Raw genomic sequence first — 49,695 nt, forward strand, 5'->3', positions numbered from 1 at the left:
TGTCCCCGGACCGTACACCCCAAAGGGGCGAGGGGATTGTTCAGTGCTAGCTAGCATTAATTTGTGGGGAACCCTCAGCCCACAGGGAGAAAAGATCAGGCCAGGCGTGGATAGGCATCCGCGATTGCATCGCCCGTAAACTGCGCCACCCAGCCTTCCGGATTGTCGAAAATACGAATGGCCGTAAAGTTCGGCTCTGAACCCATATCAAACCAGTGCGGCGTGCCCGCCGGCACGGAAATCAGGTCGTTTTTCTCGCACAGTACCTGGTACACCTCATCTTCAATGTGCAGGCAGAACAGCCCGGCACCTTCCACGAAAAAGCGCACTTCGTCTTCGCCGTGGGTGTGTTCGTTCAGAAACTTCGCGCGCAGCGCCTCTTTCTGAGGATTGTCGGCGCGCAGGCTGATGACATCCCAGCTCTGATAGCCTTTCTCTGCCACCAGCTTGTCGATCGCATGTTGATACGCTTCGATCACGGCTTCGGGGGCAGGATCCTGCCCTAAATCACGGTCTGCCGCCCAGCGCTCAAAGCGCACGCCCTTAGCGTTCAGCTGTTGAGCGATTTCGGCGGCGTCGGTGCTGTGCCACAGGGGCTTACTGGCGTCTTTATCGGAATAAATGGTCAATGCGCTCATGAAGGGATCTGCTCCGGATTAATCTCGTCAAACTGGTGGATTTGATGGTGATGGCTCGCGCCGTCATCTTCACCGCGAATCAGTTGCAGGGTGCGAAAACCCGCCTGTTCAGCCGCGTCCAGCTCCTGGTGAATATCCGACAGGAACAGGATCTGCGACGGGGCGATGCCCGTGTGTGCCGCAATGTTCTGGTAAGACTGCACCTCGCGCTTGGCGCCGATGTGGGTGTCAAAATAGCCGCTGAACAGATGAGTAATATCACCTTCGTCGCTGTAGCCAAATAACAGTTTCTGTGCAGCAACGGAGCCAGAGGAATAAACATAGAGATCAATCCCTTGCGCCTTCCATTTTTCCAGCGCGGGCAGAACGTCAGGGTACAGATGGCCGGTAAAGTCACCGTTGATGTAACCCTCCTGCCAGATGATGCCTTGCAGGGCTTTGAGCGCCGTCGATTTGCGGTCTTCATCCATAAAGCTAAACAGCACGTTGATGAGATCGCCGACGCCGGCATGCGGATCGCTGATTTCATCGCGCAGGTTGTCCAGAATCGATTTGACCGGCTCGGCGTACTGCTGGGCGGTCACGAAGGCCGCCAGCCGCTCACGCGCGTAGGGGAACAAAACGTCATGGACAAAACGAATATCGCTGGTGGTTCCTTCAATATCCGTCACAATCGCGCGAATCATACTCTCTCCAGTTGTCGTAAACGCATTTCGCATTCAAATAAGAATTCTAAACCTTCCAGATGACGGCGGGCTTCGGCCACGTCGCGTCCCCAGCAGGTTAAGCCATGGCCGCGCAGAAGAAAACCATAATTAAGCGGACGCTCCTGCGCGTAATGGGCGATGCGCGAGGCGAGGGCGTCGATGTCCTGGTCGTTATCAAACACCGGGATGGCGACGGTATCCAGATGGGTAGTCTGCCCGGTAAGCGATTTCTGCATCTCGAAACCGCTGATATTCAGTTCGGCTTCTTTGACCAGACGCGACAGCACCGTGGCGTTAACGGTATGAACGTGCAGGACGGCGTTAGCCTCCGGGAACAGGCGATAGATAAGGGTGTGTAGCCCGGTCTCCGCCGACGGTTTTCGACCGGACGGCGCCCGGTTGGTGGCGATCTCAACCTGTAGAAAATCGTCGGTGGTCAGGCTGCCTTTGTCCTTGCCGGATTCGCTGAGCCAGCAGAGGTGCTCGTCCTGACGCACCGACATATTACCGCCGGTGGCGGGTGCCCAGCCTTTGGCGCCTATCCAGCGGCAGGCGTCGACCAGGTGTGTGAGCAGCAGGTTGTCTGTCATTTCCTTTTACCCCTCGGCCAGGAATATTGATATGGTTTAGACGTCTAAGTGTCTTGATTGCCAAAGACTAACATCGTGTTATAGTGGCAGCAACATAAGTATTACAAGCAGGCACGACAACATGAGCAATAACGTATTGATCCCGCAGAGTAAACTTCCTGATCTCGGTACCACCATCTTTACGCAGATGAGCGCCCTGGCGCAGCAGCACAATGCCATTAACCTCTCGCAGGGGTTCCCCGATTTCGATGGTCCGAAATATTTGCAGGAACGTCTGGCGCACCACGTGGCGCAGGGGGCGAATCAGTATGCGCCGATGACCGGCGTGCAGGCGCTGCGGGAAGCCATTGCAGACAAAACGGCGGCGCTGTATGGCTATCACCCCGATGCGAACAGCGATATCACGGTGACGGCAGGGGCGACCGAAGCGCTGTACGCGGCCATCACCGCGCTGGTGCGCGCGGGGGATGAAGTCATCTGCTTTGACCCAAGCTACGACAGCTATGCGCCTGCGGTTGAACTCTCCGGTGGCGTGGTGAAGCGCGTGGCGCTCCAGCCGCCGCATTTCCGCCCGGACTGGCAGGCGTTCGCCGCGCTGCTGAGCGATAAAACCCGTCTGGTGATCCTGAATACCCCGCACAACCCGTCGGCGACGGTGTGGCAAAAGGCCGATTTTGCCGCGCTGTGGCAGGCTATCGCCGAGCGGGAAATTTACGTCCTGAGCGATGAAGTCTACGAGCACATCTGCTTTGCGGAGGAAGGGCACGCCAGCGTGCTGGCCCATCCGCAGCTTCGCGAGCGCGCGGTAGCGGTGTCGTCATTTGGCAAGACCTACCATATGACCGGCTGGAAGGTAGGGTACTGCGTGGCCCCGGCGGCCATCAGCGCGGAGCTGCGCAAGGTGCACCAGTACCTGACCTTTGCGGTCAACACGCCTGCCCAGCTGGCGCTGGCGGACATGCTGCGCAGCGAACCGCAACACTATCGCGAGCTGCCGGATTTTTACCGCGCGCGTCGGGATCTGTTTGTAAATGCGCTGAGCAAAAGCCGTCTGGAAATTCTGCCGTGTGAAGGGACCTACTTCCTGCTGGCGGACTACAGCGCGATTTCCGATCTGGACGACGTCAGCTTTTGCCGATGGCTGACGACGGAGGTGGGCGTGGCGGCTATTCCGCTGTCGGTGTTCTGCGCCGATCCCTTCCCGCATAAGCTGATTCGCCTGTGCTTTGCGAAGCAGGAATCGACGCTGCTGGCGGCGGCGGAGCGTCTGGCGACGCTCTGACTATTTCACCGTCCAGGCTTCGGAATAGCGACGATCTGCAAACAGTTCCAGCAGGCCGTTGATCTGCTTCAGGCGCAGCACCTCGTCGCTGTCCATCCCCAGTTCCTTACCAATTTTCTCATCGTTCCAGCCAAGCTGGGCCAGCTCCCGGACGATGTCGGACATGGCGTTGATCTGGTGGCGTCCCCGCGCACGGTTGTGGCGGATGGTGGCGGCCATCCGGTCAAGCTTTTGCTGGCGATCTTTGCGCAGGCAGGTCACGGGCAAATAGCCCCGAAGCTGGCGCTTCAGCGCGGCCCTGCTTTTACCGATTTCGTGACGATGGAAGCCGTCGACAATTTCGTAATGCGCCGGCTCGCTTTCCGTCACTACGATGGGCTGCGTAAACCCGTCGAGCTCGAGCGATTGACTCAGCAGACGCTTTTCCGGCGGCGCCACGTTATTCGGGTTGTAGTCGTTGGCAACAATTTCATCCTGCTTTATCCACAGCACGCAGTCGACGGGCTGGTCGCGGAACGGGCTGAGATGATGCATGGCCTGGCGAAAAGCATTGATGGCATCTATACGTTGCTCGTCGGTGAGCGTCTGCAAATAGGTTTCCAGTTCGGTAATCAGTCGTTGCTGCATAAGATCCCCCACTCCTTGCGTTTTGATTTCATCCGTTCGCTATAGCGCTGATAGTGCTTTGGTTTGTTCGGGCTAAAGGAGAGGGCCCGACACCAGTAATCGTTGTTGAGCAGAACCTTGCAAATTCGCCGCCAGGACGGGATATCCTTTGAGCCGATGTCACCCTCCTGCGTCTCGGGAAGATCGGACATCCCGCGCTTCTGATACCAGTGCAGGTACACCGCGACTTTATTGCGATAATGTTCAGCCGTCTGTTGCGGCATGCTGTCGAGGAGCAGCATGGCGTACTCCTGCCAGCTGAGGTGGTCGGGCTTGAGGATCTTTCTGTGACCGTAGAAGTGGTTGTCGTGCCCCGCGTAAATTCCGCCGCTGCGCACGCCGCTGACGCGTGCGCACATGGCGGCCCAGCGTTCAGGTTCAACGACATGATAGAGCCATAAACCCTGTCGCTGCTCCGGGCCAAAGGGTTCACAGATGCGCATGTAGCGCGGCGGCACGCCGGCCTGGTACATGAGATTGTAGAGGGGGTTATAGGCGCAGCCCGTTTTGGCAAACCAGGTCCAGATGTCGGCGGTTTTCCAGTCGTAGAGAGGATAGATATACCAGGCATGACCGCCGGGCGCGACGGTCGTCCAGGGTTTGTCGTCGGAAAAGCGCTGCTTGCGCGCGCAGGCGATTGCCAGGAAGCGGTTATAGGATTCGTCGGCGCGGATGCCCACCATCACTGCGGCGGGGCGCCTTCGCGCATACCATTCGGCAAAGTCCCTGACGAAGGCCTCGAAGGTCATCCCCTGCTGATAAAAATCAAAATAACACGTACTGGTGATGGCATCAGGCGGAGGCTGTCTGACCCAGCTTATGCCGGGTTCCCAGCACTGCCATTCCGGCTGGTACTGAGAGAGGGCATTTTGCGTGGTGATCGGCAGCGCCACCCACCAGAACTGATTGATGACGTCACGATATTGGGTCCTCATGTTCTCAATATGCTCAATGGTGCAGGAGAACTGTGCTTCCCAGTCCAGAAAGAGGACATCTATTTTTCTGTTCAGCTGCCGCGCCCGCTGCGCAGCAAGATGAAGCATCACCGTTGAATCTTTTCCGCCAGAAAAAGAGACGCACACGCGGGTAAAATTTTGCAGCGTCCAGTTTATGCGTTCTGAAGCAGCCTCCAGAACGTTTTCCTGAAGAGGGTATTTATAGATAGACATGATGAGTCGCATCCTGCGTATGGAATATCGTTAATGCTATTAAACTGCCATCATGTTATTATATGTTCTCATTCTCAACTAATTATTTTACGCCTTCACTTTATTCTTGCTGGAAATACCTTCGCGATGACGCGTCCATTCTATTGAGCCAGCTTATGCATTTTTTCAATAAAGCTGGCGAATACGCTGCTGTTTAACGACGCGCGGTTGTAGACCATATAGATGTCCACTTCAGGTAATTTAAAGGGAGTGTTAACAATTTTTAATTTTAAGGCCGCTTTATAGGTTTCAAAAATGGATACGGGAATATAACCAACTAAATCAGACATGGCGATCATGGAGAGAAGCGAACTGAGGGAGTCTGACCGAAACGCGATGTTTCTTTCCGGGAACGCCTCGTTGACTTCAGCCTGACGCTCCTTCACGCCACTGTTGTTGCTTTGATACATCGTAAACTTTTCCTGGTACAACTCCTCGACGGAGACTTCTGTACCTATTCTGGGATGGTCTTCGCGGCAGATCATGACTGTGGGAATTGTGGTGAAATGCGAGCAGACAACGGAGCGATTATTAACGGGCGCCACGGTAAAAATGAGATCGGCTTTACGGTAGGCCAGTAAATCCTCTGCTGACTCCGCAGAGACAAGCATATCACGTTGTTCTACTGAGCAATTTTCATGATTCATCAACAACTGAATAGGGTTGAGAAGGTAGCCTGGCGTCACCATCTGAGAACAATAAATGACAAAGTTTTTATTGATGTCGGTGCTGTGCATCAGGTTGATGGTCTGCTCAATCTGATTGAGGTTTTGCTCAAGATGCAGGTGCAGGTTAGTCCCGACGGTCGTGGGGGTGATCCCCTTGCCGGAACGGATAAACAGCGGATCGTTAAGCTGGCCACGCAGGCGTTGCAAAGACTGACTGACGGCTGAAGGGGTAATGTAAAGCGTTTCAGCGGCCTTGCTGATGCTAAGATGTTGATAGATACACTCAAAAATGACCAGTAAATTAAGGTCGAATTTTTTAAGGTCATAAAGATTTGCCATGTGTCATCCTGTTTGCCGTGAGTCTGTTGTTAACATATTGATGATAACTATAGATTAAAGCTAACCATTTACAATCCTTGTGGTTAACTCACTTAAAGTGTTATTTAAGTTATCTTAATATATCACGCCATCGGATTATTGAAATAGAATTACATGTGAGATTAAGATAATTTTATCTTTGAATGGGCTGGGTTCAATTTAATAAATGTTGACATTTATATATTGCCGTAAATTGATTACGTAAAGTTAATTTACGAGCGTAATGTATTTCTCTCAGTCAAAACCTATCACAGCCATAGGCAGGAACGCGCTTTTGATGGATTGCTCTCGATGGGTGCTGGTGGTGTAATCAACCTGCTGTTACGACCTTGATACAAGGTATGTAGAGCGCAACGCAACGCCAGCCTCGGCTGGCACTGAATGTACCTGCGGGGAATTCAGGTATCAGGGCCGCCCGTTGAGGCGGCCTTTATACTTTCTGGAGTACCGCAGCAGGTTCACCTTGCTGTCTTGTTGAAGTTGTAAGGTTTGGCTGATTGATTTGATAAAGCATACGCATTAGCCCCGATGAGCAAAGTTGGTTACCTTAGCTCTCAACGAAAACACGGAGGAAGTACAGATGTCTTTGATTAACACTAAAATTAAACCTTTCAAAAACCAGGCGTTCAAAAACGGTGAGTTCATTGAAGTAACCGAGAAAGATACCGAAGGTCGCTGGAGCGTCTTCTTCTTCTATCCGGCTGACTTCACCTTCGTTTGCCCGACCGAACTGGGCGACGTGGCTGACCATTACGACGAACTGCAGAAGCTGGGCGTAGACGTTTACTCTGTGTCTACCGATACCCACTTCACCCACAAAGCGTGGCACAGCAGCTCTGAAACCATCGCAAAAATCAAATACGCGATGATCGGCGACCCGACTGGCGCCCTGACCCGTAACTTCGACAACATGCGTGAAGATGAAGGCCTGGCCGACCGTGCAACCTTCGTGGTTGACCCGCAGGGCATTATCCAGGCTATCGAAGTTACCGCTGAAGGTATCGGCCGCGATGCTTCTGACCTGCTGCGTAAAGTGAAAGCGGCTCAGTACGTGGCTTCTCACCCAGGTGAAGTGTGCCCGGCTAAATGGAAAGAAGGCGAAGCGACCCTGGCTCCATCCCTGGACCTGGTTGGTAAAATCTAAGTTTTCACCATTCGGCAATCAATGGGCGCCCCCGCGCCCATTTCATTCCAGCACCATGATGCAAGTTGCATTCAGGCCGCCCGCAAAGGCAGCTTGCATGATGACGTCTTAAGAGAGGGAAGAACTATGCTCGACACCAATATGAAAACCCAGCTCAAGGCCTACCTTGAGAAACTGACTAAACCCGTTGAGCTGATTGCCACGCTGGACGACAGCGCGAAATCGGCAGAAATCAAAGAGCTGCTGGCAGAGATCGCTGAACTGTCTCCGAAAGTGACCTTCAAAGAAGACAATTCGCTTGCGGTTCGTAAACCCTCTTTCCTGATTACTAACCCGGGCTCGGACAAGGGACCGCGTTTTGCCGGCTCTCCGCTGGGGCATGAATTTACCTCCCTGGTGCTGGCGCTGCTGTGGACCGGCGGTCATCCGTCAAAAGAAGCGCAGGCGCTGCTGGAGCAGATCCGCGATATCGACGGTGATTTTGAGTTTGAAACCTATTATTCGCTCTCCTGCCACAACTGCCCGGACGTGGTGCAGGCGCTGAACCTGATGTCGGTCCTTAACCCGCGCATCAAGCATACGGCGATTGACGGCGGTACCTTCCAGAATGAAATCACCGATCGCAACGTGATGGGCGTTCCGGCGGTGTATCTGAACGGCCAGGAGTTCGGCCAGGGCCGCATGACGCTGACGGAAATCGTCGCGAAAGTGGATACCGGCGCGGAAAAACGCGCGGCGGAAGAACTGAACAAACGCGATGCGTACGATGTGCTGATTGTCGGCTCTGGCCCTGCGGGCGCGGCGGCAGCGGTTTACTCTGCACGTAAAGGTATTCGTACCGGTCTTATGGGCGAACGCTTTGGCGGACAGGTGCTGGATACCGTGGACATTGAAAACTACATTTCCGTACCAAAAACCGAAGGTCAGAAGCTGGCCGGTGCGCTGAAGGCTCATGTCAGCGATTACGAGGTAGATGTGATCGACAGCCAGAGCGCCAGCAAGCTGATTCCGGCGGCGGTGGAAGGGGGCTTACACCAGATTGAAACCGCCTCTGGCGCGGTGCTGAAAGCTCGCAGCGTGATCGTTGCCACCGGGGCAAAATGGCGCAACATGAACGTGCCGGGCGAAGATCAATACCGTACCAAAGGCGTGACTTATTGCCCGCACTGTGACGGCCCGCTGTTTAAAGGCAAACGGGTGGCGGTGATCGGCGGCGGTAACTCCGGCGTGGAAGCGGCTATCGACCTGGCGGGGATTGTTGAACACGTGACGCTGCTGGAGTTCGCGCCTGAGATGAAGGCCGACCAGGTGCTGCAGGATAAAGTTCGCAGCCTGAAAAACGTCAACATCGTGCTGAACGCGCAGACCACGGAAGTGAAGGGCGACGGTAGCAAAGTGACCGGTCTGGAATACCGCGACCGCGTAAGCGGCGACGTGCACAGCGTGCAGCTTTCAGGGATCTTCGTGCAGATTGGCCTGCTGCCAAACACCACCTGGCTGGAAGGCGCGATTGAGCGCAACCGCATGGGCGAGATTATCATCGATGCCAAATGTGAAACCAGCGTGAAGGGCGTGTTTGCCGCGGGCGATTGCACCACGGTGCCGTACAAGCAGATCATCATCGCGACTGGCGAAGGTGCAAAAGCGTCCCTGAGCGCGTTTGACTACCTGATCCGCACCAAAACCGCATAATAAAAGAAAGTAAGACATACCTGCAGTAGCCACCTCTTTATGAGGTGGCTTTTTTTTAGATTTTTTTACCCTCAATTATCCTCGTTATTAACCCCTTCATGCGTTAATTACCTGCTTCGATCAAAGAAAATAATAAGCCTGCTGATAATATCTTGTCGTTTTTTATAGCGGTAAATATTTATATTTAATATGAATGGCAAAGATACATCCACTTCTTCAATATATGAGACGTTAACCCCCTTTGAAATAAAGGGATTGATGTTTCGTGATTTCTTTAACGCGGCGGACATGACATCGCGATGCGCCTCGTTACATCCTTTATTCCCGGAAAGTGAGACCTGGCAGCAGGATGAGGCGTTAGAGGTTGAGTATGATTTCAACGCCCTGTTTGTCGGCCCTGCAACGCTATTGGCGCCGCCTTATGCCTCGGTGTATCTGGACGAAGAGCCTCTGCTGATGGGCGCTACAACGCTGAGCGTACGCGAATTCCTGCGCAGCATCGGGCTTTTTGTGACCGGGGAAAATAGCGTTCCCGACGATCACGTCAGCTATGAAATGGAGCTGGTGGTGATGCTCTCCGCGCATGCCAGACATTCGCCGCAATATCATGACGCACTCGCCCGCTTTGTGCAGGGGCATCTTGAATTATGGCTCCCCGCATTTATTGCAAAAATAAAGGATTGCGCGAAAACATCCGCAATTAAATGTCTCGCGTTGCAGATGACTAATTGGTTTGATGAATTAAAGACGAGAGTAATATTATGAGTATTGATAAAGGGCTGCTAAACCGGCGCTCCTTTTTAAAAGGACTGATTGCGCTGGGTACCGTTGCCGCATTACCCGGCGGACTATTATCATCCCGATGTGCCATGGCACAGCCCCCCATTCCGTTTAACCCAAAAACCTACAAAATTTTCCGTAACGCTTGCCCGCGTAACTGCTACGACACCTGCAGCTTAAAAACCTGGGTCAAAGATGACGTCATCACCTTCGTTGACGGGGCAAGCGAGTCCACGTTTACACACGGTGCCCCGTGTGTGAAAGGGCTGACTTACCCGCGCCGGGTCTACTCCCCGGACCGTATTAAATACCCGATGATCCAGGATGGGCGCGGCAGCGGTAAATGGCGTCGCATCTCCTGGGATGAGGCCATGCAGCGCATTGCCAGCAAGATGCTGGAGATTAAAAAGAAAGACGGGTCTATGCTCGGCCTGGCGCTGTCGAAATACTCCGGCAACCTGGGCGTGATGAGTTATGCCGTGGAGGGGATGATGTCTTCTCTCGGTTACACCACGCGGTTCGCTGGTACGCCATGCTGGCCAGCAGGGATCGATGCCCAGCACTACGACATGGGCGACATGTGGTGTAACGACCCGGAAGATCTGGTGAAAGCCAAATACATCATTATCTGGGGCGCAAACCCGGCCTGGTGCTCCATGCATACCATGAAGTACATCTATCAGGCGCGTGAGAAAGGGGCGAAAGTGGTGGTCATTGATCCGCTGTTCTCGCAAACCGCCGCGAAAGCCGATTTGTATCTGCGCGTGCGCCCGGGATCGGACGGCGCATTGGCGCTGGGGATGGCGCGGCACCTGCTGGATATTGGCCGCGTCGACCAGGAGTTTGTGAACAACTTCGCGCACGGTTTCCCGGAATTTGAACAGTATCTGCGCAGCAATATCACCGTGGAGTGGGCATCTGAAATCTGTGGCCTGTCGGCAGAGGTGATTCGCCAGCTGGCGGAAGAGTTCACCGCGGTAAAACCTGCCACCGTCTGGATCGGCTACGGGATGCAGCGCCACGTCAACGGTGGGGCGAACGTGCGCGCCATTGACGCTTTTGTTGCCATGACAGGCAACATCGGTGTGGAAGGCGGCGGTGCCCGCTACGGCCATCTGCAGACCTGGGGCTACAACTATCATGCGATGACGCAGAAGCCACCGGTCGGATCTGTTGGCATGGTGGGAGAAAGCGGCCCGGTAGGGGAGTTCGTCAGCGACAGCGGCGAAAAGAGCCACTATTCCGACCGCGCGCTGAACCTGAACCAGACCGCGCAGAGCATTCTTGATGCCAACGATCCGCCCATTCGTATGCTGTGGGTGGCGTGCAAGAACCCGTTCGCGCAGGACTTTGACCGTAACAAAATGGAAAAAGCCTTCAGCAAGCTGGAGATGGTGGTCTGCGTCGATCAGTTTTTCAACGAGACGGTGCAGCATGCCGATATTGTGCTGCCGGTGACCACCACCTTTGAGCACTGGAACCTGTCGTCGTCTTACTGGCATTACTGGCTTTCGGTGAATGAACCGGCCATTAAACCGATGTACGAGTGCAAGAGCGATCTGGATATTGCCGTGCTGCTCTCGCGTACCATCAACAAAATGGAGCCGGGCTCCTGTACCTTCCCGCAGGACATTGACCAGAAAAAATGGCTCGACCTTGAGTTCAATGAGGGCATGGCGAAGCAGTTCGGCATCCGCTCCTGGGACGATCTGCTGGATGGGCCGGTGAAAGCCAAAATGGTCAGCTCGGCGGCCTGGCACGACCGCAAGTTTAAAACGCCATCGGGCAAGTATGAGTTCCTCTCCGAGCTGTGTGAAAAGAACGGCCATAAAGCGCTGCCGGAGTATCTGCCTGCCGCGGAGGGCAAGCTGCCGTTCCATCTGTTTACCCCGCATTTGCAGTACGGCCTCCACTCTCAGTTCGTCAACCTCGACTGGATGCAGGTCTTCTGGCCGGAGCCGTTTGTCTATATCCACCCAGCCGCCGCGCACAAGAAGGGGATTCGCGAGCTGGCGAAAGTCCGCGTGTTTAACGACGTGGGCGAAGTGGAGCTGCGGGCGAAAATCACCACCAACGTGCCGGAAGATTTCCTGGTGATGTATGAGTCCTGGTTTAACAAGCTTAAGTACAACGTGCAGAACGTCGTGAAAGATACGCCAGCCGATATGGGCAAGATGGCAACCGGCGCGCCTGGCGCGGCGATCCACAGCCAGTTTGTCGACATTGCCCTTATCGCGAATGAAGGAGCAGACGCATGAGACGCGCATTTTTAGTGAACAGTGATAAATGTATTGGCTGCCGCGGATGCGCCATGGCCTGCAAGAGCTTTAACCAGCTTGAGCCGGATCGCTTCTGGCGCTATGTCTATCCGCTGGATAAAGAAATTTATCCGCATGAGGAGCGTGCGTTTTTCTCGCTGGCCTGTAACCACTGTGAAAACCCGGCCTGTCTGGCGGCGTGCCCGGTGGAAGCCTACACCAAACGTGATGACGGCGTGGTGGTCCATAACCCTGAACGCTGTATCGGCTGTAAAAACTGCATCCGTAACTGCCCGTACGGCGCGCCGCGCTTCAATGAAGAGACGCAAAAGGCGGAGAAGTGCAGCATGTGCTATGAACGTCTGGATATCGGTATGGCTCCGGCCTGCGTGAACGCGTGTCCGGTCGGTGCCCTGTCGATTATCGATCTGGATGCCGATCCGCTGCCGAACAATGCCGTGCAGTATCCGCCGGGCTTCCCGAAGATGCCTCAGCTTAATCCGGGTACGCGCTTCATTCTGGCCCGTCAGCCAAAACAGCCGGGGGATAAATAATGGAAAAATATGAATTACCGCTCGTTATCTTTACCGTGCTGAGCCAGATGTCCGTCGGGATGACGCTGCTTCTGACCTGGCGCACGCTGCGTGGTGAAGTGCATGGCACCCGCCTTCACTGGCTAATTACCGGGCTGATTTTGGGCGTTGCCTCCATTGCCGCCGTGCTGCATCTGGCGCACCCGGAACACGCATACAACGCCTTGATTAACCTGAAACATGCCTGGCTGAGCCGCGAAATTCTGGGCGCGACCCTGTACGGCGCCATGATTGGGCTGGCCTTCCTGAGTAAGGGAAACAAAGGCGCAGCGCTGCTGGCGTCCCTGTTCGGGATCCTGCTGGTGGTGGTGCAGGGAATGACCTACGCGGCACCGGCGATGCAGGCCATTGCCAACGGCATCACCATGATGCTGTTCTTTGCGACGGTCTGGGTGATGGGCTGTGCCGCAACGCCGCTGCTCGGGCTGAAAGGATCAAACGCCGCGCTGCGCCAGGGGATTATCGCCCTGATGGCGCTGCTGATTGCCGCGCCGGTGATGTGGCTCAGCGGCGGTACCATCATGAAAATGACCGCTCACGCCTGGTTAAGCTCGCCGCTCTATCTGGGCAGCCTGCTGTGCTGCGTTGTGGGTGGCGCGTTATCGCTGAAGCGCCAGCCGATGCAGAAAGCGGTGTTTGCGCTCCTGCTGGTAGGTGTGGTGCTCAGCCGCCTGACCTTCTTCGGCGATACCGTCAGCACCATCGTCAATATTGGTCACCTGTACTGATAAACAAAACCCCGCGCAAGCGGGGTTTTTTATTGGTATTTACCGGACCACCATCACCGGAATATGGGTGTGGCGGATCACGCTGGAAGCGTTCGACCCCAGCAGGTGAGTGGTAATGGAAGGATTACGTGAACCGATCACCACCACGTCTGCATTCAGCTCCGCGGCCAGTTCATTGACGGCATCGCGCACGCTACCGAACCGGACGTGGGTTTTGATGCGGGAAGGGTCGATGCTGAAATGCCCGACCATGGTCTGCAGCCGCGTTTCGGCTTCGTGCTGTAAATGCTCCTCAAAGCGACGCACGTCGGCGGCAAAGCGGTGCAGGCTCAGGCTGGCAGAGCCCGGTAAGACGTGTAAAAGATGAATAATCCCGTCCTGCTGCGCGAGGAATTCCGCGTGGCGAACAGCTTTGTCGCTCAGTTCCATTTCGAAAACATCAACCGGCATAATGATTGTCTTATACATAACCGTTTCTCCTTGTTTATAAACGCTGGATACATTCAACCACAAAATATGAATGGTTTCTGTAAGCGCTTCGGCACTTTTCCTCTCTCGCCAGGATAAATCTCAAAAGGCGCGTATTTCCCGGCAGACTTTCAGGGGTAGCTACCCTTTATAAACTTACCTTAAACCTTTCGGAGGTCGCATGAAAGCACTCACGTACCACGGTCCGCACCATGTTCGCGTTGAGAATGTCCCCGATCCCATCATTGAACAGCCCGACGATATCATCCTGCGCGTCACGGCCACGGCGATTTGCGGCTCCGACCTGCATCTCTATCGTGGAAAGATCCCAAAGGTGCAGCACGGCGACATTTTTGGACATGAATTTATGGGCGAGATCGTCGAGTGCGGTCGAGAGGTGAAGGACCTGCAAAAAGGCGATCGCGTGGTGATCCCCTTTGTCATCGCCTGCGGTGACTGCTTCTTTTGCCGTCTGCAGCAGTACGCTGCCTGTGAGAATACCAATGCCGGGCAGGGCGCTGCGCTGAACAAAAAGCAAATTCCCGCGCCCGCAGCGCTGTTTGGCTATAGCCATCTCTACGGCGGCGTGCCGGGAGGGCAGGCGGAATATGTGCGCGTGCCGAAAGGCAACGTCGGACCGTTTAAGGTGCCGCAGCTGCTCTCCGATGATAAGGCCCTGTTTCTGTCTGATATTTTACCCACCGCCTGGCAGGCTGCAAAAAATGCGCAGATTGAAAAAGGCTCCAGCGTCGCCGTTTTCGGTGCCGGTCCGGTGGGGTTGTTGACGATTGCCTGCGCGCGGCTGTTAGGGGCTGAGCAGATCTTTGTTATCGACCATCACCCCTACCGGCTGCGGTTTGCCGAGGCGCGCTACGGTGCTATCCCCATCAATTTTGATGATGATAACGACGCGGCGGAAAAAATAATCGAGCAAACCGCCGGGCAGCGGGGTGTCGATGCCGTCATTGATGCCGTCGGGTTCGAAGCCAAGGGCAGCACCACGGAGACGATCCTCAGCAACCTTAAAATTGAGGGCAGCAGCGGCAAAGCGCTGCGTCAGTGTATCGCTGCCGTCCGGCGCGGCGGGGTGGTCAGCGTACCCGGCGTGTATGCCGGGTTTATTCATGGCTTCCTGTTTGGGGATGCCTTCGATAAAGGGCTGACGTTTAAGATGGGCCAGACGCACGTCCACGCCTGGCTGGGCGAACTGTTACCGCTGATCGAAAAAGGGCTGCTGACGCCGGAAGAGATTGTGACGCATTATCTCCCGCTGGCGGATGCGGAACGTGCCTATAAGATTTTCGAAAAACGGGAGGAGGAGTGCCGGAAGGTGATTCTGGTGCCGGGCGCGGAAACGCCTGAGGCCGCTGAGCAAAAAGTGAAGGGCCTGGTAAATGCGTTCCCGGGCGGCGTGGTGTGAGGTCACTCGTCGGTGGTGCTCAAGGTATTGTCCTGCGATGTAGCGCAATCGTGTGAAGATGTTCGGAAAGAGGATGCAGGCGCATCCTCTGTGCAACGCGGGTCGCGTTTGTTCAGAATGACATTAACGCAGGTAATCGCCCGCGGCTTCTGGCTGGTAGAGCAGCTCCAGCACTTCCAGATGGGTGGAGGCACCGCCCGGCAATTCCCAGTGGATGGTATCGCCCGTGCGCAGCCCCAGCAGTGCGGCCCCCACCGGCGCAAGAACCGAAAGTTGCGCGCTGCTGTCCGTCATCTGGGCTGGGTAAACCAGCGTGCGGGTCAGCTCTTCACCGGTGGTCAGGTTGCGGAATTTCACCTGGCTGTTCATGGTGACCACGTTATGCGGCATCGTCTCAGGTGTGCACATCTGCGCCCGGTCGAGTTCCTCATTCAGGGCATCGGCCACCGGAAGTGAGGCAAATTCTGCTTTTTCCAGCAGCCTGTCGATACGTTCTGCGTCGAGCTCGTTGATGATGATTGTAGGTCTGGACATTTTTTACTCCATGTCGTTAATGCTGCGTCTAACGCAGAAACCAATCCAAAAGAAAACCCTCGCCGTCTGGCAGCGAGGGTTTAACTCTCCCGATGATACTGGCTGAACGCGCAAGTTTGAAGTGATGAAGGTCACATTCATGTGCCATATGAATTTTCACTGAAATTTATTCAGTCTTCATTCCTGGCGGATTGCGTTACGCTGTATGTTCTGAACCCGGGCGTTACCCATCAACGAGAGAGAATTATGTACTTCTACCAACCGTCTCAGGGGCATGGCCTGCCGCATGACCCGCTGAACGCCATTGTCGGCCCCCGTCCGATTGGCTGGATCTCCTCTTGCGACCAGGCCGGTCAGCTCAACCTTGCGCCGTATAGCTTCTTCAACTGCTTTAACTATCGCCCGCCGATCATTGGCTTTTCCAGCAATGGCTGGAAGGACAGCGTGCGTAATATTGTTGAAACAAAGGAGTTTGTCTGGAATCTGGCAACGCGCGATCTTGCGGAAGCGATGAATCAGACCTCTGCCACGCTGCCTCACGACCAGGACGAATTTACCTTTTCCGGATTAACGCCTGCGGCAAGCCAGCTGGTGAGCGCCCCCCGCGTGGCGGAAAGCCCGGTCAACTTTGAGTGCCGCCTGTCTCAGTGCATTCAGCTTACCGGCGCCGACGGTACGCCGGTGGATACCTGGCTGGTGCTGGGAGAAGTGGTCGGGATCCATATTGCCGAAACGCTGCTGGAAGAGGGGATATACCAGACGGCGAAAGCGCAGCCCATCCTGCGTGCGGGTGGGCCGACGGCTTACTATGGCATCAGTGACGAACACCGGTTTGACATGGTGCGACCAGTGGTAGGCGATCAGTAACCGGCCTTATCAATGACAAATTGTTTTCCGCAGTTGCCTGGATGCGGCTGCGGAGCAAAGGATGTCGCAGAAAGCGGGGCGTTAATGGTGTCTGCTTTGAGTGAAATTTGCATCTCGGTCAGATACGCCGTATTACCGTTGCAGGTCAGCTTGAAGGCTTTGACATTTTCCTTGCCCCAGGTTTTGGCAACGGCGTTGTCAAAATCACTCCGGCTGACGGTTTTACCGTAATTTTCCGCAAGGAAATGACCGACGGCGCTGTTTTTCACTTCCTGATTCATTCTCACCATGGTGCCGAAATAGGCATCGGGATCAAAACCAAAGCAGACGCCATGTTTGGCATATTCGTAACGTTCCAGACAGGAGTTTCCACCCGCCCCCGGCATGACCTCGTTCAGCTTAGCCGCGCCGGAAAGCGACAGCCCGGTTTCGGCTGCTGCGCATTTGCGGCTGGTCTTCACTTCCGGCATGTTCGGGATAGGGCGCGTGGCGCAGCCAAACCGCATCCATCGACGTTCATCCACGCCGCGTGCGGCAATGGATTTCGGCAGGCCGGGCCATAGCCCGTGAACGGTCAGAAAATCGGTTTTATTGTCGCGCTCTTTTTGCAGACGACATTCATCCGGTTCATTGCGGTTACGCTCGACCATGCTTTGACAAAATCCCGTTTGCCAGGATAAAGCCAGCACATAGCGATCGAAATCGCCGTACTGCGTGGCCTTGAGGGGTTCGGCCTGTGCTGAGAAGAGACTGAGTGCAAGCGCTACTGCGCCAGACGGAATAACGATATCCTTCCTGAACATGTGATTTCCTGATTGGTTGTGCGCAATTCATTTTTGTGGGTTATTAAAGCACAAAAAGCGCCCGCAGGCGCTTTTAGGTCATCAGGAATTTCACTTAGGCGGCGCCGGGAACCAGCACTTCGGTAGCAATAATGACGATGATTAGCCCAACCAGTACCGGCACTGACGTGCGTTTCACCACTTCAAACGGCGAAATTTTGGCCATCCCGGCAACCGCCACCACCACGCCTGAGACAGGCGAGATGGTACGACCCAGGTTTGAAGCCTGGAGCATGGGAATGGAAAGATAAGCCGGGTTGATACCGGACGAGTGAGCCAGCTTAGGGATCATCTCAACGAAGGCGTAAAATGGCGCATTCCCGGAACCGGTGGTCATTGCCGCCAGCATGGTCAGTACCACCAGGACCAGCATCAGGATAATACTGGCCGAGCCAAACGAGGTGGCAATGGAGATCAGGCTCTGGATAAAGCCGATCGTGCTCAGACCCTGGGCAAAGACACCTGCTGCAACCAACAGCATCACCACGCCAGCAAACGCATCTGCCATACCGCGATACGCGACCTCAAGGCCGGAGAAGACTTTTTGGGTGTTGAAACCGCGCACGAACTCCAGCACAGCGGCTAACAGCATACAGATAACCAGGATAGTAATAATGTGCAGCTGCGGGCCCCATTTCCCGTCAAAAATGAGCACGCCGATAATTGGCGTGAACGGCAAAATGGCATAGAACGCAGGCGCTGTAGTGGTGATTTCGCTTACATCCATCATTTCATGGCTGATGTTCTCTTTCTTATCGAGATAGCGCTGCCAGAAGAAATGCGCGATACCCATTCCCACAATGGCGACAATCGAGATCGGCAGCGTGGTTTTAAAGGCGAAGTCGATAAGCGACATTTCGGCTGCTTTCGCCGCCAGCACAACGTCACCTGACGTCGGGGAGAGAATAATGGCCGCCGGGGAGGCGCAAATTGCCGCCGCTGCCCCACGGCTGATGCCCACGTTCACCATCACCGGGAACAGCGTGGCCATTAACAGTACGCCAAGCCCGGTTGCCGATGAAACGGCCAGCGACATCAGGCAGGCGAGGAAATAGGCGGCAACCATCAACAGATACGGCGAGTTAATGTACTGCAGGGGTTTCGAGGCAAGCTTCACAACCATGTCGTTCGCGCCGATATGGGTCATATAGGCTGCAAAACCGCACAGCATCATGATCATCATACCCAGATCGCCACCGCGGCTCATGAGCAGGATTTTAATATATTCAACAATATCCGTGGCGGTGTAGCCCGTGCTGGCTGCGCTGGCAGGTAAAACCTGATGACCCATTACTGCGCTGATTATCAGCAGCGTTAAACCACCGACAAATAAAACGCCCGTGGCTGAGTATCCTTTAATGATGTAGCGAGCTACACCCACAATGACGACGACCCCAATTAGGAGTTCGATAAACGTAAGCATGATTTCCCCTGTGTCTTTCTGCCCTGAGATATAAAAAATTAATATAAAAATGAAGGATGAAAATGTGCCGAATTAATGGCCCGCCCTTGCTGACTAAAATCAATAAACAGACGACTAACGAACAGCATAACAGCGTTTTTGCCATGGGTAAGGCATTTATGTCATAAGGATCTTGACCGGCAAAGACAGCGTAACATGTCATATGTAATGATAACAAAATGTTAAACTTTTGTGTGGTCTGGCCTGTTAGTACTGGAGACCGTTAACAGACATTAGGCGTACATGATGTGGGTTTATTCGGGATAAGCAGAACGCCGCTTTAAGAATATTCCCGAAAAGCGGCCTGATATTTAAGAGTAGGGGTGATGCCGTTAAGGCTTGGTTCAATTATTCTATGTTAAACTTTGCCTCGAATATCAAGAATGGTAATTGCATTGTGATTGTACGTAATACTTTTTTCTCTATTTTATTGTTTATTATTGGCCAGTTAACGTTTTGTTCTGTTGCACAGGCAGAGAACAACGCGACGGATAAAGGTTGGTTCTCTACTTTTACGGATAATGTTTCGCAGACCTGGTCAGCGCCTGAACATTATGATCTCTATGTCCCGGCAATAACGTGGCATGCGCGCTTTGCTTACGACAAAGAGAAAACGGATAAATACAACGAGCGTCCCTGGGGAGCGGGTTTTGGTCAGTCGCGCTGGGATGAAAAAGGAAACTGGCATGGCATCTACCTGATGGCCTTCAAAGACTCCTTTAACAAGTGGGAACCGATTGGCGGCTACGGCTGGGAAAAAACCTGGCGCCCGCTGGCGGATGAGAACTTCCACGTTGGTCTGGGCTATACCGCCGGGGTGACCGCGCGCGACAACTGGAAGTACATTCCGATCCCCGTATTGCTGCCTCTGGCCTCTGTTGGTTACGGCCCTGCAACGTTCCAGATGACCTACATTCCGGGAACGTATAACAACGGTAACGTTTACTTCGCCTGGATGCGTTTTCAGTTTTAACTGACAAAACATTACCTGGTGGTGAAAAAACGTGCAGCCGTTGATTCGTAAGCGATAAAAATCTGTCAGTGAAAATTAACGCGACTTTAGTCACTTTTTGTCAAAGATCCGCTGGACAAAAGGTCCCACAATTGATGTACTGGTAACCGACACAGCATTTGTGTCGTTTTTTAATGTAAAGGTAATTTTGATGTCTAAGATTAAAGGTAACGTTAAGTGGTTTAATGAGTCCAAAGGATTCGGTTTCATTACTCCTGAAGATGGCAGCAAAGACGTGTTCGTACACTTCTCTGCAATCCAGTCTAATGGTTTCAAAACTCTGGCTGAAGGTCAGCGTGTAGAGTTCGAAATCACTAACGGTGCCAAAGGCCCTTCTGCTGCTAACGTAATCGCTCTGTAATTCAGACGCGTCAGCAAGAATTTCAAAACCCGCTCATTGAGCGGGTTTTTTTCGTTATGAATCAGCCAAGCAGGTAAATTTTCAGGAAGCTGGCCACGATCAGTACGCTCAACAACACCATGCCTGCGCTCATCAGACTCTGTTTCATTTGTCACCCTCGTTCAGTATTGCCTTCAGAGTGACAGAGAAAAATTAAGCCAACATTAACGCTCCGGCAGTTAATGCGTGCTTACAGAGGAAAAAAGCCAAAATGCGATCCCCGTCATCGCGAAAGATCCGATCATGTTGATCGCGATATTCACCAGCGCCCAGCCGATACGACCTTCCTGAAAGAGAAAAACCGTTTCCGCGGAAAAGGTTGAAAAGGTCGTCAAACCGCCGCAGAAGCCGGTGGTAATCAAGACTTTCCACATGGGATCGATGTGCGTCATCCGGTTAAACCAGGCCAGCCCCATACCAATAATAAAAGCACCAATCAGGTTGGCGGCCAGCGTTCCTAATGGAATCGCCTGGTGCAGGGGATTAAACCGCATACTCAGTAACCACCTCGCAACGCTCCCCGTGCCTCCACCAATAAAAACAGCTAATAGGAGTTGTAACACGCTAAATACCTGCTATTTGATGTGTAAGAGTAGCGAGTTTAACGCTGTTTATAATGAGGGGACAAATATGTATGTTGCGGTAGGGCAGTTTGCGGTCACGCCTGACTGGCGGGTTAACGCAGTGCAGTGCGTTAACCTGATGATACAGGCCCGACAGAAAGGCGCGTCGCTGCTGGTGCTTCCTGAGGCGTTGCTGGCAAGGGATGATAACGACCCGGATTTGTCCGTGAAGTCCGCACAGGCCCTTGACGGCGAATTTTTACAACAACTGCTCGCCCAGAGCGTAGGCAGTACGATGACCACCGTCTTAACCGTGCACGTTCCCTCAACGCCGGGTCGCGCAGTGAATACGCTGGTGGCTATCCGTGACGGTGCCATTGTTGCGCGCTACGCCAAGCTTCATCTCTATGATGCGTTCAGCATCCAGGAGTCGCGACGCGTTGATCCGGGAGATGTCGTCCCACCGCTCATTGATATCGACGGGTTTAAGGTGGGGTTGATGACCTGCTATGACCTGCGTTTCCCTGAGCTGGCGGTGCATCTGGCGCTGCAGGGGGCGGAGGTGCTGGTATTGCCTGCCGCATGGGTTAAGGGGCCGCTAAAAGAGCAACACTGGGCTACGCTGCTTGCGGCACGTGCGCTGGACACGACCTGTTATGTTGTTGCCGCCGGGGAGTGCGGCAATAAAAACATCGGGCAGAGCAGGGTGGTTGATCCCCTGGGAGTGACGATTGCCGCCGCAGCGGAAGCGTCGGTTATGCTGATGGCGGAGATAATTTTAGAAAGAGTTGTGCTTGCGCGTCAGCAATTACCTGTTCTTCGCAACCGTCGCTTTGCGCCACCGCAATTATTGTGATGTTTTTTTCAACAATGCTTGATTCACCTTGTTACAGATTGCTATTGTGTGCACGCGCCAAATGACCGTTAATACGATCGGGTTTTGGCGCTGAATGCAGCCTGTTTTAAGTAAAGAAGGTATCTATGGGTGAGATTAGTATTACCAAACTGCTGGTGGTTGCCGCACTGGTCGTCCTGCTGTTTGGTACCAAGAAGTTACGCACGCTGGGTGGTGACCTGGGGGCTGCCATCAAAGGCTTCAAGAAAGCGATGAACGACGATGACGCAGCCGCGAAGAAAAGCGCTGACGACATCCCGGCAGAGAAGCTTTCCCACAAAGAGTAACGGCAATGCCTGAGGGCTTGCGAAAAAAAAACCGGCTCATGAGGCCGGTTTTTTTGCATTACTGTAAATGAATATTACGGCGTTATTTGACTTCTTCGCCTTTCGCCTGCATATCCGCATGGTAAGAAGAACGAACAAACGGACCACAAGCCGCGTGGGTAAAGCCCATCGCCAGCGCTTCGGCTTTCATCTCGTCAAATTCATCCGGGCTCACGTAGCGCTGTACCGGCAGGTGGTGACGGCTTGGCTGCAGATACTGGCCGAGCGTCAACATGGTCACACCGTGGCGGCGCAGATCGCGCATGACGTCGATGATTTCGTCATTGGTTTCACCCAGACCCACCATCAGACCTGACTTGGTCGGGATATGCGGATGTGCTTCTTTAAAGCGCTCCAGCAGCTTCAGAGACCAGTTATAGTCGGCTCCAGGACGCACCTGACGGTAAAGACGCGGAACGTTCTCCAGGTTGTGGTTAAACACATCTGGCGGCGTCGCGGTCAGGATATCCAGCGCGCGGTCCATACGGCCGCGGAAGTCAGGAACCAGCGTTTCGATTTTGATGTTCGGGCTTTTCTCGCGAATGGCAGTAATGCAGTCAGCGAAGTGCTGAGCACCGCCATCACGCAGATCGTCGCGGTCAACGGAGGTGATAACCACATAACGCAGCGCCATGTCGGCGATGGTTTGCGCCAGTTTTTGCGGCTCGTTGGCATCGGGGGCCACCGGGCGGCCATGCGCCACATCGCAGAATGGGCAGCGGCGGGTACAGATGGCACCCAGAATCATAAACGTCGCGGTGCCGTGATTGAAACATTCAGCAAGGTTCGGGCAAGAGGCTTCTTCACAAACAGAGTGAAGGCCATTCTTACGCATCGCCGCTTTGATCCCCTGGATACGCGAAGAGTCTGCCGGAAGTTTGATTTTCATCCATTCCGGTTTTCTTAACAGCGCCTCGCGCTCTGTAGCCACGTTTTTAACCGGGATAAGGGCCATTTTATCGGCATCGCGGTATTTAACACCGCGTTCCATCACAATGGGTTTACTCATAGCGTGCGTGTTCCAGTTGCGAATATCGAAGGAAAGCGTTTCAATTCAAGGGAATGTTGTATTTATCAACTATTTTTGAACGAACGACAGGCAGTATATCATTTATAGGGGCGTTAAAGCAGCCTGCCAGGTCGCCAATTTGTAAAATAGTTGTTGTTTTGTGCCTTTTGCCCTGCGAGCGGCAGGGACGTGTACGGGTACGCTCTGTCAGAAGGCCTGACGGATAATGCGGATGACGTTTTCCAGTACCGGATCGCGCAAGCTGAGCTTGTTGTAATGCAGTGAAATCTCGATAGATTCTGCATTGAGCTGGCTTAGCGGAATACTCTCCAGCGGCCAGCATTTCCGCAGCAGGTTATACAGGCGTGAAGGCATGATGCACAGCATATCGCTGCTGCCAATCAGGGATGCGGTGGTGAACATATTGTAACTGCTGAAACTGATCTGACGTTCCGGGAAAATTTCGTCAATACGCTGACGCAGAGCGTGGTTAGACTGTCCTTCGGTCATGAAAGACGAGTGGTCGTAGTTGCGCAGGTTTTCAATGGATAACGGCTCGCTGAGGACGGGGTGCTGCTTGCGGCAAACCAGCACCAGGTTATCCGCGTAAAGCACATTTTGCCCCAGCGCTCGGGCGCTAAAGCTGCCGCTTTCGATGACCAGGTCTGTCTGGAACTGAGCAAGCTGAACGTCAGGTTCGTTAAGAGGCACATTGCGAAGCAGAAGCTGAGGTGCATGCTCTTTCACGGCCTGGAAGATCGCGGGCATCACCAGTACGCCGACAGAAGGGGAGCAGCCGATGGTGATGGTTCTCTGTTTGTCATAGCTTCCGGTTAAATCCAGCGCACCCAGAATCGACTCCAGCCCCTGGCTGATGTATTCGTGGAGATGTGTCGCATAGGCCGTTGGCGTGACGCCCTGGCCCTTACGGATAAATAAGGGGTCGGGAAATATAGCCCGTAGCTTTTGAATTGACTGACTTATTGCCGATGGCGTGAGATTAAGAATTTTCGCAGCGTTAACGATACCCTTATGGACATATACTGCCTCAAAAATAGTCAGTAAATTGAGATCAATATTACGTAAAGTCCGAAAAATTTGCGGCTTATCTTCGCCACCAGGGTCATTCAGGCGTTTGGCTGGTAAATTATTATACTCCACGCTTTCACTCCGTATACATTCACAACATGAATGATAGTTCAATTTATTTATTATGCTTGTAGAGATTCGTAAAGTGTTGCTTTTGTTCCACTTGTTTATCAAAAACAAACAGTTGTGTGATTATCACTCAAGTTACTTAGCCTGTGTATGCCGTGCTGTCCGGAGGCTAAATAATATGTAAGGGCAATATTCGGGCGCTTCGAAAATATAGAATCTGCGGATTATTGTAAAGCGTAAAAGCGGTAAATAAACAGTGGCCCGTCAAATTATCGAGCCATTCTGGATGATATATTAAGCAGGGATATATTCGTGCGGGGGATTGTTAAGTAGTGCTAACACATTCTTCAGAAGCACGGGACGTATATTTTCTGGCGTAGCGGTATCGACCCACTGGCGCATTTGCGTCATTTCCATGCCGGCGTAGCCGCAGGGGTTTATGCGCTGGAAAGGCGTAAGATCCATATTAATATTCAATGCCAGACCGTGGAAGGAACAACCTTTACGAATACGTAGCCCCAGAGAGCAGATCTTCATTTCGCCAACGTAGACGCCCGGCGCATCGGCACGCGGATGCGCGTCAATCCCATACTCCGCCAGCGTGTTGACGACGGTCTGTTCCAGTAACGTCACCAGCTCACGTACGCCAAGCTTTCTGCGCTTCAGATTAAGCAGGACGTACATTACCTGCTGACCCGGACCGTGGTAAGTCACCTGTCCGCCACGATCGCTCTGGATCACCGGGATATCGCCCGTCATTAATAAGTGTTCCGCTTTTCCCGCCTGTCCCTGCGTAAATACCGGCAGATGTTCGACCAGCCAAATCTCATCAGGGGTTGTGTCATCGCGTGAATCGGTGAACTCGTGCATAGCCTGAGAGACAGGCTCATAAGGTTGCAGCCCGAGATGACGGACCAGAATTTTATCCTGATACAAAACGCGTCTCCGAAGACGAGAAACAAAAGATGAGGGGGAGTATATCACAGCGGGGAAGAGGGGTTACCCGGTAAACCGGGTAACCGCAAAGGGACTACAGCACCATACGAACGATTTCGATATTGCCGAGCTCTTCGTACAGCGTCTCAACCTGCTCGATATGTGTGGCAGTGATGGTAATAGAAACCGAGTGGTAGTTGCCCTTGCTGCTTGGTTTTACTGACGGAGAGTAGTCACCCGGCGCATGGCGCTGTACCACTTCAACCACCTGATCAACCAGCTCAGGTTTCGCCAGACCCATTACTTTGTAGGTAAACGGGGTAGGGAATTCAAGCAGTTCGTTAAGTTTGGTTTTCATGTCAGCTCCGGCGTAACGTCAAAAAGAATAACTCCCACGTCGGGTGGGAGTTATCAGGATACTTAGTATATGGGGATCAAAATCACACTTTCAAGTGTTCGATTTTTAGCCAAACCAGTGATGGAACATCAATTTAATGTAATCAATGATTTTGCCGAAGAAATTGCCTTCAGGAATTTCTTCCAATACCACGAGTGGGCGCTGGTCGATCGTTTTACCGTCCAGCTGGAAGTTGATGGTGCCTACCACCTGGTTTTTCTGCAGCGGGGCATGCAGTTCGGTGGTGTTGAGCACATAGCTTGCTTTCAGATCCTTCATACGACCGCGTGGAATAGTCAGGTAGAGGTCTTTATCCACGCCCAGAGAAGCACGATCGTTATCGCCGAACCAGACGGGTTCAGAAGCAAATTCTTTGCCTGCTTTCAGCGGGTTCACGGTTTCGAAGAAACGGAAGCCCCAGGTCAGCAGTTTCTTACTTTCGGTTTCGCGACCTTTAAAGGTGCGACCGCCCATCACGGCAGAGATCAGGCGCATCTGGCCTTCAGTGGCAGATGCCACCAGGTTGTAACCGGCTTTGTCGGTGTGGCCGGTTTTGATGCCGTCAACGTTCAGGCTGTTATCCCACAGCAGGCCGTTACGGTTGGTCTGACGAATGCCGTTGAAGGTGAACTCTTTCTCTTTGTAGATAGAGTACTCGTTAGGTACGTCGCGGATCAGTGCCTGACCAATCAGCGCCATATCGCGCGCGGAGCTGTACTGACCGTCTGCATCGAGACCGTGTACGGTCTGGAAGTGGCTGTTCTTCAGACCCAGGGCATTTACGTAGCTGTTCATCAGGCCCACGAACGCATCCTGACTACCGGCGGCGAAATCGGCCATGGCCACGCAGGCGTCGTTACCGGACTGCAGGTTAATACCACGAATTAACTGAGAAACCGGAACCTGCATTCCCGGTTTCAGGAACATCAGCGAGGAACCTTTGAAAACCGGGTTCCCGGTAGCCCACGCATCGTTGCCGATGGTGACCAGATCCGTCTCTTTGAACTTACCGGCTTTCATTGCCTGGCCGATGACGTAGCTGGTCATCATTTTGGTCAGGCTGGCCGGGTCACGGCGGGCATCGGCATTCTGTTCTGCCAGCACTTTGCCAGAGTTGTAATCGATCAGGATGTAGGATTCCGCGTCGATTTGCGGAACGCCAGGGATCATGGTCTTGATATTCAGGTCATCAGCATGAGCTGCAGAGAGTGCAGCCGCGCAAAGGGCCGTGGTCAGCGCCATGCGCTGCACAAAACGAGCAGAAAAAGTGGTCTTCATGGTCAGAACTACGACATCCGTGATGGAATTAAAAAAAGTGCCTTACTATAGCAAATGCTATTCAGGCAGGCATCCGACTTTAAGCATGAGTTTGTGAATGTGTTTTACACAAACTGACATTTCGGATACCGCCGATTAATTACTTCGTAACAGCGATAAAGGACTGCAGCTGTGCCTCGCTCTGCAAACGCTGCTGCAGGGATGCCGCCTGCGACTTGCTGGCAAACGGCCCCATCTGAATACGCCAGACCGCGCCGTTTTGCTCAACGCGTCCTGGCACGCCAAACTGCTGGCTCAGACGCTGCTGATACTGCTGGGCACGGGCCCGATCGCTCACTGCGCCCACCTGGACGACAAAGCCGCCGCTGGCTGCTGCGGGAGCGGCAACGGCTGCGCTCTGGGTCGTGACCGGAGCCGTTACCGGGGCAGGCTGCTGCACGACGGGGGCGGCAACAGGGGCTGGCGTCGGCTCACTGCTCTCCAGCACGCCCGAGGCTAAGTTCGTTGGTGCGCCAAGGAAGCCGCTGCTTTTTACCGGTGCGCCAGTGGCATCATCGCTTTGCAGGGTGTCATTGCTGATTGGGCGTATTTCTCCCGCCGGCTGAGAAGGCTCTGCCGGCGAGGAGACGCTTCCCATGCCGCCGTCCAGATTTGGGCGGTCGGGGAGGGCATAGGTCTGTTTCGCCACCGTGGTACACGCGGTTCCCGGCCCGGAGAGCGAACCATCCTGCGCCACGATAATTGGGTCAATGCGAACTTTGGTGTTGTTCGAGGTATTCAGGCGATCGGCAGACGCGCGGGACAGGGAAATCACCCGGTCATTACCGTACGGGCCGCGGTCGTTAATACGCACGACGATCATACGGCCGTTCGCCAGGTTGGTGATACGGGCGTAGCTAGGGATAGGTAGCGTCGGGTGCGCCGCAGTCAGCTGCATTGGGTCAAATATTTCACCCGATGCCGTCAGGTTACTGCCCGGCTCAGCATCATAAATGGCGGCAAAGCCAGCCTGGCTAAAGCGGGACGGATCCTGCACAATTTTGTAGCTTTTGCCGTCGCGCTCGTAATCCTGATTCGCGCTGGCATTCAGCGGTTCATAAACGGGATCGGCACCGCTAATTTCAACGATTGGGCCATTACACACCGCAGGCTGCGGCGGCGCGACGGTTGCCTGTTGCTGACCATCATCACTTGTACAGGCCGCAAGTAAACTTGCCGCAATGCAGATACCCAGCCACTGCTTACGCATTCCGATCCCCTTATTTTTATACGCTTTTTGACAACATTTTTCTGTGGGTGTGGATCGACATCACGATACCAAACCCGGCCATCAACACGATCAGTGCCGAGCCTCCGTAACTCACCAGCGGCAGCGGTACGCCTACCACCGGCAGAATACCACTCACCATACCAATATTTACGAAGACATAAACGAATAAAATCAACATCAGTCCGCCTGCCATGACGCGGCCGAAAGTGGTCTGCGCGCGGGCCGCAATCCACAAACCTCGCATGATGAGCAGCACGTAGAGCGCCAGCAGGATCAGGATGCCAACCAGTCCCAGCTCTTCCGCCAGTACCGCAAAGATAAAGTCGGTGTGGCGCTCCGGTAAAAACTCCAGCTGCGACTGGGTACCGTGCAGCCAGCCTTTACCGCGCAGGCCGCCGGAGCCAATCGCAATCTTGGACTGAATAATATGATAGCCCGCACCGAGTGGATCGGTTTCCGGATCGAGAAGCATCATGACGCGCTGGCGCTGGTAGTCGTGCATCAGGAAGAACCACAGGATAGGGATAAACGCTGCAACCAGCACCACCGCGATACCAATCAGACGCCAGCTTAAGCCCGACAGGAACAGGACAAACAGGCCGGAGAGGGCGATAAGGATCGAGGTGCCGAGGTCAGGCTGCGCCGCAACCAGCAGTGTCGGCAGGAATATCAGCACCAGGGCGATAGCGGTATTTTTCAGCGACGGCGGACAGACGTCGCGGTTGATAAAGCGCGCCACCATCAGCGGGACTGCGATTTTGGCAATCTCCGAGGGCTGGAAACGGACTACGCCCAGATCCAGCCAGCGCTGTGCCCCTTTTGAGATGGCACCGAATGCATCTACCGCCACCAGCAAAATAATACAGAAGATGTAGAGATAGGGCGCCCAGCCTTCATAGACGCGCGGCGGGATCTGCGCCATTACCACCATAATGACCAGACCCATCGCGATCTGGCCGATCTTGCGTTCCATCATGCCGATGTCCTGGCCGCTGGCGCTCCAGATAACCAGGGCGCTGTAAACCAGCAGGGCCAGCAGGATCAGCAGCATGGCTGGGTCGATGTGAATTTTATCCCACAGCGATTTTTTATTTGGATTATCCGTCATGATTATTGGTCCTCCGCCGCAGCGGCGGCCGGATTTTCAGCCGGCAGTTCGGTGTTGTTATCACCCAGCATAATGTGGTCCAGGATCTGGCGCATGATGGTCCCTACTGCCGGGCCAGCGCCGCCGTTCTCCAGAATCATTGCCACCGCCACCTGCGGGTTATCATAAGGGGCAAACGCCGTCATCAGCTTATGGTCACGCAGACGTTCGGCTATGCGGTGTGCGTTATAGGTTTCATTGGCTTTCAGGCCAAAGACCTGCGCCGTACCGGATTTCGCGGCCACTTTATATGGCGTACCGGCGAAATATTTGTGCGCGGTTCCGTTTGGACGGTTTGCCACACCGTACATACCGTCTTTCGCTATTTCCCAGAAGCCGGAATGGATGTCGCCTACCGGCGCTTCATGGGGCTGCACCCACGGCACTTTTTTGCCATCTTCAACGGTGCTTTGCAGCAGATGCGGAACTTTCACTACGCCGTCGTTAATGAGGATCATCATCGCTTTGTTCATCTGAAGCGGGGTGGCCGTCCAGTAACCCTGGCCGATACCCACCGGTATGGTATCACCCTGATACCACGGCTTCTTGAAGCGCTTTAGTTTCCACTCGCGGGTTGGCATGTTGCCTGACCGTTCCTCAGCCAGATCCACGCCGGTGTAATGTCCGTAGCCGAATTTGCTCATCCACTCTGACAGGCGGTCAATGCCCATGTCATACGCCACCTGATAGAAGAAGGTATCCGCAGATTCTTCCAGAGATTTCGTAACGTTCAGATGGCCATGGCCCCATTTCTTCCAGTCGCGATAGCGTTTTTCAGAGCCCGGTAGCTGCCACCAGCCCGGGTCAAACAGGCTGGTATTGCGGTTGATGACGCCCGCGCTCAGCGCCGAGACCGCCACGTACGGTTTAACCGTTGATGCCGGCGGGTAAACGCCTTGCGTGGCGCGGTTCACCAGCGGGGTGTTAGGGTCATTCAGCAGGCCGGAGTAGTCTTTGCTGGAGATGCCGTCAACAAAGAGGTTCGGGTCATAGCTTGGCATAGAAACCATGGCCAGAATGCCGCCGGTGCGCGGGTCGGTGACCACCACGGCGGCGCGGCTGCCCGCCAGCAGGGTTTCAATATACTGCTGCAGTTTAAGATCGAGCGTCAGATAGACGTCGTGCCCCGCCTGAGGCGGCACTTCTTTAAGCTGGCGGATGACGCGGCCACGGTTGTTAACCTCAACTTCTTCATAGCCGGTCTGCCCGTGCAGGACATCTTCGTAGTAGCGCTCGATCCCCAGCTTGCCGATATCGTGCGTCGCGGCGTAGTTCGCCAGCTTGCCGTCTTTATCGAGGCGCTCGACGTCTTTATCGTTAATTTTGGAAACGTAGCCAATCACATGCGTCAGCGCGGATCCGTAAGGATAGTAGCGACGCTTGTAACCCTTCACTTCCACACCGGGGAAGCGGTACTGGTTCACCGCAAAACGGGCGACCTGGACTTCCGTCAGATTGGTTTTAACCGGAATGGAGGTGAAACGGTGAGAGCGGGCGCGCTCTTTTTTGAAGGCCGCGATATCATCATCGTTAAGATCGACAACGCTCCTTAGCGCTTCCAGCGTATTCTGCACGTTATCGACCTTCTCCGGCATCATCTCGACTTGATAGATGGTGCGGTTTAACGCCAGAGGGGTGCCGTTACGGTCGTAGATAATGCCGCGGCTGGGTGCGATAGGCACCAGCTTAATGCGGTTTTCGTTAGAACGCGTCTGGTAATCGGTAAAGCGGACAATTTGCAGATTATAAAGGTTGGCGATCAGCACGCCGGTAAGCAGCAAAATCCCCGTAAAGGCGACCAGCGCCCGGCGCACAAACAGCGCGGACTCAGCCGTATAGTCGCGAAAAGAATTCTGTAGTTTCATCCGCTGCTTAATCTACCCTGGTCAGTCATTACTCGCGGTGATAGGGGTGGTTGGTAGTAATGCTCCACGCGCGATACAAGCTTTCCGCCACCAGGACCCGCACGAGCGGGTGGGGCAGCGTCAGCGCAGAGAGAGACCAACTTTGTTCTGCTGCCGCTTTGCAGGCGGGGGATAACCCTTCAGGTCCGCCAATCAACAGACTGACGTCGCGGCCATCCTGCTTCCAGCGCTCCAGTTCATGCGCCAGCTGCGGCGTATCCCAGGGTTTACCTGGAATATCAAGGGTGACGATGCGGTTCTTGCCTGCGGCAGCAAGCATCAGTTCACCCTCTTTGTCGAGAATACGTTTGATATCCGCGTTCTTACCGCGCTTCCCGGCGGGGATCTCCACCAGTTCGAACGGCATATCTTTGGGAAAACGACGCAGATATTCAGTAAAACCGGTTTGTACCCAGTCCGGCATTTTGGTGCCGACGGCGACCAGCTGCAACTTCACGCATTAACCCCAGAGTTTTTCCAGCTCATACAGGCGACGGCTCTCTTCCTGCATGACGTGGACAATCACATCGCCGAGGTCAACAACCACCCAGTCAGCGGTCGCTTCACCTTCAACGCCAAGCGGTAAGAGTCCTGCTGCGCGCGATTCCTGAACCACATGGTCGGCAATCGAAACAACATGACGCGTAGAGGTACCGGTGCAGATAATCATGCAGTCGGTAATACTGGATTTACCCTTAACGTCGATAGCGATGATGTCCTGACCTTTCAGGTCATCAATTTTGTCGATAACAAAATCCTGGAGTGCTTTACCCTGCAAGTTTTCCCCCTGGGTGAATGAGATTGTACAACTATGAATTCGTGGCCAGACAGTATACCTGAACTGACGCCCCTGTCGGGACAAATGTCACCGTCCGGGCTTTTGAAGGCGGGTATCATCCCACCCTCCGCCTGAGATTGCATCGCCATTTTTGTAAAACAATTTCTGTAAAGCAACGATCGGCGGGAAAGTCTGGCAGCGGAGGATAACAGTATGGCTTAACCTGTCAAGGCAGGATAATCAATATGCTGCTTTTTATGCCCTCCGGCTATTTATCTGCGGTTTTCTGATACAACCCGTGAGTATGAATATACGCCAGCACCGGGGCAGGCAGCAGATCGTCACAGGCTAAACCCTGCTGTAAACGTTCGCGAATAACGGTCGCAGAGATGTCGAACCACGGCGTCTCCGCCAGATAAATCTTCCCGGCGGGCTGGTTGTGAAAATCTTCAACGTTATCGGTGAGATGGTCTTCAAGCCACTGCTGATATTGCGCTTCGCGCATGGTCAGCGGGTAGCCCGGACGGCGGCAGACGAGCAGGTGGCTGTTCCTCAGAATGGTTTCATACTTGTGCCACGTGGGGAAGTTGAGCAGGGAGTCCTGACCGATGATAAAGGCGAGCGGCTGGTCAGGCCCTTGCTCGGCCCGCCACTCCTGCAGCGTTTGCGACGTCCACGAGGGGGTGTCGCGACGCAATTCCCGTTCATCCAGCCTGAAGAGCGGCTTATCCGCGATAGCCAGAGCGAGCATCTCTTTGCGCTGCTCGCTGGTTGCTTCAGGCTGGGGGCGGTGCGGCGGAACATTATTGGGCATGATGGTAACGCGCTGCAGGCCGATCAGATTTGCCAGAATTTCTACCGGCTTCAGATGCCCGTAGTGTACCGGGTCAAAGGTGCCGCCATACAGGGCCTGTAAAGAGTGCATACTATCCATCAATAAATACGTCAGCCAGCGCCTTGTGGCAGAGCAGCAGGGAAAGGCTTTCCAGCTCCGCCCACACCGACTGGCCGTAATCTTGTTTTAGGGTAAGCTCGGCGCGCATCAGAAGCTGCACCGCCTGGCGCAGCTGTTCATGGCTCAGGCGGTTGATGGCCTCGGTGGTCATTGCCCGCCGGTTTTGCCACACCCGGTGTTTATCAAACAGGGAGCGTAACGGAGCATGGGCCGACTGGCGCTTGAGCGTTATCAGCAGCAACAGCTCGCGCTGCAGCGTGCGCAGCAGAATGACGGGTTCACTGCCCTCCAGGCGCAGCTGCTGGAGAATATGCAGGGCGCGTTTGCTTTTCGACGAGAGCAGCGCATCCACCCAGTGGAACGGCGTGAAGTGTGCGGCATCGTTAACGGCCTGCTCAACGCGCGGTAAGGTCAGCTTGCCGTCCGGCCAGAGAAGGGAGAGCCTGTCCAGCGCCTGTGCCAGGGCCAGCAGGTTGCCTTCATAGCAGTAGCAGAGCAGTTGGTTCGCCGCATCGTCCAGTTGAAGGTTGTGCTGCTTCGCTCTCGCGGCGACCCATTTAGGCAGGTGCGCCTGCTCAGGCGTCTGGCAGGTGACCAGCACCGCGTGGGTCGCGAGCTGGGTGAACCATGCCGCGTTTTCCTGCGCTTTGGTGAGCTTGCTGCCGCGCACAATCAACAGCAGATCGCTGTGTAACAGGCTGACCAGCGTGGCGAGTTGCTCATTGATGGCAGCGTTAGGGCCGTTCTCCGGCAGCAGGATCTGGATTGTCTGGCGCGACGCAAAAAGGCTCATCGCCTGACAGAGTGAGAAGAGGGCGTTCCAGTCGGTGGCGTTATCCACCTGAACGGTATGGTGTTCATCAAAGCCCTGAGCCGCGGCCGCATGCCGCACGGCATCCAAGCTTTCCTGAAGTAGTAACGGGTCGTTTCCGAGCAGCAGATACGCCGCGCGCAGCCCTTCATTGAGCTGCGCGCGGAGTTGTTCAGGATACAGCCTGATCATCATTTACCCAAAGAGGTAGAAACAGGAGGCGTACTGGCATCCGGTTTTTCAATAATGTCAGAGCCTTCTCGGTTAGACGCTGCAATACCCGGCAGTTTGCGGATCAGCTGTTCCGCCGCCTTGTCGTACATTTCGTTGATGATAATCTGCTCTTCGGCATCTTTCGCCAGCGCGGTTTGTGGGTTATCAAAGAACGAACGATACACTTTTGCGCTGATCGGATAGATGTCTTTACCCGGGATTAGTACAGCCGCGTTGACCGTCAACACCATCTGATACTCAGCGGTACGACCATCCTGGAAGATAGAGGCGGTGTCTTTAGACAGTCCCCCTCCGACAACACGCAGGGACGGTACATCCTGACGAAGCGTGCCTTTCTCGATAAGCTCAACGTCATTCAGGCGCAGCTGATTACGGATAGCCCGGCTGAGCGGGCCATTCGGATCTGATGAGTCGAAAATCATCGTTTTCATTTCAGGTGGCACCGCCGTGGTGTTGCGCAGATGCCAGCCACAGCCAGCGGTGACAAGCACCGCCAGAGATAAGAGTATTGTTGCCAGTTGTCGCACGTTTCCTCCCGCGCTTAGCCAACGACCAGATTGAGCAGTTTACCCGGTACGTAGATCGCTTTACGTAAGGTAACGCCCTCAAGATATTTCGCAACCAGAGGTTCCTGGCCCGCGCGCTCGCGAACCTGATCTTCAGTTGCATCGACCGCCACGGTAATTTTACCACGGACTTTGCCGTTGACCTGGACCACCACCAGCGTGGTGTTTTCCACCATCGCTGCTTCGTCAGCCACCGGCCACGGCGCGTTGTCGATATCGCCTTCGCCTTTCAGCTCCTGCCACAGGGTGAAGCTGACGTGTGGCGTGAACGGGTTAAGCATGCGAACCACGGCCAGCAGCGCTTCACGCATGATGGCACGATCCTGCTCGCCGTCCTGCGGGGCTTTCGCCAGCTTGTTCATCAGTTCCATAATAGCCGCAATTGCGGTATTGAAGGTCTGACGACGGCCAATATCATCGGTCACTTTCGCGATCGTTTTATGAACATCACGACGCAGCGCCTGCTGATCTTCGCTCAGCGCAGCGGCGTTCAGTGCCGGAGCATCACCCTGTGCGGTATGTTCGTACACCAGCTTCCAGACGCGTTTCAGGAAGCGGTTCGCGCCTTCTACGCCCGATTCCTGCCACTCAAGGGTCATATCAGCCGGAGAAGCAAACATCATGAACAGACGTACGGTGTCCGCGCCGTAACGCTCAACCATCACCTGCGGGTCGATACCGTTGTTTTTAGACTTGGACATCTTGCTCATGCCGGTATAAACCAGTTCATGGCCTTCAGCGTCTGTCGCCTTCACGATACGGCCTTTCTCGTCGCGCTCAACGATCGCATCAACCGGAGAAACCCAGTTACGCTCGCCGTTCGCGCCAACGTAGTAGAAGGCGTCTGCCAGCACCATACCCTGGCACAGCAGCTGTTTAGCAGGCTCGTCAGAGTTCACCATGCCGGCATCGCGCATCAGCTTATGGAAAAAGCGGAAGTAGAGCAGGTGCATGATGGCGTGTTCGATACCACCAATATAGATATCTACCGGCAGCCAGTAGTTGGCGGCGTCAGAATCCAGCATGCCTTCTTTGTACTGCGGGCAGGTGTAGCGCGCGTAGTACCAGGAGGACTCCATAAAGGTATCGAAGGTGTCGGTTTCACGCAGCGCAGGCTGGCCGTTAACGGTGGTTTTGGCCCACTCAGGATCGGCTTTGATCGGGCTGGTGATGCCGTCCATAACCACGTCTTCCGGCAGGATCACGGGCAGCTGATCTTCAGGCGTTGGCATGACGGTGCCGTCTTCCAGGGTCACCATTGGAATTGGCGCACCCCAGTAACGCTGACGGGACACGCCCCAGTCGCGCAGACGGAAGTTCACTTTACGCTCGCCCACGCCCAGTGAGGCCAGCTTATCGGCGATGGCGTTGAAGCCCTCTTCGAAGCTGAGGCCGCTGAACTCACCGGAGTTGAACAGGGTGCCTTTTTCGGTCAACGCCTGCTCGGACAGGTCAGGTTCAGAACCATCGGCGGCCAGAATAACGGCTTTAATCGGCAGGTTGTATTTGGTGGCAAACTCGTAGTCGCGCTGATCGTGACCCGGAACGGCCATGACAGCACCAGTACCGTACTCCATCAGAACGAAGTTTGCAGCCCAGACCGGGATCGCTTCGCCCGTCAGCGGGTGCTTAGCATAGAAGCCCGTCGCAACGCCTTTTTTCTCCATCGTCGCCATGTCGGCTTCGGCCACTTTCGTGTTGCGGCATTCGTCGATGAAGGTCGCCAGTTCCGGGTTGTTCTCTGCCGCTTTCTGCGCCAGCGGGTGACCTGCGGCCACGGCCAGATAGGTCGCACCCATGAAGGTATCCGGACGGGTGGTGTAGACGGTCAGGGTCTGGTCGTAGTTCTCAACGTTGAAGGTAATTTCCACGCCTTCAGAACGGCCGATCCAGTTGCGCTGCATGGTCTTAACGGTGTCAGGCCAGTGATCCAGTGTATCCAGATCGTTCAGCAGTTCGTCAGCGTAAGCGGTGATTTTGATAAACCACTGCGGGATCTCTTTACGCTCAACTTTGGTGTCGCAGCGCCAGCAGCAGCCGTCGATAACCTGCTCGTTCGCCAGAACGGTCTGGTCATTCGGGCACCAGTTAACGGCAGAGGTCTTCTTGTACACCAGGCCTTTTTTGTACAGCTCGGTGAAGAACTTCTGCTCCCAGCGGTAGTATTCCGGGGTGCAGGTCGCCAGCTCGCGGCTCCAGTCATAGCCGAAGCCCAGCATTTTGAGCTGGTTTTTCATGTACGCGATGTTGTCGTACGTCCACGGTGCCGGAGCGGTATTGTTTTTTACCGCTGCGCCTTCTGCAGGCAGGCCGAACGCATCCCAGCCGATTGGCTGCAGAACGTTTTTGCCCAGCATGCGCTGGTAACGGGCGATCACATCACCGATGGTGTAGTTACGCACGTGGCCCATGTGTAGTCGACCAGAAGGATAGGGAAGCATCGACAGGCAGTAATACTTCTCTTTGCTCTCGTCTTCGGTTACTTCAAAGGTGCGCTTCTCGTCCCAGTGTTGCTGGACTTTTGATTCTATCTCTTCCGGGCGGTATTGCTCTTGCATGGCAGCCAGTGGTCCTGTGTTCAATACAGCTACAAAAATGTAGCCAATGGATGTGGTAATTCAGATCCGCATAGCATAGCCCAAACGCCCGCGTCAAAACAGCCTTTCGCGCAATTGCACTTTGCAGGAATTTACCGGGTCTGTGCTTCACCTGACAAAGCGGCGGCGAAATAAGGTCTATTATTAGAAATAGTTACTTACCCGGGAGGCAAAATGATGAACAAGGTTGCTCAATTTTACCGCGAACTGGTGGCGACACTGACGGAACGGCTGCGTAACGGCGAGCGCGATATTGACGCGCTGGTCGAACAGGCGCGTGAACGGGTGACGCAAACGGGTGAGTTAACGCGAACCGAAGTGGAAGAGGTGACGCGCGCCGTACGCCGCGATCTGGAAGAGTTCGCGCGCAGCTACGAAGAGAGCCAGGATGAGATCGCCGACAGCGTCTTTATGCGGGTGATCAAAGAGAGCCTGTGGCAGGAGCTGGCGGATATTACCGATAAAACCCAGCTGGAGTGGCGCGAGGTGTTCCAGGATTTAAATCATCACGGCGTGTACCAGAGCGGTGAAGTGGTGGGGCTGGGGAATCTGGTGTGCGAGAAGTGCCATCACCATATTGCGGTATATACGCCGGATGTGTTGCCGCTGTGCCCGAAGTGCGGGCACGATCAGTTCCAGCGTCGCCCGTTTGAGCCATAAGTAAAAGCGCAGTTTAGTTCCCTCTCCCCGTGGGAGAGGGCCAGGGTGAGGGCGTCAGGCCGCACAATAGTAAGCAAGTCTTTCCGCCAGCAAATCCACAAACGCCTCCCGGTCGATATCCACCATCAGCGTCGTATTCGGTTTATTTCCCGTCAGCGAATAGTAATCCACCACCGTCATCCCCTGGGTATATTTCCCCTGCGTCTCCACGCCAACCCATCTGTCCACCGTGGTAAACATTTCAGGCTTCAGCAGCCAGGCGATGGTGCACGGGTCATGCAGCGGCGCGCCGTGAAAGCCCCATTTCTCGGCTTTGTGATACTCCATAAAGAAGTCGAGCAGCTCGGCTACGGTTGTCGCAACCGGGTTGCCCACGGCGCGGAAGCGCTCAATATCGTCTGCCATAATCTGTGCCCGATGCGTCACGTCCAGCCCCGCCATCACAATCGGCAGGCCCGACTGGAAGACGATCTCCGCAGCCTCCGGATCAACAAAGATGTTGAATTCGGCCGCAGGCGTCCAGTTCCCCAGCCCCATTGATCCGCCCATGATGACGATACGGGCGATGTTGCTGTACAGTTCAGGATGGCTGTTCAGCAGGAGCGCAACGTTGGTCTGCGGGCCGGTAGCCACTAGGGTGACGGGCTCTGCGCTTTCACGCAGCACCTTCGCCATCAGCTCCACGGCGGAGCAGTTTTGCGGTGCAAAGCCCGGCTCCGGCAGCGCCGGGCCATCCAGCCCGCTTTCACCGTGAACGTTGTCGGCAATGATCAGCTCGCGCATCAGCGGCTTAACGGCGCCGCCTGCGACAGGAATATCGGTGCGTTTCAGCAGCGTCAGCATTCGTAAAACGTTGCGCAGGGTTTTGTCCGGCGTCTGATTTCCAGCGGACGAGGTGACCGCTTTCACGTCCAGTTCAGGGGAGGCAAGCGCGAGGACGAGTGCGATCGCGTCATCATGACCCGGATCGCAGTCGAGAATTATAGGGTGTGCCATAGCGTTCTCCATTCTTAGCATTATTTTGTGACAAGGTTAACGCTGCGATGTGACGCCGAATAGAAAAAGAGATCTAAAGCGTGAAGCAGTGCGCAATCCGCAGATTGCGCACCGAGAAGATTAGTGCAGAATTTTCGCGAGGAAATCTTTGGCGCGTTCGGATTTCGGGTTGGCGAAGAACTCTTCTTTCGGTGAGTCTTCGACAATTTTCCCTTCGTCCATGAAGATCACGCGGTTGGCCACTTTACGGGCGAAGCCCATTTCGTGCGTCACCACCATCATGGTCATCCCTTCGTGCGCCAGCTCGACCATCACGTCCAGCACTTCGTTGATCATTTCAGGATCGAGCGCTGACGTGGGCTCATCGAACAGCATCGCCACCGGATCCATGCACAGCGCGCGCGCAATCGCCACACGCTGCTGCTGGCCGCCGGAAAGCTGTGCCGGGAACTTATCGGCATGTGCAGAAAGCCCCACGCGCTCCAGAAGCTTGAGCCCCTTTTCGCGCGACGCTTTTTTATCACGCTTGAGCACTTTGACCTGAGCCAGCGTCAGGTTCTCAATAATGGACAGATGAGGGAACAGCTCAAAATGCTGGAACACCATGCCGACGTGAGAGCGAAGCTGGGCCAGGTTGGTTTTCTTGTCGTTCACTTTCGTGCCGTTAACAACAATTTCGCCCTGCTGCACAGGCTCCAGACCATTAACCGTTTTGATCAGCGTAGACTTACCGGAACCGGACGGCCCGCACACCACCACCACATCGCCTTTTTTGACTTCGGTGGAGCAGTCGGTCAGCACCTGAAAGTGCCCATACCATTTAGAAACATTTTTCAGGGAAATCATTATACCGTCCTTTTCTTCAGCCAGCTGACCAACAGCGACGCGCTTAAACTAATCACAAAATAGACCGCACCCGCGAAGAGCACCATCTCGACCTGCGTACCATCACGTTCACCTATGGTCGACGCGGTACGGAAGAAGTCCGCCAGACTCAGAACGTAAACCAGAGAGGTATCCTGGAACAGCACGATACCCTGGGTCAGCAGGAGCGGAACCATGGCGCGAAACGCCTGAGGCAGAATGATGAGCTGCATGGACTGCCAGTGCGTCATTCCCAGCGCCAGCGCGGCGCTGGACTGCCCACGGGAGATACTCTGGATACCCGCACGGATAATCTCTGAATAGTAAGCGGCCTCAAACATCGAGAACGCCACCATCGCAGAGATCAGGCGGATGTCGGTTTTCGGCGACAGTCCCAGCACATTCTGTAAGAAGCCTGGAACAATCAGGTAAAACCACAGCAGCACCATCACCAGCGGGATGGAGCGGAAGACGTTAACGTAGGCAGTCGCAAACCAGGCGAGCGGCTTAAAGCTCGACAGGCGCATGACGGCCAGCAGGGTGCCCCAGACGATACCCACGACGATAGCGATCGCGGTGATCTTTAGGGTAATCACCAGGCCATCGAGCAGGTAAGGCATGGATGGAACAATAGAACTCCAGTCAAATTCGTACATTATTTGCCTCCCAGATTGCCCGGCAGGCGTACTTTGCGTTCAACCAGGTTCATCACCAGCATGATGAAAGCGTTAATCAGAACATACGCGAGCGTGATCGCGGTGAAGGATTCCCACGCGTGAGCGGAGTAATCCAGCAGCTTGCCCGCCTGTGCAGCCATATCCACCAGGCCGATGGTTGAGGCGATGGCCGAGTTTTTCACCAGGTTCATCATCTCAGAGGTCATCGGTGGAACGATAACGCGGTAGGCGTTAGGCAGCAGCACGTAGCGGTAGGTTTGTGGCAGGGTCAGGCCCATCGCCAGGCCCGCATTTTTTTGTCCGCGTGGCAATGACTGAATGGCGGCACGCACCTGCTCGCAAACGCGCGCAGCGGTAAACAGCCCCAGACACATCATGGAGGAGACAAAGAACTGCACGTTGGGATCCAGCTCCGACTTGAACCACATGCCAATATTTTCCGGCAGCAGTTCCGGGATGACCAGATACCAGGTAAAGAACTGCACGATGAGCGGAACGTTACGGAACAGTTCCACATACAGTGTGCCAATTGTTGAAAGAAAACGGTTAGGGACGGTGCGCAGAATACCGAACAGCGAACCGACAAGAAACGCGATGATCCACGCCGTTATCGATAATGCCACGGTAACCTGAAAGCCGCTCCACAGCCAGCCAAGATAGGTGGTGTTGCCGAACGGGGCTTGTTGCAGGAAGATGCCCCAGTTCCAGTCTATTGACATAATAAACTCCAGAAAAAAGAGGGTAGCAGCGCTACCCTCGAAGATTGGTGAGAAGCTCTTTTTTCGCGCTGAGTGGGGAACGACCACTCAGCGTATATGTCTGTCCATGCTTCCCGACAATCGAGAGGGCAGGAGATCCCGCCCCTGTTGTTCTAATTAGTTAAGAGCCTTGTCATTTGGAGATTTGAACAGCGCTTTCATGTCGTCAGACAGTTCAAAGTTCATATTGAGATTTTTTGGTGGAATCGGGTTCTTAAACCACTTGTCGAACCATTTTTCCGCTTCGCCGGAGGTCTGCACCTGGGCGATAGTGTCATCGATCAGCTTTTTGAACTGCGGATCGTCTTTACGCAGCATACAGCCGTAGGCTTCTTTGGACTGCGCGGTACCGACGATATCCCAGTTGTCTGGTTTCTTCGCCTTCGCACGTTCGCCCGCCAGCAGGGCGTCATCCATCATAAACGCGACGGCACGACCGCTTTCCAGCGTACGGAAGGAGTCGCCATGGTCTTTCGCGCTGATGATGCGCATATCCATTTTCTTCTCGTCGTTCAGCTTGTGCAGCAGGACTTCAGAAGTGGTACCGGAGGTCACAACGACCGCCTTGCCTTTCAGGTCCGCAAAATCTTTGATTGCGCCGCCCTTCTTGGTCAGCAGACGGGTGCCCACGACAAAGATGGTGTCAGAGAAGGCCGCCTGTTTTTGACGCTCGAGGTTGTTGGTGGTGGAACCACACTCGAAGTCAAAGGTGCCGTTTTGCAGCAGCGGAATACGGTTCTGTGAAGTGATTGGGATCAGCTTCACCTGCAGGTCAGGTTTGTTCAGCTTTTTCTTCACAGCTTCAACGATAGCGTTGGAGTAATCCTGTGAATAGCCCACGACTTTTTGCGTGTTGTCGTAGTAAGAGAACGGGACGGAAGATTCACGGTGGCCGACCACGATGACGCCGTTTTTGGCAATCTTGTCGAGAGTGCTGCCTGCTGCCGGAGCGTCTTCAGCGTGAACCACGCCTGCGGACATTCCCATAACCAGCATTGCTGTGGCCAGTTTACGTAATTGCATACCCAACTCCTTTCTTATCAGCGCCAGTGACGCATAGATACCCATTGTGATGTTGTTATATCTCGCGCAATGCGAGTGCAGTGTTATGCAAGCTTGTTAACATTTAGTCTGGCTTAATGTAAAGATTTTGCTGCGTTATTGTTTATTTTTGCGAAGCGCGCCGCACCATTCAGAGGCAATAATCTCCCGTTGCACCGTTTCGGTGCTAGCGACGATCTACACTGGTGCGACAAGGTTGCACGTTAAGCCAGACAGCGTTTACGTGAATAAATAAAGCAACAGGCGTGCCAGAATTGAAGATTGGGAGGAAATTGCCGGGTAAGGCGCAGCCGCCACCCGGCATCAGAAGGCAAGATTATTTATGACGCTGACGCAGGCTCATCAGCACGGCGCCAAAGCCGAACAGCGCGGTCAGGATCCACAGCGGCCAGTTGCCGGTGCGGGCATACGGCGTCAGGCCCGTGGTTGGCGTGACTTTGGTTGTCAGCACTTCACGGGTGAACTGCGGGATCATGGCCTGGATTTCGCCCTGCGGGCCAATCACGGCGGTGATGCCGTTATTGGTGCTACGCAGCAGCGGACGCGCCAGCTCCAGAGAACGCATGCGTGCCATCTGGAAGTGCTGCCACGGGCCGATTGATTTACCGAACCACGCATCATTGGAGATGGTCAGCAGATAGTCGGTGTCCGGGCGGAAGTTATCGCGCACCTGCTCGCCGAGGATGATTTCGTAGCAGATGGCGGCCGTCAGGGCCAGACCGTGCGCGTGAAGCTGGGGCTGAACGTACGGACCGCGGCTGAAGGAGGACATCGGCAGGTCAAAGAACGGTGCCAGCGGACGTAAAATAGACTCCAGCGGCACAAATTCACCGAACGGCACAAGGTGGTTCTTGTTGTACCGGTCGGTGGAGTGGTAGCTGTATTCACTGTCTTTGCCGAGCGTAATAATGGTGTTGTAGGTGTCGTAGCGGTTCTGCTGATTCAGGCGCGCATCAACAATGCCGGTAATCAGGGTGCTGCCGCGCGCCACCAGCAGATCGTTCATCATGTTGAGGAACGGCTGCTGGTTAATTTCCAGATCGGGAATAGCGGATTCTGGCCAGATAATCAGCTGCGATTTGCCCATCACCTCTTCGGTGGCGTTGGCGTAGATCTTCAGCGTGTTCAGCAGCTCTTTTTCGTCCCACTTCATGGACTGCGGGATATTCCCTTGCACCATGGAAACCTGCATGGCGCGCTCGGGCTCGGGCGTGAACCACTGGATATAGCGCAACGGGAAGGGCAGGGCGAACAGCACCAGCGCCACAGCCAGCGGCTTCCAGCCGCGCGTGACCAGCGCCAGTACCAGCAGGCCGCTCACCACCATCAGCAGGAAGTTAATGGCTTCAACGCCCATTACCGGTGCCAGACCTTTCAGCGGGCCGTCAATCTGGCTGTAGCCGAACTGCAGCCACGGGAAGCCGGTCAGCACCCAGCCGCGGAGGAACTCGGTAATCTGCCAGACCACCGGCGCGGCAATGGCGACACGCAGCCAGGTGGTTTTAGGCCACAGGCGAGAGAGAATCCCGGCGAACAGACCGGTATAGAGCGAGAGATAGGCGGCGAGCAGAACGACCAGGAAGACGTTAACCGGCCCCGGCATCCCGCCAAATTGTGCGATGCTGACGTAGACCCAGTTAATGCCGGAGCCAAATAGCCCCAGCCCCCAGAAGTAGCCGATCGCAGCGGCCTGTACCGGACGACGATTCAGGGTTAACCCCTGAAGCCCCATCAGGGAGAGAATGGCCGCGGGCCAGATATCGTAAGGAGAAAAAGCCAGCGTACCGCTGGCTCCGAGTATCAGCGCCAGCAGCAAACGGACGCGCTGGCGTTCAAGCAATGGGGCAAATGCCATTTACATTAATCTTCCAGTTTTGGCACCGGTGAATCGTCCGGCGTTCTGACGTGAACCTGTATAATACGTCGGCTGTCGGCCATTGCCACTTTGAACTGGTAACCGTCGATGTCAACGGTCTCACCGCGCGCCGGAAGATGGCCAAAGGCCTGCATCACCAGCCCGCCAATGGTATCGACCTCTTCATCGCTGAAGTGGGTACCGAAGGCGTCGTTGAAATCTTCAATCGAGGCCAGCGCGCGCACGGTCCAGGTGTGTCGGCTAAGCTGACGGAAGTCGATATCTTCTTCTTCGTCGTACTCGTCTTCGATTTCGCCCACGATCAGCTCAAGAATATCTTCGATCGTGACAAGACCTGAGACACCGCCGAATTCATCAATAACAATCGCCATGTGGTAACGCTGAGAGCGAAACTCTTTCAGCATTCGATCCACACGTTTACTTTCCGGCACGACCACGGCCTGGCGTAACACTTTTTCCATGCTGAAGGCTTCGGCATCGCTGCGCATAAACGGCAGCAGATCTTTGGCCATCAAAATCCCTTCGATGTGATCTTTATCTTCGCTGATGACCGGGAAACGCGAGTGGGCGGATTCGATGATCACATCAAGGCACTCGTCCAGCGTCTGGTTACGTTTCAGGGTGATCATCTGCGAGCGGGGGATCATGATGTCGCGGACGCGCTGGTCGGCAATGTCCATGACCCCTTCGAGCATTTCGCGCGTATCTTCGTCGATAAGGTCGTTCTGCCCGGAATCACGAATCAGCTCCAGCAGTTCATCACGGTTTTTCGGCTCGCCGTGGAAAAGCTGGTTCAGAATGAGGGAGAAAAATCCCTTTTTACTGGTTGTCGTGTCGCTACTGTGTGAATTGTCGTCGCTCATGGCGTTTGTTAAGGGTTCTCTTGTTAGTTCAATGTTAACCGCCGCGCTATGTCCCTGCGCGGCGGCATGGTAGTCAGTAACTGACTATTCTTTCTCGGCAATGTACGGATCCTCATAGCCCAGAGCAAGCATTATCTCTGTCTCAAGGGACTCCATCTCTTCCGCTTCGTCATCTTCAATGTGGTCGTAGCCCAGCAGGTGCAGGCTGCCGTGTACCACCATATGCGCCCAGTGGGCTTCCAGCGGTTTCTGCTGCTCTTTGGCTTCCTGCTCAACCACCTGACGGCAGATGATCAGATCGCCCAGCAGCGGCATTTCAATACCCGGCGGCGCTTCGAACGGGAAAGAGAGCACGTTGGTTGGCTTATCTTTCCCGCGGTAGGTCAGGTTAAGCTCATGGCTTTCCGCTTCATCCACCAGGCGAATCGTGACTTCTGATTCTTCCTGAAACTGGGGGATTACCGCATCCAGCCATTTCTGAAACTGTGCCTCTTCTGGCATGCCGGAATTGTCTTCACATGCCAGCTGTAAATCGAGGATCACCTGACTCATTTCTGTTCTTGCTCCTGCGCTTCGCGCTTACGTTCCGCGGCCTGTTCGGCCCTGCGTTTTTGATCCGCCTCTTCCCAGGCTTCATAGGCGTTAACGATGCGCGCGACCACCGGGTGGCGAACGACGTCTTCACTGTGGAAGAAGTTAAAGCTAATTTCGTCTACCTCTGACAGCACCTCAATGGCGTGGCGCAGGCCTGATTTAGTGCTGCGCGGCAGGTCGATCTGGGTGACGTCACCGGTGATCACCGCTTTCGAGTTGAAGCCGATACGCGTCAGGAACATTTTCATCTGTTCGATGGTGGTGTTCTGGCTTTCATCGAGAATGATGAACGCATCGTTGAGCGTACGGCCGCGCATGTAGGCGAGCGGGGCCACTTCGATCACGTTACGTTCGATCAGCTTCTCCACTTTCTCGAAGCCGAGCATCTCGAACAGCGCGTCGTACAGCGGGCGCAGGTAAGGGTCGACCTTCTGGCTCAGATCGCCGGGCAGGAAGCCGAGTTTTTCACCCGCTTCAACGGCGGGGCGGGTCAGCAGGATACGACGGATCTCCTGACGCTCCAGCGCATCCACCGCAGCGGCAACCGCCAGATAGGTTTTACCTGTACCCGCGGGACCCACGCCGAAGGTGATGTCATGGTCAAGAATGTTGGCGATGTACTGCGCCTGGTTCGGCGTACGCGGCTTGATGACGCCACGCTTGGTCTTGATATTGATCGCCTTGCCGTAGTCCGGCACGCTTTCCGCGCTCTGCTCAAGCACGCGCGCCTCTTTAATGGCGAGGTGGATCTGTTCCGGCTCGATATCCTGAATTTCGCCGCGCATCGGGGCGGTATCGACATACAGGCTGCGCAGAATATCTGCTGCCGCGTTGACGCAGATAGGGCGTCCGGTGAGTTTGAAATGGTTATCGCGACGATTGATTTCGATACCCAGACGTCGCTCCAGTTGTTTGATGTTGTCATCAAACGGCCCGCACAGGCTCAGCAGGCGAGCGTTGTCTGCGGGCTCAAGGCTAATTTCACGCGTATCTATGTTCAAACTGTTCCTCTTTAATTGGTTAACTGACCCGCTGCCACACGGCGCAATAGAACGGTCATTACCGAAATTATTCACGCCACAGAATAAAGGCGCAAGCGTTGCGGTAGATATTGGGGGTGATGAGAGGAAATACAAGGCCTGCCGAAGAGGCAGGCCTGAAGGATCAAGGCTGGTAAATCCCAACGCCAGAATCGTTTTCTTTGCGGGTACGAGAAATAACGGATTCCGGTGACTCTGCGATACGCAGGCCCATTTCGTCCTCGGTGCGTACCACCTTCGCGCGCAGCGAGTTGGTCAGCACTTCGACAATTTCGACGTCCACAAACTTACCGATCATGTCCGGGGTGCCTTCGAAGTTCACCACGCGGTTGTTCTCGGTACGACCGGACAGCTCCATGATGCTCTTGCGGGAGGTGCCTTCCACCAGAATGCGCTGGACGGTTCCGAGCATGCGGCGGCTCCAGGCGTTGGCCTGCTGGTTGATGCGTTCCTGAAGAATATACAGACGCTGCTTTTTCTCTTCTTCCGGCACGTCATCAACCATGTCGGCCGCAGGCGTGCCAGGACGCGCTGAGAAGATGAAGCTGTAGCTGACGTCAAAGTTCACTTCACCGATGAGCTTCATGGTGCGCTCGAAGTCATCAGCGGTTTCGCCTGGGAAGCCGACGATAAAGTCAGAGCTAATCTGGATATCCGGGCGCGCTTCGCGCAGCTTGCGGATGGTGGATTTGTACTCCAGCACCGTATGCGGGCGGCCCATCAGGTTCAGCACGCGGTCAGAGCCGCACTGAATCGGCAGGTGCAGGAAGCTCACCAGCTCTGGCGTATCGCGATACACGTCAATGATGTCGTCGGTAAACTCCATCGGATGGCTGGTGGTAAAGCGAATACGGTCAATGCCGTCAATCGCGGCCACCAGGCGCAGCAGTTCGGCAAAGCTGCCGGTGGTGCCGTCGTAGTTCTCGCCGCGCCAGGCGTTAACGTTCTGGCCCAGCAGGTTCACTTCGCGAACGCCCTGCGCGGCAAGCTGGGCAATTTCAAACAGAATGTCGTCCGCCGGGCGGCTGACCTCTTCACCGCGGGTGTAAGGCACCACGCAGTAGGTACAGTATTTGTTGCAGCCTTCCATGATCGAGACGAAGGCGGTCGGGCCATCGGCGCGCGGCTCTGGCAGACGGTCAAATTTCTCGATCTCCGGGAAGCTGACGTCAACGACCGGGCTACGGTTACCGCGAACCTGATTGATCATCTCCGGCAGGCGGTGCAGGGTCTGAGGACCAAAGACGATATCCACATACGGGGCTCTCTGGCGGATCAGCTTACCTTCCTGCGACGCGACGCAGCCACCGACGCCAATGATCAGGTCCGGATTTTTCCGTTTAAGAAGCTTCCAGCGGCCTAACACATGAAAGACTTTTTCCTGTGCTTTTTCACGAATTGAACAGGTGTTCAGCAGCAGCACATCGGCTTCTTTCGCATTTTCAGTCAGCTGGTATCCGTGGGTGGTATCCAGCAGATCGGCCATCTTGGATGAATCGTATTCGTTCATCTGACAGCCCCAGGTTTTTATATGGAGTTTTTTAGTCATCGACTTGCTCAGCTCAGGATTGCAAGCCGCGTATTGTAATGCTTTGGTGGGGTTGTGACCAGTATGAAGGTTGTGTGTCTCAGGACCGCAAAAATCCGGTAAACTTAAGGGATTCTCCAATAAGGAAAATTGACCATGACACTCCAACACACCGAAGTTGCCGTTGTCGGCGGCGGTATGGTCGGCGGCGCGCTGGCGCTGGGGCTGGCGCAGCAGGGATTTGATGTAACCGTTATTGAACAGGCGGCTCCCCCGGCATTCGATCCCGCCAGCAAACCGGACGTGCGCATTTCCGCCATCAGCGCGGCGTCCGTCGATCTGCTGCGCGGCCTGGGCGTCTGGGAGGCGGTGCAGGCGATGCGCGCGCACCCTTACAGCCGCCTTGAAACCTGGGAGTGGGAAAATGCCCACGTGTCGTTTGACGCCGCCGAGCTGAAGCTGCCGCGCCTGGGCTATATGGTGGAAAACAACGTGCTCCAGCTGGCGCTCTGGCAGGCGCTGGAGGCACATCCGAAGGTGACGCTGCGTATGCCTGCGTCACTTAAGGCACTGCATCCTCATGAAAGCGGCTATTTGCTGACGCTCGACAGCGGCGATGAACTGGCCGTGAAGCTGGTCGTCGGGGCCGATGGCGCTAACTCGCAGGTCAGGGAGATGGCGGGTATTGGGGTTCATGCCTGGCAATATCAGCAATCCTGCATGTTAATCACCGTTCAGTGTGAGAATGCTCCGGGCGAAAGCACCTGGCAGCACTTTACGCCGAACGGCCCGCATGCATTCTTGCCGCTGTTTGATAACTGGGCTTCGCTGGTGTGGTACGACAAACCGGCGCGCATTCGCCAGCTGCAGGGGCTGTCGATGGAGCAGCTGCAGCGCGAGATCCTGCTTCACTTCCCGAGCCGCCTTGGCAACGTGACGCCAGTCACCGCAGGTGCATTCCCGCTCACACGCCGTCATGCTTTACAGTATGCCCGAGAAGGGCTGGCGCTGGTGGGCGATGCGGCACACACTATCCACCCGCTGGCGGGGCAGGGAGTCAATCTTGGATACCGTGACGTCGATGCGTTACTGGACGTGCTGGGCAACGCACGCGCTCACGCGGAAGCCTGGGCCAGCCATCAGGTACTGAAGCGCTACCAGACGCGCCGTATGGCGGATAACTTCATCATGCAGTCAGGGATGGATCTGTTCTATGCCGGTTTCAGCAATGATCTGGCCCCGGTGCGCATTCTGCGTAACATTGGCTTAATGGCGGCAGAGCGTGCCGGTGGGCTGAAGCGTCAGGCGCTGAAATACGCCCTCGGACTCTAATCTTAATTCCCTCTCCCCGTGGGAGAGGGGTAGGGTGAGAGCATCAGGCCGCACTATTCTGAGCAACAAAAACAAAAAAGCCCGCAGAGCGGGCTTGTTTGTTTTAAGTGGCTGGGGTGCAGGGATTCGAACCCCGGAATGCTGGTATCAGAAACCAGAGCCTTACCGCTTGGCGACACCCCAATTGCGTTAAACAGACTGCTTAACGACTTTTAAATTGGCTGGGGTACGAGGATTCGAACCTCGGAATGCCGGAATCAGAATCCGGTGCCTTACCGCTTGGC

At 54.8% G+C, this 49,695-nt stretch carries 50 protein-coding genes and 1 tRNA gene; 15 read left to right on the plus strand and 36 right to left on the minus strand.

The window, feature by feature from the left end:
- Positions 1-95: 95 nt before the first annotated feature.
- The 3 genes from INF73_RS20100 to INF73_RS20110 are packed head-to-tail and all read right to left on the minus strand — an operon-like array spanning position 96 to position 1,935.
- Positions 96-638 carry an acireductone dioxygenase gene (locus INF73_RS20100; protein ID WP_193542149.1) on the minus strand — a complete coding sequence of 181 codons (543 nt, stop codon included), beginning with the start codon at positions 636-638 and terminating at the stop codon, positions 96-98.
- The gene (gene mtnC / locus INF73_RS20105; RefSeq protein WP_126345046.1) at positions 635-1,324 is read right to left on the minus strand and encodes an acireductone synthase; all 690 of its coding nucleotides are present in this window, start codon (positions 1,322-1,324) and stop codon (positions 635-637) included. Before mtnC ends, INF73_RS20100 begins: the two co-directional genes overlap by 4 nt.
- Positions 1,321-1,935 (minus strand): methylthioribulose 1-phosphate dehydratase, encoded by a 615-nt coding sequence (locus tag INF73_RS20110; RefSeq protein ID WP_048961266.1) that lies wholly within the window; start codon positions 1,933-1,935, stop codon positions 1,321-1,323. Before INF73_RS20110 ends, mtnC begins: the two co-directional genes overlap by 4 nt.
- A gap of 121 nt (positions 1,936-2,056) precedes the next feature.
- Here INF73_RS20110 and INF73_RS20115 point away from each other — a divergent pair, with 121 nt between their 5' ends.
- Entirely contained in the window at positions 2,057-3,217 is a 1,161-nt protein-coding gene (locus INF73_RS20115) for a pyridoxal phosphate-dependent aminotransferase (RefSeq protein WP_049138710.1), read from the plus strand.
- On the opposite strand, the gene INF73_RS20120 is transcribed toward INF73_RS20115, so the two are convergent.
- The 3 genes from INF73_RS20120 to INF73_RS20130 form a co-directional block, all read right to left on the minus strand.
- The gene (locus INF73_RS20120) at positions 3,218-3,844 is read right to left on the minus strand and encodes a ParB/RepB/Spo0J family partition protein (RefSeq protein WP_193542147.1); all 627 of its coding nucleotides are present in this window, start codon (positions 3,842-3,844) and stop codon (positions 3,218-3,220) included. It abuts the gene before it with no gap.
- The gene (locus INF73_RS20125) at positions 3,829-5,052 is read right to left on the minus strand and encodes a phosphoadenosine phosphosulfate reductase (protein ID WP_193542145.1); all 1,224 of its coding nucleotides are present in this window, start codon (positions 5,050-5,052) and stop codon (positions 3,829-3,831) included. The genes INF73_RS20120 and INF73_RS20125 overlap by 16 nt, the downstream gene beginning before the upstream one ends.
- Positions 5,053-5,192: 140 nt before the next feature.
- Positions 5,193-6,098: a LysR substrate-binding domain-containing protein gene (locus INF73_RS20130; RefSeq protein ID WP_193542143.1), complete on the minus strand. Its 906-nt coding sequence runs from the start codon at positions 6,096-6,098 to the stop codon at positions 5,193-5,195.
- A 619-nt stretch (positions 6,099-6,717) separates the two neighbouring features.
- Here INF73_RS20130 and ahpC point away from each other — a divergent pair.
- The 6 genes from ahpC to INF73_RS20160 all read left to right on the plus strand — a co-directional run bounded on the left by ahpC (position 6,718) and on the right by INF73_RS20160 (position 13,332).
- A complete protein-coding gene (ahpC, locus tag INF73_RS20135; protein WP_008501015.1) occupies positions 6,718-7,281 on the plus strand; it encodes an alkyl hydroperoxide reductase subunit C in 564 nt (187 codons plus the stop codon).
- A 126-nt stretch (positions 7,282-7,407) separates the two neighbouring features.
- Positions 7,408-8,973, plus strand: a complete 1,566-nt coding sequence (gene ahpF, locus INF73_RS20140) for an alkyl hydroperoxide reductase subunit F (RefSeq protein ID WP_193542141.1) — start codon at positions 7,408-7,410, stop codon at positions 8,971-8,973.
- 258 nt (positions 8,974-9,231) lie between these two features.
- The gene (locus INF73_RS20145) at positions 9,232-9,738 is read left to right on the plus strand and encodes a molecular chaperone (protein ID WP_048956871.1); all 507 of its coding nucleotides are present in this window, start codon (positions 9,232-9,234) and stop codon (positions 9,736-9,738) included.
- Positions 9,735-12,011 carry a molybdopterin-dependent oxidoreductase gene (locus tag INF73_RS20150; protein ID WP_193542139.1) on the plus strand — a complete coding sequence of 759 codons (2,277 nt, stop codon included), beginning with the start codon at positions 9,735-9,737 and terminating at the stop codon, positions 12,009-12,011. Before INF73_RS20145 ends, INF73_RS20150 begins: the two co-directional genes overlap by 4 nt.
- Positions 12,008-12,565: a 4Fe-4S dicluster domain-containing protein gene (locus tag INF73_RS20155; protein WP_028012321.1), complete on the plus strand. Its 558-nt coding sequence runs from the start codon at positions 12,008-12,010 to the stop codon at positions 12,563-12,565. The genes INF73_RS20150 and INF73_RS20155 overlap by 4 nt, the downstream gene beginning before the upstream one ends.
- Positions 12,565-13,332, plus strand: a complete 768-nt coding sequence (locus INF73_RS20160; RefSeq protein ID WP_041910926.1) for a DmsC/YnfH family molybdoenzyme membrane anchor subunit — start codon at positions 12,565-12,567, stop codon at positions 13,330-13,332. The genes INF73_RS20155 and INF73_RS20160 overlap by 1 nt, the downstream gene beginning before the upstream one ends.
- 39 nt (positions 13,333-13,371) lie before the next feature.
- Here the strand turns inward: INF73_RS20160 and uspG are convergent, their stop codons facing one another.
- A complete protein-coding gene (gene uspG, locus INF73_RS20165) occupies positions 13,372-13,800 on the minus strand; it encodes a universal stress protein UspG (RefSeq protein WP_028012323.1) in 429 nt (142 codons plus the stop codon).
- Positions 13,801-13,981: 181 nt separating this feature from the next.
- Here uspG and INF73_RS20170 point away from each other — a divergent pair, with 181 nt between their 5' ends.
- On the plus strand, positions 13,982-15,220 hold the full coding sequence (locus INF73_RS20170) for a zinc-dependent alcohol dehydrogenase (RefSeq protein ID WP_028012324.1): 1,239 nt from the start codon (positions 13,982-13,984) through the stop codon (positions 15,218-15,220).
- A 123-nt stretch (positions 15,221-15,343) separates the two neighbouring features.
- Here INF73_RS20170 and rnk read toward each other — a convergent pair whose 3' ends face one another.
- Complete coding sequence (gene rnk, locus INF73_RS20175) at positions 15,344-15,754, minus strand: nucleoside diphosphate kinase regulator (RefSeq protein WP_045261020.1); 411 nt, start codon at positions 15,752-15,754, stop codon at positions 15,344-15,346.
- Between the two features lie 246 nt (positions 15,755-16,000).
- On the opposite strand from rnk, the gene INF73_RS20180 reads away from it, so the two are divergent.
- Positions 16,001-16,621 (plus strand): flavin reductase family protein, encoded by a 621-nt coding sequence (locus INF73_RS20180; RefSeq protein WP_047367723.1) that lies wholly within the window; start codon positions 16,001-16,003, stop codon positions 16,619-16,621.
- On the opposite strand, the gene rna is transcribed toward INF73_RS20180, so the two are convergent.
- Positions 16,615-17,424: a ribonuclease I gene (gene rna, locus INF73_RS20185; RefSeq protein WP_193542137.1), complete on the minus strand. Its 810-nt coding sequence runs from the start codon at positions 17,422-17,424 to the stop codon at positions 16,615-16,617. The two genes, INF73_RS20180 and rna, sit on opposite strands and share 7 nt — an antisense overlap.
- Before the next feature lie 94 nt (positions 17,425-17,518).
- Positions 17,519-18,886, minus strand: a complete 1,368-nt coding sequence (gene dcuC, locus INF73_RS20190; RefSeq protein ID WP_028012328.1) for an anaerobic C4-dicarboxylate transporter DcuC — start codon at positions 18,884-18,886, stop codon at positions 17,519-17,521.
- A gap of 394 nt (positions 18,887-19,280) precedes the next feature.
- Between dcuC and pagP the strand changes: the two genes are divergently transcribed.
- Together pagP and cspE are read left to right on the plus strand one after the other, a co-directional pair.
- Positions 19,281-19,898, plus strand: a complete 618-nt coding sequence (gene pagP, locus INF73_RS20195; RefSeq protein WP_048956861.1) for a lipid IV(A) palmitoyltransferase PagP — start codon at positions 19,281-19,283, stop codon at positions 19,896-19,898.
- A gap of 190 nt (positions 19,899-20,088) precedes the next feature.
- Positions 20,089-20,298 carry a transcription antiterminator/RNA stability regulator CspE gene (gene cspE, locus INF73_RS20200; RefSeq protein WP_002439184.1) on the plus strand — a complete coding sequence of 70 codons (210 nt, stop codon included), beginning with the start codon at positions 20,089-20,091 and terminating at the stop codon, positions 20,296-20,298.
- 218 nt (positions 20,299-20,516) lie between these two features.
- Here cspE and crcB read toward each other — a convergent pair whose 3' ends face one another.
- Positions 20,517-20,900, minus strand: coding sequence for a fluoride efflux transporter CrcB (gene crcB / locus INF73_RS20205; RefSeq protein ID WP_041910922.1), 384 nt, complete (start codon positions 20,898-20,900; stop codon positions 20,517-20,519).
- Between the two features lie 67 nt (positions 20,901-20,967).
- Between crcB and INF73_RS20210 the strand changes: the two genes are divergently transcribed.
- Together INF73_RS20210 and tatE are read left to right on the plus strand one after the other, a co-directional pair.
- Entirely contained in the window at positions 20,968-21,756 is a 789-nt protein-coding gene (locus tag INF73_RS20210) for a deaminated glutathione amidase (RefSeq protein WP_193542135.1), read from the plus strand.
- A 125-nt stretch (positions 21,757-21,881) separates the two neighbouring features.
- Positions 21,882-22,082 (plus strand): twin-arginine translocase subunit TatE, encoded by a 201-nt coding sequence (tatE, locus tag INF73_RS20215; protein WP_028012332.1) that lies wholly within the window; start codon positions 21,882-21,884, stop codon positions 22,080-22,082.
- An 82-nt stretch (positions 22,083-22,164) separates the two neighbouring features.
- Here the strand turns inward: tatE and lipA are convergent, their stop codons facing one another.
- The 14 genes from lipA to leuS form a co-directional block, all read right to left on the minus strand.
- Positions 22,165-23,130 (minus strand): lipoyl synthase, encoded by a 966-nt coding sequence (lipA, locus tag INF73_RS20220; RefSeq protein ID WP_028012333.1) that lies wholly within the window; start codon positions 23,128-23,130, stop codon positions 22,165-22,167.
- A 207-nt stretch (positions 23,131-23,337) separates the two neighbouring features.
- Entirely contained in the window at positions 23,338-24,291 is a 954-nt protein-coding gene (locus INF73_RS20225; protein ID WP_041910920.1) for a YbeF family transcriptional regulator, read from the minus strand.
- A 291-nt stretch (positions 24,292-24,582) separates the two neighbouring features.
- Positions 24,583-25,224, minus strand: coding sequence for a lipoyl(octanoyl) transferase LipB (gene lipB / locus INF73_RS20230; protein WP_028012335.1), 642 nt, complete (start codon positions 25,222-25,224; stop codon positions 24,583-24,585).
- Positions 25,225-25,318: 94 nt separating this feature from the next.
- Positions 25,319-25,582 (minus strand): DUF493 family protein YbeD, encoded by a 264-nt coding sequence (gene ybeD, locus INF73_RS20235; RefSeq protein ID WP_003858718.1) that lies wholly within the window; start codon positions 25,580-25,582, stop codon positions 25,319-25,321.
- Positions 25,583-25,687: 105 nt separating this feature from the next.
- Positions 25,688-26,899 carry a D-alanyl-D-alanine carboxypeptidase DacA gene (gene dacA / locus INF73_RS20240; protein WP_045261014.1) on the minus strand — a complete coding sequence of 404 codons (1,212 nt, stop codon included), beginning with the start codon at positions 26,897-26,899 and terminating at the stop codon, positions 25,688-25,690.
- 139 nt (positions 26,900-27,038) lie between these two features.
- On the minus strand, positions 27,039-28,148 hold the full coding sequence (gene rlpA, locus INF73_RS20245) for an endolytic peptidoglycan transglycosylase RlpA (RefSeq protein ID WP_193542133.1): 1,110 nt from the start codon (positions 28,146-28,148) through the stop codon (positions 27,039-27,041).
- Positions 28,149-28,164: 16 nt separating this feature from the next.
- Positions 28,165-29,277: a peptidoglycan glycosyltransferase MrdB gene (gene mrdB, locus INF73_RS20250; RefSeq protein ID WP_013097590.1), complete on the minus strand. Its 1,113-nt coding sequence runs from the start codon at positions 29,275-29,277 to the stop codon at positions 28,165-28,167.
- A gap of 2 nt (positions 29,278-29,279) precedes the next feature.
- Positions 29,280-31,181 (minus strand): peptidoglycan DD-transpeptidase MrdA, encoded by a 1,902-nt coding sequence (mrdA, locus tag INF73_RS20255; protein ID WP_028012338.1) that lies wholly within the window; start codon positions 31,179-31,181, stop codon positions 29,280-29,282.
- Between the two features lie 28 nt (positions 31,182-31,209).
- The gene (rlmH, locus tag INF73_RS20260) at positions 31,210-31,677 is read right to left on the minus strand and encodes a 23S rRNA (pseudouridine(1915)-N(3))-methyltransferase RlmH (protein WP_003858701.1); all 468 of its coding nucleotides are present in this window, start codon (positions 31,675-31,677) and stop codon (positions 31,210-31,212) included.
- 3 nt (positions 31,678-31,680) lie between these two features.
- Positions 31,681-31,998, minus strand: coding sequence for a ribosome silencing factor (gene rsfS, locus INF73_RS20265; RefSeq protein WP_003858696.1), 318 nt, complete (start codon positions 31,996-31,998; stop codon positions 31,681-31,683).
- A gap of 268 nt (positions 31,999-32,266) precedes the next feature.
- Complete coding sequence (gene nadD, locus INF73_RS20270; RefSeq protein ID WP_193542131.1) at positions 32,267-32,932, minus strand: nicotinate-nucleotide adenylyltransferase; 666 nt, start codon at positions 32,930-32,932, stop codon at positions 32,267-32,269.
- The gene (gene holA / locus INF73_RS20275) at positions 32,925-33,956 is read right to left on the minus strand and encodes a DNA polymerase III subunit delta (RefSeq protein ID WP_193542151.1); all 1,032 of its coding nucleotides are present in this window, start codon (positions 33,954-33,956) and stop codon (positions 32,925-32,927) included. The genes nadD and holA overlap by 8 nt, the downstream gene beginning before the upstream one ends.
- The gene (gene lptE, locus INF73_RS20280) at positions 33,956-34,525 is read right to left on the minus strand and encodes an LPS assembly lipoprotein LptE (RefSeq protein WP_059355271.1); all 570 of its coding nucleotides are present in this window, start codon (positions 34,523-34,525) and stop codon (positions 33,956-33,958) included. Before lptE ends, holA begins: the two co-directional genes overlap by 1 nt.
- 14 nt (positions 34,526-34,539) lie before the next feature.
- Entirely contained in the window at positions 34,540-37,122 is a 2,583-nt protein-coding gene (leuS, locus tag INF73_RS20285) for a leucine--tRNA ligase (RefSeq protein WP_048338851.1), read from the minus strand.
- A 216-nt stretch (positions 37,123-37,338) separates the two neighbouring features.
- Between leuS and INF73_RS20290 the strand changes: the two genes are divergently transcribed.
- A complete protein-coding gene (locus tag INF73_RS20290; protein ID WP_028012343.1) occupies positions 37,339-37,821 on the plus strand; it encodes a zinc ribbon-containing protein in 483 nt (160 codons plus the stop codon).
- Between the two features lie 54 nt (positions 37,822-37,875).
- Here the strand turns inward: INF73_RS20290 and rihA are convergent, their stop codons facing one another.
- The 10 genes from rihA to miaB all read right to left on the minus strand — a co-directional run bounded on the left by rihA (position 37,876) and on the right by miaB (position 48,100).
- On the minus strand, positions 37,876-38,817 hold the full coding sequence (gene rihA, locus INF73_RS20295; RefSeq protein WP_193542129.1) for a pyrimidine-specific ribonucleoside hydrolase RihA: 942 nt from the start codon (positions 38,815-38,817) through the stop codon (positions 37,876-37,878).
- A gap of 120 nt (positions 38,818-38,937) precedes the next feature.
- The gene (locus INF73_RS20300) at positions 38,938-39,663 is read right to left on the minus strand and encodes an amino acid ABC transporter ATP-binding protein (RefSeq protein ID WP_014883001.1); all 726 of its coding nucleotides are present in this window, start codon (positions 39,661-39,663) and stop codon (positions 38,938-38,940) included.
- Entirely contained in the window at positions 39,663-40,337 is a 675-nt protein-coding gene (gene gltK / locus INF73_RS20305) for a glutamate/aspartate ABC transporter permease GltK (RefSeq protein WP_028012346.1), read from the minus strand. Before gltK ends, INF73_RS20300 begins: the two co-directional genes overlap by 1 nt.
- Positions 40,337-41,077, minus strand: a complete 741-nt coding sequence (locus INF73_RS20310) for an amino acid ABC transporter permease (RefSeq protein ID WP_028012347.1) — start codon at positions 41,075-41,077, stop codon at positions 40,337-40,339. The genes gltK and INF73_RS20310 overlap by 1 nt, the downstream gene beginning before the upstream one ends.
- A gap of 156 nt (positions 41,078-41,233) precedes the next feature.
- Positions 41,234-42,139, minus strand: a complete 906-nt coding sequence (locus tag INF73_RS20315) for an amino acid ABC transporter substrate-binding protein (RefSeq protein WP_014831086.1) — start codon at positions 42,137-42,139, stop codon at positions 41,234-41,236.
- A gap of 355 nt (positions 42,140-42,494) precedes the next feature.
- Positions 42,495-44,033: an apolipoprotein N-acyltransferase gene (gene lnt, locus INF73_RS20320; protein WP_136486368.1), complete on the minus strand. Its 1,539-nt coding sequence runs from the start codon at positions 44,031-44,033 to the stop codon at positions 42,495-42,497.
- Positions 44,034-44,038: 5 nt separating this feature from the next.
- Positions 44,039-44,917, minus strand: coding sequence for a CNNM family magnesium/cobalt transport protein CorC (corC, locus tag INF73_RS20325; protein ID WP_021242574.1), 879 nt, complete (start codon positions 44,915-44,917; stop codon positions 44,039-44,041).
- An 84-nt stretch (positions 44,918-45,001) separates the two neighbouring features.
- Entirely contained in the window at positions 45,002-45,469 is a 468-nt protein-coding gene (gene ybeY, locus INF73_RS20330; protein ID WP_003858677.1) for an rRNA maturation RNase YbeY, read from the minus strand.
- Positions 45,466-46,512 carry a PhoH family protein gene (locus INF73_RS20335; RefSeq protein ID WP_028012349.1) on the minus strand — a complete coding sequence of 349 codons (1,047 nt, stop codon included), beginning with the start codon at positions 46,510-46,512 and terminating at the stop codon, positions 45,466-45,468. Before INF73_RS20335 ends, ybeY begins: the two co-directional genes overlap by 4 nt.
- Positions 46,513-46,675: 163 nt before the next feature.
- Entirely contained in the window at positions 46,676-48,100 is a 1,425-nt protein-coding gene (gene miaB / locus INF73_RS20340; protein ID WP_028012350.1) for a tRNA (N6-isopentenyl adenosine(37)-C2)-methylthiotransferase MiaB, read from the minus strand.
- A 135-nt stretch (positions 48,101-48,235) separates the two neighbouring features.
- Here miaB and ubiF point away from each other — a divergent pair, with 135 nt between their 5' ends.
- On the plus strand, positions 48,236-49,411 hold the full coding sequence (gene ubiF, locus INF73_RS20345) for a 3-demethoxyubiquinol 3-hydroxylase (protein ID WP_047363671.1): 1,176 nt from the start codon (positions 48,236-48,238) through the stop codon (positions 49,409-49,411).
- A 108-nt stretch (positions 49,412-49,519) separates the two neighbouring features.
- Here the strand turns inward: ubiF and INF73_RS20350 are convergent.
- A tRNA-Gln gene (locus tag INF73_RS20350) sits at positions 49,520-49,594 on the minus strand.
- Between the last annotated feature and the right edge of the window lie 101 nt (positions 49,595-49,695).

This window comes from Enterobacter cloacae complex sp. P6RS (genome assembly GCF_014982245.1).
GTDB classification, from domain to species: Bacteria; Pseudomonadota; Gammaproteobacteria; order Enterobacterales; family Enterobacteriaceae; genus Enterobacter; species Enterobacter bugandensis.

Bases quoted from the DNA above. Each gene is read 5' to 3' on its own strand.
- gltK (WP_028012346.1), bottom strand. From the start codon at position 40,337: ATGTACGAATTTGACTGGAGTTCTATTGTTCCATCCATGCCTTACCTG.
- pagP (WP_048956861.1), top strand. From the start codon at position 19,281: ATGTTAAACTTTGCCTCGAATATCAAGAATGGTAATTGCATTGTGATT.
- INF73_RS20170 (WP_028012324.1), top strand. From the start codon at position 13,982: ATGAAAGCACTCACGTACCACGGTCCGCACCATGTTCGCGTTGAGAAT.
- INF73_RS20100 (WP_193542149.1), bottom strand. From the start codon at position 638: ATGAGCGCATTGACCATTTATTCCGATAAAGACGCCAGTAAGCCCCTG.
- mrdA (WP_028012338.1), bottom strand. From the start codon at position 31,181: ATGAAACTACAGAATTCTTTTCGCGACTATACGGCTGAGTCCGCGCTG.
- mrdB (WP_013097590.1), bottom strand. From the start codon at position 29,277: ATGACGGATAATCCAAATAAAAAATCGCTGTGGGATAAAATTCACATC.
- INF73_RS20310 (WP_028012347.1), bottom strand. From the start codon at position 41,077: ATGTCAATAGACTGGAACTGGGGCATCTTCCTGCAACAAGCCCCGTTC.
- INF73_RS20155 (WP_028012321.1), top strand. From the start codon at position 12,008: ATGAGACGCGCATTTTTAGTGAACAGTGATAAATGTATTGGCTGCCGC.
- tatE (WP_028012332.1), top strand. From the start codon at position 21,882: ATGGGTGAGATTAGTATTACCAAACTGCTGGTGGTTGCCGCACTGGTC.
- INF73_RS20290 (WP_028012343.1), top strand. From the start codon at position 37,339: ATGAACAAGGTTGCTCAATTTTACCGCGAACTGGTGGCGACACTGACG.
- miaB (WP_028012350.1), bottom strand. From the start codon at position 48,100: ATGACTAAAAAACTCCATATAAAAACCTGGGGCTGTCAGATGAACGAA.
- rnk (WP_045261020.1), bottom strand. From the start codon at position 15,754: ATGTCCAGACCTACAATCATCATCAACGAGCTCGACGCAGAACGTATC.
- corC (WP_021242574.1), bottom strand. From the start codon at position 44,917: ATGAGCGACGACAATTCACACAGTAGCGACACGACAACCAGTAAAAAG.
- INF73_RS20160 (WP_041910926.1), top strand. From the start codon at position 12,565: ATGGAAAAATATGAATTACCGCTCGTTATCTTTACCGTGCTGAGCCAG.
- nadD (WP_193542131.1), bottom strand. From the start codon at position 32,932: ATGGATAGTATGCACTCTTTACAGGCCCTGTATGGCGGCACCTTTGAC.
- lnt (WP_136486368.1), bottom strand. From the start codon at position 44,033: ATGGCATTTGCCCCATTGCTTGAACGCCAGCGCGTCCGTTTGCTGCTG.
- INF73_RS20120 (WP_193542147.1), bottom strand. From the start codon at position 3,844: ATGCAGCAACGACTGATTACCGAACTGGAAACCTATTTGCAGACGCTC.
- INF73_RS20145 (WP_048956871.1), top strand. From the start codon at position 9,232: ATGTTTCGTGATTTCTTTAACGCGGCGGACATGACATCGCGATGCGCC.
- INF73_RS20180 (WP_047367723.1), top strand. From the start codon at position 16,001: ATGTACTTCTACCAACCGTCTCAGGGGCATGGCCTGCCGCATGACCCG.
- ybeD (WP_003858718.1), bottom strand. From the start codon at position 25,582: ATGAAAACCAAACTTAACGAACTGCTTGAATTCCCTACCCCGTTTACC.
- ybeY (WP_003858677.1), bottom strand. From the start codon at position 45,469: ATGAGTCAGGTGATCCTCGATTTACAGCTGGCATGTGAAGACAATTCC.
- rna (WP_193542137.1), bottom strand. From the start codon at position 17,424: ATGTTCAGGAAGGATATCGTTATTCCGTCTGGCGCAGTAGCGCTTGCA.
- INF73_RS20210 (WP_193542135.1), top strand. From the start codon at position 20,968: ATGTATGTTGCGGTAGGGCAGTTTGCGGTCACGCCTGACTGGCGGGTT.
- INF73_RS20150 (WP_193542139.1), top strand. From the start codon at position 9,735: ATGAGTATTGATAAAGGGCTGCTAAACCGGCGCTCCTTTTTAAAAGGA.
- dcuC (WP_028012328.1), bottom strand. From the start codon at position 18,886: ATGCTTACGTTTATCGAACTCCTAATTGGGGTCGTCGTCATTGTGGGT.
- cspE (WP_002439184.1), top strand. From the start codon at position 20,089: ATGTCTAAGATTAAAGGTAACGTTAAGTGGTTTAATGAGTCCAAAGGA.
- INF73_RS20315 (WP_014831086.1), bottom strand. From the start codon at position 42,139: ATGCAATTACGTAAACTGGCCACAGCAATGCTGGTTATGGGAATGTCC.
- leuS (WP_048338851.1), bottom strand. From the start codon at position 37,122: ATGCAAGAGCAATACCGCCCGGAAGAGATAGAATCAAAAGTCCAGCAA.
- INF73_RS20110 (WP_048961266.1), bottom strand. From the start codon at position 1,935: ATGACAGACAACCTGCTGCTCACACACCTGGTCGACGCCTGCCGCTGG.
- mtnC (WP_126345046.1), bottom strand. From the start codon at position 1,324: ATGATTCGCGCGATTGTGACGGATATTGAAGGAACCACCAGCGATATT.
- rihA (WP_193542129.1), bottom strand. From the start codon at position 38,817: ATGGCACACCCTATAATTCTCGACTGCGATCCGGGTCATGATGACGCG.
- ahpC (WP_008501015.1), top strand. From the start codon at position 6,718: ATGTCTTTGATTAACACTAAAATTAAACCTTTCAAAAACCAGGCGTTC.
- INF73_RS20300 (WP_014883001.1), bottom strand. From the start codon at position 39,663: ATGATTTCCCTGAAAAATGTTTCTAAATGGTATGGGCACTTTCAGGTG.
- rlpA (WP_193542133.1), bottom strand. From the start codon at position 28,148: ATGCGTAAGCAGTGGCTGGGTATCTGCATTGCGGCAAGTTTACTTGCG.
- holA (WP_193542151.1), bottom strand. From the start codon at position 33,956: ATGATCAGGCTGTATCCTGAACAACTCCGCGCGCAGCTCAATGAAGGG.
- lipA (WP_028012333.1), bottom strand. From the start codon at position 23,130: ATGAGTAAACCCATTGTGATGGAACGCGGTGTTAAATACCGCGATGCC.
- uspG (WP_028012323.1), bottom strand. From the start codon at position 13,800: ATGTATAAGACAATCATTATGCCGGTTGATGTTTTCGAAATGGAACTG.
- ahpF (WP_193542141.1), top strand. From the start codon at position 7,408: ATGCTCGACACCAATATGAAAACCCAGCTCAAGGCCTACCTTGAGAAA.
- ubiF (WP_047363671.1), top strand. From the start codon at position 48,236: ATGACACTCCAACACACCGAAGTTGCCGTTGTCGGCGGCGGTATGGTC.
- INF73_RS20130 (WP_193542143.1), bottom strand. From the start codon at position 6,098: ATGGCAAATCTTTATGACCTTAAAAAATTCGACCTTAATTTACTGGTC.
- INF73_RS20115 (WP_049138710.1), top strand. From the start codon at position 2,057: ATGAGCAATAACGTATTGATCCCGCAGAGTAAACTTCCTGATCTCGGT.
- dacA (WP_045261014.1), bottom strand. From the start codon at position 26,899: ATGAAGACCACTTTTTCTGCTCGTTTTGTGCAGCGCATGGCGCTGACC.
- INF73_RS20125 (WP_193542145.1), bottom strand. From the start codon at position 5,052: ATGTCTATCTATAAATACCCTCTTCAGGAAAACGTTCTGGAGGCTGCT.